This is a genomic window from Actinokineospora sp. NPDC051303 (assembly GCF_055586285.1).
Window position 1 is genome coordinate 4,119 of record NZ_JBVJIN010000003.1, and the last position, 54,627, is coordinate 58,745.

The 54,627-nt window shown below is 72.2% G+C and carries 58 protein-coding genes and 1 pseudogene (1 of these 59 cut by a window edge); 38 read left to right on the plus strand and 21 right to left on the minus strand.

Annotation, left to right across the window (positions count from 1 at the left end):
• The 11 genes from ACZ6SD_RS03270 to ACZ6SD_RS03320 form a co-directional block, all read left to right on the plus strand.
• A partial coding sequence (locus tag ACZ6SD_RS03270) for a hypothetical protein (RefSeq protein ID WP_465315255.1) occupies positions 1 to 236 on the plus strand: 236 nt, incomplete at its 5' end.
• Positions 229 to 1,224: an HAD hydrolase-like protein gene (locus ACZ6SD_RS03275; RefSeq protein WP_465315256.1), complete on the plus strand. Its 996-nt coding sequence runs from the start codon at positions 229 to 231 to the stop codon at positions 1,222 to 1,224. The genes ACZ6SD_RS03270 and ACZ6SD_RS03275, both read left to right, overlap by 8 nt.
• Before the next feature lie 42 nt (positions 1,225 to 1,266).
• On the plus strand, positions 1,267 to 1,455 hold the full coding sequence (locus ACZ6SD_RS03280; protein ID WP_465315257.1) for a hypothetical protein: 189 nt from the start codon (positions 1,267 to 1,269) through the stop codon (positions 1,453 to 1,455).
• Between the two features lie 3 nt (positions 1,456 to 1,458).
• Positions 1,459 to 2,265, plus strand: coding sequence for a TlyA family RNA methyltransferase (locus ACZ6SD_RS03285; protein ID WP_465315258.1), 807 nt, complete (start codon positions 1,459 to 1,461; stop codon positions 2,263 to 2,265).
• Positions 2,262 to 3,152 carry an NAD kinase gene (locus tag ACZ6SD_RS03290; protein WP_465315259.1) on the plus strand — a complete coding sequence of 297 codons (891 nt, stop codon included), beginning with the start codon at positions 2,262 to 2,264 and terminating at the stop codon, positions 3,150 to 3,152. Before ACZ6SD_RS03285 ends, ACZ6SD_RS03290 begins: the two co-directional genes overlap by 4 nt.
• A 64-nt stretch (positions 3,153 to 3,216) precedes the next feature.
• The gene (gene recN / locus ACZ6SD_RS03295; protein ID WP_465315260.1) at positions 3,217 to 4,992 is read left to right on the plus strand and encodes a DNA repair protein RecN; all 1,776 of its coding nucleotides are present in this window, start codon (positions 3,217 to 3,219) and stop codon (positions 4,990 to 4,992) included.
• Positions 4,993 to 5,122: 130 nt separating this feature from the next.
• A complete protein-coding gene (steA, locus tag ACZ6SD_RS03300) occupies positions 5,123 to 6,307 on the plus strand; it encodes a putative cytokinetic ring protein SteA (protein WP_465315261.1) in 1,185 nt (394 codons plus the stop codon).
• Entirely contained in the window at positions 6,304 to 7,245 is a 942-nt protein-coding gene (locus ACZ6SD_RS03305; RefSeq protein ID WP_465315262.1) for a copper transporter, read from the plus strand. The genes steA and ACZ6SD_RS03305 overlap by 4 nt, the downstream gene beginning before the upstream one ends.
• 135 nt (positions 7,246 to 7,380) lie before the next feature.
• Positions 7,381 to 8,205 carry a hypothetical protein gene (locus ACZ6SD_RS03310; protein ID WP_465315263.1) on the plus strand — a complete coding sequence of 275 codons (825 nt, stop codon included), beginning with the start codon at positions 7,381 to 7,383 and terminating at the stop codon, positions 8,203 to 8,205.
• A gap of 174 nt (positions 8,206 to 8,379) precedes the next feature.
• Positions 8,380 to 10,080, plus strand: a complete 1,701-nt coding sequence (locus ACZ6SD_RS03315) for a CTP synthase (RefSeq protein ID WP_465315264.1) — start codon at positions 8,380 to 8,382, stop codon at positions 10,078 to 10,080.
• 23 nt (positions 10,081 to 10,103) lie between these two features.
• Positions 10,104 to 10,742 carry an NUDIX domain-containing protein gene (locus tag ACZ6SD_RS03320; RefSeq protein ID WP_465315486.1) on the plus strand — a complete coding sequence of 213 codons (639 nt, stop codon included), beginning with the start codon at positions 10,104 to 10,106 and terminating at the stop codon, positions 10,740 to 10,742.
• 15 nt (positions 10,743 to 10,757) lie between these two features.
• On the opposite strand, the gene ACZ6SD_RS03325 is transcribed toward ACZ6SD_RS03320, so the two are convergent.
• On the minus strand, positions 10,758 to 11,270 hold the full coding sequence (locus ACZ6SD_RS03325) for a DUF1707 domain-containing protein (RefSeq protein WP_465315265.1): 513 nt from the start codon (positions 11,268 to 11,270) through the stop codon (positions 10,758 to 10,760).
• A 93-nt stretch (positions 11,271 to 11,363) separates the two neighbouring features.
• On the opposite strand from ACZ6SD_RS03325, the gene xerD reads away from it, so the two are divergent.
• The 8 genes from xerD (at position 11,364) to ACZ6SD_RS03365 (ending at position 16,560) form a co-directional block, all read left to right on the plus strand.
• The gene (gene xerD, locus ACZ6SD_RS03330) at positions 11,364 to 12,299 is read left to right on the plus strand and encodes a site-specific tyrosine recombinase XerD (protein WP_465315266.1); all 936 of its coding nucleotides are present in this window, start codon (positions 11,364 to 11,366) and stop codon (positions 12,297 to 12,299) included.
• An 11-nt stretch (positions 12,300 to 12,310) separates the two neighbouring features.
• Positions 12,311 to 12,514, plus strand: a complete 204-nt coding sequence (locus ACZ6SD_RS03335) for a hypothetical protein (protein WP_465315267.1) — start codon at positions 12,311 to 12,313, stop codon at positions 12,512 to 12,514.
• 56 nt (positions 12,515 to 12,570) lie between these two features.
• Positions 12,571 to 12,885: an ArsR/SmtB family transcription factor gene (locus ACZ6SD_RS03340; RefSeq protein WP_465315269.1), complete on the plus strand. Its 315-nt coding sequence runs from the start codon at positions 12,571 to 12,573 to the stop codon at positions 12,883 to 12,885.
• A gap of 125 nt (positions 12,886 to 13,010) precedes the next feature.
• Entirely contained in the window at positions 13,011 to 13,952 is a 942-nt protein-coding gene (locus ACZ6SD_RS03345; protein ID WP_465315270.1) for a ParA family protein, read from the plus strand.
• Positions 13,949 to 14,302, plus strand: coding sequence for a hypothetical protein (locus tag ACZ6SD_RS03350; RefSeq protein WP_465315271.1), 354 nt, complete (start codon positions 13,949 to 13,951; stop codon positions 14,300 to 14,302). The genes ACZ6SD_RS03345 and ACZ6SD_RS03350 overlap by 4 nt, the downstream gene beginning before the upstream one ends.
• Positions 14,299 to 15,120, plus strand: coding sequence for a segregation and condensation protein A (locus tag ACZ6SD_RS03355; RefSeq protein ID WP_465315272.1), 822 nt, complete (start codon positions 14,299 to 14,301; stop codon positions 15,118 to 15,120). The genes ACZ6SD_RS03350 and ACZ6SD_RS03355 overlap by 4 nt, the downstream gene beginning before the upstream one ends.
• The gene (scpB, locus tag ACZ6SD_RS03360) at positions 15,117 to 15,830 is read left to right on the plus strand and encodes an SMC-Scp complex subunit ScpB (protein ID WP_465315273.1); all 714 of its coding nucleotides are present in this window, start codon (positions 15,117 to 15,119) and stop codon (positions 15,828 to 15,830) included. The genes ACZ6SD_RS03355 and scpB overlap by 4 nt, the downstream gene beginning before the upstream one ends.
• Positions 15,823 to 16,560, plus strand: a complete 738-nt coding sequence (locus ACZ6SD_RS03365; RefSeq protein WP_465315274.1) for a pseudouridine synthase — start codon at positions 15,823 to 15,825, stop codon at positions 16,558 to 16,560. The genes scpB and ACZ6SD_RS03365 overlap by 8 nt, the downstream gene beginning before the upstream one ends.
• Positions 16,561 to 16,647: 87 nt before the next feature.
• Here ACZ6SD_RS03365 and ACZ6SD_RS03370 read toward each other — a convergent pair whose 3' ends face one another.
• Complete coding sequence (locus ACZ6SD_RS03370) at positions 16,648 to 17,868, minus strand: FAD-dependent monooxygenase (RefSeq protein WP_465315275.1); 1,221 nt, start codon at positions 17,866 to 17,868, stop codon at positions 16,648 to 16,650.
• Positions 17,869 to 17,950: 82 nt separating this feature from the next.
• On the opposite strand from ACZ6SD_RS03370, the gene ACZ6SD_RS03375 reads away from it, so the two are divergent.
• Positions 17,951 to 18,487, plus strand: coding sequence for a TetR/AcrR family transcriptional regulator (locus ACZ6SD_RS03375; RefSeq protein WP_465315276.1), 537 nt, complete (start codon positions 17,951 to 17,953; stop codon positions 18,485 to 18,487).
• Positions 18,488 to 18,493: 6 nt separating this feature from the next.
• Here the strand turns inward: ACZ6SD_RS03375 and ACZ6SD_RS03380 are convergent, their stop codons facing one another.
• The 5 genes from ACZ6SD_RS03380 to ACZ6SD_RS03400 form a co-directional block, all read right to left on the minus strand.
• Entirely contained in the window at positions 18,494 to 19,675 is a 1,182-nt protein-coding gene (locus ACZ6SD_RS03380; protein ID WP_465315277.1) for a cation:proton antiporter, read from the minus strand.
• A 42-nt stretch (positions 19,676 to 19,717) separates the two neighbouring features.
• Positions 19,718 to 20,200, minus strand: a complete 483-nt coding sequence (locus ACZ6SD_RS03385; RefSeq protein WP_465315278.1) for a cation:proton antiporter regulatory subunit — start codon at positions 20,198 to 20,200, stop codon at positions 19,718 to 19,720.
• 71 nt (positions 20,201 to 20,271) lie between these two features.
• Positions 20,272 to 21,342: a helix-turn-helix domain-containing protein gene (locus ACZ6SD_RS03390; protein WP_465315279.1), complete on the minus strand. Its 1,071-nt coding sequence runs from the start codon at positions 21,340 to 21,342 to the stop codon at positions 20,272 to 20,274.
• A 4-nt stretch (positions 21,343 to 21,346) separates the two neighbouring features.
• Positions 21,347 to 21,577 carry a hypothetical protein gene (locus ACZ6SD_RS03395; RefSeq protein ID WP_465315280.1) on the minus strand — a complete coding sequence of 77 codons (231 nt, stop codon included), beginning with the start codon at positions 21,575 to 21,577 and terminating at the stop codon, positions 21,347 to 21,349.
• Between the two features lie 780 nt (positions 21,578 to 22,357).
• Complete coding sequence (locus ACZ6SD_RS03400) at positions 22,358 to 22,930, minus strand: DUF4240 domain-containing protein (RefSeq protein ID WP_465315281.1); 573 nt, start codon at positions 22,928 to 22,930, stop codon at positions 22,358 to 22,360.
• 184 nt (positions 22,931 to 23,114) lie between these two features.
• Here ACZ6SD_RS03400 and ACZ6SD_RS03405 point away from each other — a divergent pair, with 184 nt between their 5' ends.
• The gene (locus tag ACZ6SD_RS03405; RefSeq protein ID WP_465315282.1) at positions 23,115 to 23,918 is read left to right on the plus strand and encodes a tryptophan 2,3-dioxygenase; all 804 of its coding nucleotides are present in this window, start codon (positions 23,115 to 23,117) and stop codon (positions 23,916 to 23,918) included.
• On the plus strand, positions 23,915 to 25,135 hold the full coding sequence (locus ACZ6SD_RS03410) for a kynureninase/PvdN C-terminal domain-containing protein (RefSeq protein WP_465315283.1): 1,221 nt from the start codon (positions 23,915 to 23,917) through the stop codon (positions 25,133 to 25,135). Before ACZ6SD_RS03405 ends, ACZ6SD_RS03410 begins: the two co-directional genes overlap by 4 nt.
• Here the strand turns inward: ACZ6SD_RS03410 and ACZ6SD_RS03415 are convergent.
• Positions 25,128 to 26,171, minus strand: coding sequence for a histidine decarboxylase, pyruvoyl type (locus ACZ6SD_RS03415; protein WP_465315284.1), 1,044 nt, complete (start codon positions 26,169 to 26,171; stop codon positions 25,128 to 25,130). The genes ACZ6SD_RS03410 and ACZ6SD_RS03415 overlap by 8 nt on opposite strands.
• A gap of 86 nt (positions 26,172 to 26,257) precedes the next feature.
• Complete coding sequence (locus ACZ6SD_RS03420; RefSeq protein ID WP_465315285.1) at positions 26,258 to 26,938, minus strand: hypothetical protein; 681 nt, start codon at positions 26,936 to 26,938, stop codon at positions 26,258 to 26,260.
• Between the two features lie 118 nt (positions 26,939 to 27,056).
• Between ACZ6SD_RS03420 and ACZ6SD_RS03425 the strand changes: the two genes are divergently transcribed.
• A complete protein-coding gene (locus ACZ6SD_RS03425; RefSeq protein WP_465315286.1) occupies positions 27,057 to 28,040 on the plus strand; it encodes a cation diffusion facilitator family transporter in 984 nt (327 codons plus the stop codon).
• Here ACZ6SD_RS03425 and ACZ6SD_RS03430 read toward each other — a convergent pair.
• On the minus strand, positions 28,019 to 29,680 hold the full coding sequence (locus ACZ6SD_RS03430) for a RecQ family ATP-dependent DNA helicase (RefSeq protein WP_465315287.1): 1,662 nt from the start codon (positions 29,678 to 29,680) through the stop codon (positions 28,019 to 28,021). The two genes, ACZ6SD_RS03425 and ACZ6SD_RS03430, sit on opposite strands and share 22 nt — an antisense overlap.
• Positions 29,681 to 29,802: 122 nt before the next feature.
• Between ACZ6SD_RS03430 and ACZ6SD_RS03435 the strand changes: the two genes are divergently transcribed.
• Both ACZ6SD_RS03435 and ACZ6SD_RS03440 read left to right on the plus strand, forming a co-directional pair.
• The gene (locus tag ACZ6SD_RS03435) at positions 29,803 to 30,462 is read left to right on the plus strand and encodes a hypothetical protein (RefSeq protein ID WP_465315288.1); all 660 of its coding nucleotides are present in this window, start codon (positions 29,803 to 29,805) and stop codon (positions 30,460 to 30,462) included.
• Between the two features lie 106 nt (positions 30,463 to 30,568).
• Positions 30,569 to 30,748: a hypothetical protein gene (locus ACZ6SD_RS03440; protein WP_465315289.1), complete on the plus strand. Its 180-nt coding sequence runs from the start codon at positions 30,569 to 30,571 to the stop codon at positions 30,746 to 30,748.
• Between the two features lie 201 nt (positions 30,749 to 30,949).
• Here the strand turns inward: ACZ6SD_RS03440 and ACZ6SD_RS03445 are convergent, their stop codons facing one another.
• The 3 genes from ACZ6SD_RS03445 to ACZ6SD_RS03455 form a co-directional block, all read right to left on the minus strand.
• Complete coding sequence (locus ACZ6SD_RS03445; protein WP_465315290.1) at positions 30,950 to 31,357, minus strand: ATP-binding protein; 408 nt, start codon at positions 31,355 to 31,357, stop codon at positions 30,950 to 30,952.
• 94 nt (positions 31,358 to 31,451) lie between these two features.
• Positions 31,452 to 32,402: a Ppx/GppA phosphatase family protein gene (locus ACZ6SD_RS03450; protein WP_465315291.1), complete on the minus strand. Its 951-nt coding sequence runs from the start codon at positions 32,400 to 32,402 to the stop codon at positions 31,452 to 31,454.
• A 143-nt stretch (positions 32,403 to 32,545) separates the two neighbouring features.
• Positions 32,546 to 33,607, minus strand: coding sequence for an FUSC family protein (locus ACZ6SD_RS03455; RefSeq protein ID WP_465315292.1), 1,062 nt, complete (start codon positions 33,605 to 33,607; stop codon positions 32,546 to 32,548).
• A gap of 167 nt (positions 33,608 to 33,774) precedes the next feature.
• Here ACZ6SD_RS03455 and ACZ6SD_RS03460 point away from each other — a divergent pair, with 167 nt between their 5' ends.
• The 3 genes from ACZ6SD_RS03460 (at position 33,775) to ACZ6SD_RS03470 (ending at position 36,025) form a co-directional block, all read left to right on the plus strand.
• Complete coding sequence (locus ACZ6SD_RS03460; protein WP_465315294.1) at positions 33,775 to 34,614, plus strand: glycosyltransferase family A protein; 840 nt, start codon at positions 33,775 to 33,777, stop codon at positions 34,612 to 34,614.
• 88 nt (positions 34,615 to 34,702) lie between these two features.
• The gene (locus tag ACZ6SD_RS03465) at positions 34,703 to 35,641 is read left to right on the plus strand and encodes a DNA polymerase domain-containing protein (protein ID WP_465315295.1); all 939 of its coding nucleotides are present in this window, start codon (positions 34,703 to 34,705) and stop codon (positions 35,639 to 35,641) included.
• Between the two features lie 93 nt (positions 35,642 to 35,734).
• Complete coding sequence (locus tag ACZ6SD_RS03470; protein ID WP_465315296.1) at positions 35,735 to 36,025, plus strand: hypothetical protein; 291 nt, start codon at positions 35,735 to 35,737, stop codon at positions 36,023 to 36,025.
• On the opposite strand, the gene ACZ6SD_RS03475 is transcribed toward ACZ6SD_RS03470, so the two are convergent.
• Entirely contained in the window at positions 36,022 to 36,627 is a 606-nt protein-coding gene (locus ACZ6SD_RS03475; protein ID WP_465315297.1) for a P-loop nucleotide/nucleoside kinase family protein, read from the minus strand. The genes ACZ6SD_RS03470 and ACZ6SD_RS03475 overlap by 4 nt on opposite strands.
• Positions 36,628 to 36,765: 138 nt before the next feature.
• Between ACZ6SD_RS03475 and ACZ6SD_RS03480 the strand changes: the two genes are divergently transcribed.
• Positions 36,766 to 37,587: a GAF and ANTAR domain-containing protein gene (locus ACZ6SD_RS03480; RefSeq protein ID WP_465315298.1), complete on the plus strand. Its 822-nt coding sequence runs from the start codon at positions 36,766 to 36,768 to the stop codon at positions 37,585 to 37,587.
• Positions 37,588 to 37,628: 41 nt separating this feature from the next.
• Positions 37,629 to 38,585, plus strand: coding sequence for a TIGR03885 family FMN-dependent LLM class oxidoreductase (locus ACZ6SD_RS03485; RefSeq protein WP_465315299.1), 957 nt, complete (start codon positions 37,629 to 37,631; stop codon positions 38,583 to 38,585).
• Between the two features lie 38 nt (positions 38,586 to 38,623).
• Here the strand turns inward: ACZ6SD_RS03485 and ACZ6SD_RS03490 are convergent, their stop codons facing one another.
• A complete protein-coding gene (locus tag ACZ6SD_RS03490; RefSeq protein WP_465315300.1) occupies positions 38,624 to 38,905 on the minus strand; it encodes an isoamylase early set domain-containing protein in 282 nt (93 codons plus the stop codon).
• A gap of 182 nt (positions 38,906 to 39,087) precedes the next feature.
• Between ACZ6SD_RS03490 and ACZ6SD_RS03495 the strand changes: the two are divergent.
• Positions 39,088 to 39,534, plus strand: a pseudogene (locus ACZ6SD_RS03495) (SRPBCC family protein); the annotation flags it as partial.
• 132 nt (positions 39,535 to 39,666) lie between these two features.
• Positions 39,667 to 40,128 carry a DUF4383 domain-containing protein gene (locus tag ACZ6SD_RS03500; RefSeq protein WP_465315301.1) on the plus strand — a complete coding sequence of 154 codons (462 nt, stop codon included), beginning with the start codon at positions 39,667 to 39,669 and terminating at the stop codon, positions 40,126 to 40,128.
• Between the two features lie 61 nt (positions 40,129 to 40,189).
• On the opposite strand, the gene ACZ6SD_RS03505 is transcribed toward ACZ6SD_RS03500, so the two are convergent.
• Positions 40,190 to 40,636, minus strand: coding sequence for an STAS domain-containing protein (locus ACZ6SD_RS03505; RefSeq protein ID WP_465315302.1), 447 nt, complete (start codon positions 40,634 to 40,636; stop codon positions 40,190 to 40,192).
• Between the two features lie 187 nt (positions 40,637 to 40,823).
• Between ACZ6SD_RS03505 and ACZ6SD_RS03510 the strand changes: the two genes are divergently transcribed.
• Positions 40,824 to 41,591, plus strand: a complete 768-nt coding sequence (locus ACZ6SD_RS03510; RefSeq protein ID WP_465315487.1) for an SDR family NAD(P)-dependent oxidoreductase — start codon at positions 40,824 to 40,826, stop codon at positions 41,589 to 41,591.
• A 629-nt stretch (positions 41,592 to 42,220) separates the two neighbouring features.
• Here ACZ6SD_RS03510 and ACZ6SD_RS03515 read toward each other — a convergent pair.
• The 3 genes from ACZ6SD_RS03515 to ACZ6SD_RS03525 are packed head-to-tail and all read right to left on the minus strand — an operon-like array spanning position 42,221 to position 45,574.
• A complete protein-coding gene (locus ACZ6SD_RS03515) occupies positions 42,221 to 43,804 on the minus strand; it encodes a phytoene desaturase family protein (protein ID WP_465315303.1) in 1,584 nt (527 codons plus the stop codon).
• Positions 43,805 to 43,833: 29 nt separating this feature from the next.
• Positions 43,834 to 45,285 carry an aminotransferase class I/II-fold pyridoxal phosphate-dependent enzyme gene (locus ACZ6SD_RS03520; RefSeq protein WP_465315304.1) on the minus strand — a complete coding sequence of 484 codons (1,452 nt, stop codon included), beginning with the start codon at positions 45,283 to 45,285 and terminating at the stop codon, positions 43,834 to 43,836.
• 55 nt (positions 45,286 to 45,340) lie between these two features.
• Positions 45,341 to 45,574, minus strand: a complete 234-nt coding sequence (locus ACZ6SD_RS03525) for a hypothetical protein (protein ID WP_465315305.1) — start codon at positions 45,572 to 45,574, stop codon at positions 45,341 to 45,343.
• Positions 45,575 to 45,712: 138 nt separating this feature from the next.
• On the opposite strand from ACZ6SD_RS03525, the gene ACZ6SD_RS03530 reads away from it, so the two are divergent.
• A complete protein-coding gene (locus ACZ6SD_RS03530) occupies positions 45,713 to 46,192 on the plus strand; it encodes a DUF4383 domain-containing protein (protein WP_465315306.1) in 480 nt (159 codons plus the stop codon).
• Positions 46,193 to 46,244: 52 nt separating this feature from the next.
• On the opposite strand, the gene ACZ6SD_RS03535 is transcribed toward ACZ6SD_RS03530, so the two are convergent.
• The gene (locus ACZ6SD_RS03535) at positions 46,245 to 47,288 is read right to left on the minus strand and encodes a hypothetical protein (RefSeq protein WP_465315307.1); all 1,044 of its coding nucleotides are present in this window, start codon (positions 47,286 to 47,288) and stop codon (positions 46,245 to 46,247) included.
• Positions 47,289 to 47,358: 70 nt separating this feature from the next.
• Positions 47,359 to 47,949, minus strand: a complete 591-nt coding sequence (locus tag ACZ6SD_RS03540; protein ID WP_465315308.1) for an MmpS family transport accessory protein — start codon at positions 47,947 to 47,949, stop codon at positions 47,359 to 47,361.
• Between the two features lie 867 nt (positions 47,950 to 48,816).
• Between ACZ6SD_RS03540 and ACZ6SD_RS03545 the strand changes: the two genes are divergently transcribed.
• The 4 genes from ACZ6SD_RS03545 to ACZ6SD_RS03560 form a co-directional block, all read left to right on the plus strand.
• Positions 48,817 to 51,870, plus strand: coding sequence for a cupredoxin domain-containing protein (locus ACZ6SD_RS03545; RefSeq protein ID WP_465315309.1), 3,054 nt, complete (start codon positions 48,817 to 48,819; stop codon positions 51,868 to 51,870).
• 81 nt (positions 51,871 to 51,951) lie between these two features.
• Positions 51,952 to 53,100: a multicopper oxidase family protein gene (locus tag ACZ6SD_RS03550; protein ID WP_465315310.1), complete on the plus strand. Its 1,149-nt coding sequence runs from the start codon at positions 51,952 to 51,954 to the stop codon at positions 53,098 to 53,100.
• Positions 53,101 to 53,139: 39 nt separating this feature from the next.
• Positions 53,140 to 53,883: a YcnI family protein gene (locus ACZ6SD_RS03555; RefSeq protein WP_465315311.1), complete on the plus strand. Its 744-nt coding sequence runs from the start codon at positions 53,140 to 53,142 to the stop codon at positions 53,881 to 53,883.
• A gap of 23 nt (positions 53,884 to 53,906) precedes the next feature.
• On the plus strand, positions 53,907 to 54,627 hold the beginning of the coding sequence (locus ACZ6SD_RS03560; protein ID WP_465315312.1) for a copper resistance CopC/CopD family protein. It continues 1,058 nt past the right edge of the window; the window shows 721 of its 1,779 coding nt (coding positions 1-721); it begins with the start codon at positions 53,907 to 53,909; its stop codon lies beyond the right edge, outside the window.

The following is a 54,627-nucleotide window of genomic DNA, read 5'->3' on the forward strand; positions in this document are numbered from 1 at the left end:
GTGCGCTGCCGACGCGGGCGCTGCCGACGCGGGCGCTGCCGACGCGGGCGCTGCCGACGCGGGCGCTGCCGACGCGGGCGCTGCCGACGCGGGCGCTGCCGACGCGGGCGCTGCCGCGGCTGGGCAGGCGGGGGATGACACGGGCGGCCAGGGCGAGACTGCTGGTGACGATGAGGGTTCGGTGGCTGGCGAAGGTGTGGGGCGGGCCGAGGACGGGCAAGCCGCGCGATGAGTGATCGTCTGCTCGACCTCTACGACGCCGTGCTCGCCGACCTCGATGGGACCGTTTATCGCGGTGGTGAGGCGGTTGCGGGGGTGGCCGAATCCCTCGACGCCGCGCGGGAGCGTGGGGTGGTTGTTCGGTTCGTGACCAACAACGCCTCCCGGGCGCCCCTGGCGGTGGCCGCCCACCTCACTGGGCTCGGGGTCGCCGCCCAGGCGGGGGAGGTCAGCACCAGCGCCCAGGCGGGCGCCGTGCTGGCCGCCCAGCACCTCGACGCGGGCGCCGAGGTGCTGGTGCTCGGCACGGACGCCCTGGCCGCCGAGGTGGCCGCGGTCGGGCTGGTTCCGGTGCGCGCGCACGGGGACCGCACCCAAGGCGTGCTCCAGGGGCTTTCCCCCGATCTGTCCTGGCGGGACCTCGCCGAGGCCGCCGTCGCCATTCGCGCGGGGGCGGTGTGGGTGGCGTGCAACGTCGACCGGACGCTGCCGACCGAGCGGGGGCTGCTGCCGGGCAACGGGTCGCTGGTGGCCGCGTTGCGGGTCGCCACGGATCGGGAGCCGTTGGTCGCGGGGAAGCCTGCCGCGCCGTTGCTGACCGAGGCCATTCGGTCGGCGGGGGCGGAGCGGCCGTTGGTGGTGGGTGATCGGCTCGACACCGACATCGCGGGCGCGGTGGCCGTCGAAGCCGACTCGCTGCTGGTGTTGACGGGGGTTTCCACCGCGTTCGACCTGGTGCGCGCTGAACCGCACGAGCGGCCCACCTACGTCGCGGCCGACATTCGGGCCATCACCGAGTCGGCGGCGACGCTGGAGATCGGGCCCAAGGCCGGGTGGGACGTGCGGCTCACCGCCGACCGGCGGGTCGAGGTCAGCGGCGACGGCGACCCGCTCGACCTGCTGCGGGCGCTGTGCGCGACCTGGTGGGACGCGGGCTCCGGGCCGCTGGCGTTCGCCGCCGAGCATCCCGCCCTGGCAGTCCTCGGACTCACCGGACCGCGCTGACCACGCGCGGGCCCCTCGATCGGATAGCGTGGAGGAGTGCAGGTGGATTTCGACGCGGCCGGGCCGCGACCCGTCCCCGGGCCGCCGTCGCCGACCCAGGACGCCGCCATCGACGCGGCCGTCGCCGGGCTCGACGGCCTCGACCGGCTGCCCGTCGCCGAGCACGTGGAGCGGTTCGACGCGGTGCACATCGCGTTGACGGCCGCGCTGGCCAGCATCGACAAGGTCTGACCGGTGCCCAGACGGGCGCGTCTCGACGCGGAACTGGTGCGCCGCGGGCTGGCCCGCTCCCGCGACCACGCCAGTGAGCTGATCGCGGACGGCCGGGTCACCGTGCGCGGCTCCGTCGCCACGAAACCTGCCACCGGGGTGGAGACCGACGCGCCCGTGGTGGTGCGCGACCTCGTTGACGACCCCAACTGGGCCTCCCGGGGCGCGCACAAGATCATCGGCGCGCTCGACGCGTTCGCCATTCCGGTCGAGGGCAGGCGGTGCCTGGACGCGGGGGCGTCCACCGGGGGCTTCACCGACGTCCTGCTGCGCCGCGGCGCGCGCCAGGTCGTGGCCGCCGACGTGGGGCGCGGGCAGTTGGTGTGGCGGCTGCAGAACGACGAGCGGGTCATGGTGCTGGACAAGACCAACGTGCGCTCGCTGACCCCCGACGCCATCGGCGGGCCGGTCGACCTGGTGGTCGCCGACCTGTCGTTCATCTCCCTGCGGCTGGTCCTGCCCGCCCTGCTCGCCTGCGCGGGCGAGGGCGCCGACCTGGTGCCGATGGTCAAACCGCAGTTCGAGGTCGGCAAGGAGCGCCTGGGCTCCGGCGGCGTCGTGCGCAGCCCCGAGGTGCGCGCCGAGGTGGTCACCCGGCTGCTCAAGGCCGCGGGCGACCTCGGCCTGCGCGCCTGCGGCGTGGTCGCCAGCCCGCTGCCCGGACCCTCGGGCAACGTCGAGTACTTCGCCTGGCTGCGCCGGGGCGAGCCCCTGGCCGAGGACGACGCGGCGGCGCTGGTCGAGACCGCCGTCCGAGAAGGGCCCCGATGAGCACGGACCGAGAGATCCTGCTGGTGGTGCACACCGGCCGCACCGAGAACCGCCGGACGGCGGAGAAGGTCGCGGGCTGGTTCGCCTCGGCCGGGGTGCGGCTGCGGGTGCTTGACGACGAGGCGCCCGACCTCGACCCGTGCTGCTACAGCCGGGTCGTCCCGCTGGGCCCGGACGCCGCGGTGGGCACCGAACTCGTGTTCGTGCTCGGCGGCGACGGCACGCTGCTGCGCGCGGCGGAGCTGGCGCACCCGGCGGGGGTGCCGGTGCTCGGGGTGAACCTGGGCCGCGTGGGGTTCCTCGCCGAGGCCGAGTCCGACGCCCTGGAAGAGACCGTCGACCTGGTCGTCCGGCAGGGCTACCGGGTCGAGGACCGGATGACCGTCGACGTCATCGCCACCCTCGACGGCGTGGTCCTCGCCGACACCTGGGCGCTCAACGAGGCCAGTGTGGAGAAGAGCAGCCGCGAGCGCATCCTGGACGTGCGGATCGAGGTGGACGGCCGCCCGGTGTCCTCCTTCGGCTGCGACGGCGTGCTGTGCGCGACGCCGACCGGGTCCACCGCGTACGCGTACTCCGCGGGCGGGCCGATCGTGTGGCCGGACGTGCAGGCGATGCTGGTGGTGCCGAGCAACGCGCACGCCATGTTCTCCCGGCCGATGGCGGTGTCGTCGCACTCGGTGGTGGCCGTCGAGGTCGACCCGGGCGGCCACCCGGCCGTGCTGTGCTGCGACGGCAGGCGCACCTTCGACATCCCGCCGGGCGCGCGCATCGAGGTCAGGGGCGGCCGGATGCCCATCCGGCTGGTGCGGCTGCGCGACGACCGGTTCACCGACCGGCTGGTCGACAAGTTCGCGCTGCCGGTGCAGGGCTGGCGTTCGCGGTGATCCGGTGCACGGCCCGACACCGCTGTCACCGGGAGCCGCTAGGGTGCGCCCTGTGCTAGCCGAGATGCGCATTCAGGACCTCGGCGTCATCGACGAGGCCACGCTCGAACTCCACCCCGGCTTCACCGTGGTGACCGGTGAGACCGGTGCGGGCAAGACGATGGTCGTCACCGGACTGCACCTGCTGTCCGGTGGCAGGGGCGAGGCGTCGCGGGTCCGCAGCGGGAAGTCCAAGGCCGTGGTCGAGGGCCGGTTCGAGAACCTGACCGGCACGCCAGCCGCGACGGTCGCCACCGACGCGGGCGCCGAGCCGGACGAGGACGGCAGCCTGATCGCGCTGCGCACCGTCGCCACCGACGGCCGCTCCCGCGCGCACGTGGGCGGCCGGTCCGTGCCGGTCGGGGTGCTGTCGTACCTGGCCGAGCAGCTCATCGCGGTGCACGGCCAGAACGACCAGCTCCGGCTGCTGCGGCCCGCCGAGCAGCGCGCGGTCATCGACCGGTTCGCTGGGGACGCCGTCGCCGACGTGCTGGCGCGCTACCGCTCGGTCCGCGAGGAGTGGTTGGCGGTCACCGCCGAGCTGACCGACCGGACCACGCGCGCGCGGGAACTGGCCCGCGAGGCCGAGATGCTGCGGCTGGGGCTGGACGAGATCACCGCCGTCGACCCCCGCCCCGGCGAGGACGTCGAGCTGGTTGACCAGGCCCGCAGGCTCGCCGACGCCGACCAGCTCCGCGAGGCGGCCACCGGCGCGAGCTACGCCGTGGCGGGCTCCCCGGACGGCGACCCGGACATCCCCGGCGCCCTCGGCCTGATCGGCGAGGCGCAGCGCAGGCTCGCCGGGGCCGACGACCCCCGGCTGCGCGACCTGGAGCCCCGGCTCGCCGAGGCGGCGGTGCTGCTGACCGACGTCGGCGCCGAGCTGACCGCCTACCTCGACGGCCTCGACGCCGACCCGGCCGCCCTGGAGCGGGTGCTGGCCCGGCAGGCCGAGCTCAAGGCGATCACCCGCAAGTACGCCGCCGACGTCGACGGCGTGCTGGCCTGGGCGCGTGACGCGGCCGACCGGCTCGCCGGGCTCGACACGTCCGAGGAGGCCTTGGGCGAGCTGGCCGCGCGCAAGAGCGCGCTGGCCGCTGAGCTGGCCGAGATCGCCGTCGCGCTCACCGCGGCGCGCGCCGAGGCGGCCGACGAGCTGGCCAAGGCGGTCACCGACGAGCTGGGCGGCCTGGCCATGGGCCAGTCCAGCATCCAGATCAGCGTGCGGCCCAAGCCAGCCGAGGCGGGCGACGCGCTGGCCCTCGACGTCGGCGGGCAGTCCCTGCACGCCGGTCCCGATGGGGTGGACGAGGTGGAGCTGCTGCTGGTCGCGCACGACGGCGCGCAGCCGCTGCCGGTCCACAAGGGCGCGTCCGGCGGCGAGCTGTCCCGGGTGATGCTCGCCATCGAGGTGGTCCTCGCGCACTCCGAGCCGGTGCCGACCCTGGTGTTCGACGAGGTCGACGCGGGCGTCGGCGGGCGGGCGGCGGTGGAGATCGGCCGCAGGCTGGCCCGGCTGGCGCGCACCCACCAGGTGATCGTGGTGACGCACCTGGCGCAGGTCGCCGCGTTCGCCGACCGTCACCTGATCGTGGACAAGGGCACGCACGGCGGGGTCACCCGAAGCGATGTGCGGACCCTGGACGAGACCGACCGGGTGGTCGAGCTCGCCCGGATGCTCGCGGGCATGGAGTCCACCGAGACCGGCCGCGCGCACGCCGAGGAGCTTCTGGCGCTGGCCGACGGGGAGAAGCACGACTGGGAGCTGACCGGGCGGCCGCGGCCCAAGCGCAAGCGCTGACCCGAGGCGAGAATCCGTCAGCTCGGCCCGCCTGCCAGGCGAAATTCACCCGTTGGTGCCATCACCCGGCAGAGGGAAGGCGGGCGTGGCGCGCGCGTTTCGCGGCCGTCGCTTTGTCACCATGCGCACCATGAAGCTCCCCGGATTGCTAACCCGGTCCCGGTCATCCCTACCCGGAATCACCGGTGTCGCGCGGGTCGACCGGCGCACCGGCGACCTGTTGCGCCGGGTCGCGGCGGGCGACGTCGTGGTCCTCGACCAACTCGACCTCGACCGCGCCACCGCCGACGCCCTGGTGCGCGCCGAGGTCGCGGGCGTGGTCAACGCCTCGCCGTCGATCTCCGGCCGGTTCCCCAACCTCGGCCCCGAAGTGCTCGTCGGCGCGGGGATCCCGCTGATCGACAACATCGGGCAGGACGCGCTGCGCGCCATCCGGGAGGGCAGCAGGCTGCGCCTGCACGAGGGCGGGGTGTTCATCGGCGAGCGCGAGATCGCCCGCGGCGTCCAGCAGACCCCCGACTCGGTCGCCGAGCAGATGATCGCGGCCAGGACGGGCATGTCGGCCCAGTTGGAGGCGTTCTCGGCCAACACGATCGAGTTCCTGCGCCGCGAGCGCGCGCTGTTCCTCGACGGCGTCGGCGTGCCCGAGCTGCGGACCCCGATCCGGGACCGGCAGGTCGTGGTCGTCGCGCCGGGGCACGAGCACGTCGCCGACCTCAAGCGGCTGCGCCGCTATCTCGGCGAGCACCGCCCGGTCCTGATCGGCGTCGAGTCGGGCGCGGACGCCCTGCGCGCGGCCGGGCACCGACCCGACGTCATCGTCGGCGACCCCGAAGGGATTTCCACCGAGGCGCTGCGCTGCGGCGCGGAGATCGTCGTGCCCGCCCAGACCGACGGGCACGCCCCCGGCCTGGGCCGGGTGCAGGACCTCGGGGTCGGCGCGGTCACCTTCCCCGCTTCCGGCAACGCCGAGGACTTGGCGCTGCTGCTGGCCGACACGCACGAGGCGAGCCTGGTCGTCACCGTCGGCTTTCAGGCCACGCTTCGCGAGTTCCTCGACCGCGGCCGGTCCGGCTCCAACCCCTCGACGTTCCTCACCCGGCTCAAGCTCGGCAGCAGGCTGGTCGACGCCAAGGCCGTCGCGGCTCTGCACCGCAACCGGGTCTCCGGGTTCGCGGTGGCGCTGCTGGTGGTCGCCGCGCTGGTCGCGATCGCCGCCGCGATCGCGGTGTCGGGAATCGGCGGGGCGCCCGGCGACTGGCTCGTCGCCACCTGGAACTCGACCGTCGCCTGGCTCGGAGGGCTGTTCTCGTGATCTCGCTGCGCTACCACGTCATCTCCATCGCCGCGGTGTTCCTCGCGCTGGCCACCGGGGTCGTGTTCGGCTCCACCACGCTGAGCCGCCCGCTGCTGTCCGGGCTCAACGCGGACAACAGCGACCTCACCGCCAAGGTCTCCGGCCTGGAGGCCGAGCGCAACGGGCTCGACGCCCGGCTCGCCGACGCCGACTCGTTCGCCGCGACCGTGGGCCCGCTGGCCGTGCGCGGGGTCCTCGACCAGCGCACGGTCGCGCTGGTCAGCACCGCGGACTCGACCCCGGCCGACCGCGACGCGATCAAGACCCTGGTGGCGAGCGCGGGCGGCACGGTCACCGGCGAACTGCGGCTCACCGACGCCTTCGCCGACGAGAACCGCGCCGACCAGCTCAAGGACATCGTGACCCGGCTGCTGCCCGCGGGCAAGCAGCTTCCGGTGGCCTCGGACCCGGGCACCCTCGCGGGCGGCCTGCTCGGGCCGCTGCTGCTCATCGACAAGGTCAGCACCCAGCCGCAGGTTTCCCCCGAGGAGTCCGCCGCCGCGCTCGCCGGGCTCACCGAGGGCGGGTTCGTGCTGGCCTCGCCGGACCTGCGGCCCGCGCAGCTGGTGGTCGTGGTGACCGGCGGCGCGGCCTCCGGCGACGGCGCAGGCGACCGCGCGGCGACCATCGCCCGGTTCGCCACCCAGGTCGACCGCTCGGGCTCCGGCGCGGTCCTCGCGGGCCGGTCCGGCTCGGCGGAGGGCTCCGGCCCGGTCGGCGTCGCCCGCGCCGACGCGGCCGCGACCTCCATTTTGTCCACTGTGGACAACGTGGACGCCCCGGCCGGGCGGATCGTGACGATCCTGGCGCTGGGGGAGCAGCTGGTGGGCAAGGCGGGCCGCTACGGCAGCGCGGGCAACGCCCAGGCGACCGCTCCCGGGCTCGCCACCGGCTAAAAGCGGGTCCCGATCGACGGAAAAGCCGGTCCCGGACGAGTGGGAGGTGCCCTGACCAGCTCATTTCCGATCCCTCGCCAACCGATGTCGCCCAAGGCGGGCGGGCGTTCCGCCCGCGAAGGCAAGGGAGTGGGAATGAGACAGGTCAAGGCAGCACGGGTCCTCAGCGTGATCGCGGCGGCGGCGCTGGCCGCGGGCGCGCCACCGGCGGCGGCCACTTCGCCAGCCGCCGCGGTCACGGCCGCGGTGGTTTCCGGAGCGGGTGAGGCTCCGATGGTCACGTGGCCGGTGGCCGCCGGGCAGTCGGACAGGGCAGGGGATGCGCAGGCCGACGTCGCCGGGGTGACGGTCACCCGGTCGGTGACCGGCGGGCTGGCGGGTCGGGCTCCCGCGGGGGTGGCGGGGCTGGGGTCGGCGAGTTTCGTGCGGGACGGCGGGGAGCCGGTCGAGGTGGGGCCGCTGGCAGTCTGCTCGCTGGGCGGCCCCGCGGCCAACAGCGCCGAGGAAGTCAGCGTGCCCGGCCTGCGGTTCGCCGGGGGCGGTTCCACCTGCGCGACCACGGTGGTCGACCCGGACGACCACGTCACCACCTCCGCTGTCGAGGCCGTCGGGCTCGGGTTCGAGATGTCGGCGCTGGTCCCGCTGGGCGGGCCGCGGCTGCGCTTCGACCGCTACCGGGTCAGCTGCGCGGCCACCCGCGGCGGCACCACCGTGAGCTGGGAAACGGGCGGGATCGCCGGGTTCGGCGAACTGCCCAACCCGGTGCCGGTCGACCACCGGCAGGAGATCACCACGGCCGAGGGCGCGGTGCTGGCCACGGTCACCTTCAACGAGATCGCCCAGCCGCAGCGCCCGGACGGCAGCATGGCGCTGACGATGGCGCGCATCCGCTTCCAGCCCGCGTCCGGCATCGCGGGCGAGGTCGTCGTCGGGACCGCGGCCTGCTCGCCGACCCCCTGACCGCCGGTCCGCGCCGCTCCGCCGGGTCCGCGCGACACGGCGGAGCGGCCGTGCGCCGGCCGGGGTAGCTGGTGTTATCGTGAGGTCCCGTGGAACGGCGGGTGCGCAGCCTGTCGCCGCAACCGCTACGGCCCGCTTAGGCGATGGCCTGGATCTACCACGGGAGCCTCGTTGGTGCAGCACGCTCGGACGACCAAGCACGTCTTCGTCACGGGAGGCGTCGCCTCCTCATTGGGCAAGGGGCTCACCGCGTCCAGCCTGGGTCAGCTACTCACCTCGCGCGGCCTGCGGGTCACCATGCAGAAGCTGGACCCGTACCTCAACGTCGACCCGGGCACGATGAACCCGTTCCAGCACGGCGAGGTGTTCATCACCGAGGACGGCGCCGAGACCGACCTCGACATCGGCCACTACGAGCGCTTCCTCGACCGCAGCCTGTCCGGCAGCGCGAACGTCACCACCGGGCAGGTCTACTCGGAGGTCATCGCCAAGGAGCGGCGCGGCGAGTACCTGGGCGACACCGTGCAGGTCATCCCGCACATCACCGACGAGATCAAGGCCCGCATCCGGGCCATGGCCGCGCCGGACGACACCGGCCGCGCGCCGGACGTGGTGATCACCGAGGTCGGCGGCACCGTGGGCGACATCGAGTCGCTGCCGTTCCTGGAGGCCTGCCGCCAGGTCCGCCACGACGTGGGCCGCGACAACGTCTTCTTCCTGCACGTCTCGCTGGTGCCCTACCTCGCGCCGTCCGGGGAGCTCAAGACCAAGCCGACGCAGCACTCGGTGGCCGCGCTGCGCAACATCGGCATCCAGCCCGACGCGATCGTCTGCCGCGCCGACCGGGAGATCCCGGACGGGCTCAAGCGCAAGATCGCGCTCATGTGCGACGTGGACACCGACGCCGTGGTCGCCGCCCCGGACGCGCCGTCGATCTACGACATTCCCCGGGTGCTGCACGGCGAGGGCCTCGACGCCTACGTGGTGCGCCGCCTGGGCCTGCCGTTCCGCGACGTCGACTGGACGGTGTGGGGCGACCTGCTCGACCGGGTGCACAAGCCCAAGGAGACGGTCCGCATCGCGCTGGTCGGCAAGTACGTCGACCTGCCCGACGCGTACCTGTCGGTCACCGAGGCGCTGCGCGCGGGCGGGTTCGCCCACCGCGCCAAGGTCGAGGTCGTGTGGGTGCCCTCGGACACCTGCGAGACCCCGGTCGGCGCCGCCGCCGCGCTCGCGGGCGTGGACGGCGTGCTCATCCCCGGCGGGTTCGGCGTGCGCGGCATCGAGGGCAAGATCGGCGCCATCACCTACGCCCGGGTCAACCGCATCCCGACCTTGGGGCTGTGCCTGGGCTTGCAGTGCATGGTGATCGAGACCGCGCGCAACCTGGCGGGCATCCCCGACGCCAGCTCCGCCGAGTTCGACGACACGGCGAATCCGGTGATCAGCACCATGGCCGACCAGAAGGACGTCGTGGCGGGCGAGCGCGACATGGGCGGCACGATGCGGCTCGGGTCGTACCCGGCGACGCTGGCCAGTGGCTCGGTCGTGGCTGGCGTGTACGGCGGCCGGGAGGTCACCGAGCGGCACCGGCACCGTTACGAGGTCAACAACGCCTACCGCGACCGGCTCGCCAAGGCCGGGGTCGTGTTCTCCGGCACTTCGCCCGACGGCCACCTGGTCGAGTTCGTGGAGCTTCCGGCGAAGGTCCACCCGTTCTTCGTCGGCACCCAGGCGCACCCGGAGCTCAAGAGCCGCCCGACGCGCCCGCACCCGCTGTTCGCCGGATTCATCCGCGCGGCCATGGACTACCTGCTGGCCGAGCGGCTGCCGGTGGAACTGGATGAGCCCGTGAGCGCGGCGGCCCAGGCATGACCGACCTGAACGACGGCACCGAGATGGCCGCTGAGTTGGACGACAGCGCCCGGCACGTGTTCGACCTGGTGTCCAGCCGGGACATCCACGTGGGCAAGATCCTCGCGCTGCGGCTGGACGAGGTGCGGATGCCCGGCGGCTCGACCGCGCGCCGCGAGGTCGTGGAGCACCTGGGGGCGGTGGGGATCGCCGCGCTGGACGACGAGGGCAACCTGGTGCTGATCCGGCAGTACCGCCACCCGGTGGGGGAGCGGCTGTGGGAGCTGCCCGCCGGGCTGATCGACCACGCCGGGGAGGACCCGCTAGCCGCGGCGAAGCGCGAGCTCGCCGAGGAGGTCGGCCTCGCCGCGAGCGACTGGTCGGTGCTCACCGACGTGGCGGTCTCGCCCGGGTTCACCGACGAGGCCGTGCGTGTCTACCTCGCCACCGGGTTGTCCACTGTGGACCGTGAGGTGCTGGGGGAGGAAGAGGCCGACCTGACCGCCCGCCGCGTCCCGCTCGGGGAGGCGGTGCGGATGGTGCTGGCGGGCGAGATCGTCAACGGCGCCGCCGTCGCGGGCGTGCTCGCCGCCTACGCCGTCGACTCCGGGGCGGCGCCCGCCCGCGCCGCCGACGCGCCGTGGCCGGGCAAGCCGACCGCGTTCTCGGCCCGCCAGGGCTGAGCGCGGCCGGTCGGCTCAGTCGCGCAGGCGCCTGCCGTAGCCGTCGGTGCCGCCGTTGACCAGCAGGATGATCCCGTCGATCAGGCACCACAGGCCGAACCCGCCGCAGGTCAGCAGCTGGGCGACGGCGATGCCGGTGTGGCCGGTGTAGAAGCGGCCCGCGCCGAAGGGCACCAGGATCTGCAGCAGCCCGGCCACGACCTTCGACTTGTCGGAGTACTCGCCCCACTGCGGCTGGACCGGCGGGTACGGCCGCACCGGCACGTACGGCGGGTAGTGCGGTGTGACCGGGGGCGGCGGCGCTGGCCAGACCGGCGGGGCCATGAACGGCGGGTAGGGCGCGGGCAGGTCGGCGAACAGCGGGCGCAGGTCGCCGCGGTTGACCGCGTCGACGGCCTGGCTCACCCGCTGCTCGTATTCGGCCAGGCTGAGCCTGCCCGCGGCGAAGTGCTCGCCGAGGACGCGGATGGCGTCCTCCCGCTCGACGGTGCCGATACGCACCGAGTCGGGCCCAGCGGGTTCGCTCACGGTCGTCACGATACGTCAGACGCGAGGCGCGGATCGTCGGTTTCGTCCGCGTGCCACCGTTGTCCGGACCGGCGTTCGGGCTACGCTCGCGCCGTGGCCGACTTCGGGAGCCAGCCCGCCGCGGCCGCGCTGCGGACCTATCTCGACCATCTGGCCGTCGAGCGCGGCACCGCCCCCAACACCCTCGACGGCTACACCCGCGACCTGCGCCGCTACCTCGACCACCTGGCCGCAGAGGGAATCGCCGACCTCGCCGACGTGGGCGAGCGGCACGTTTCGGCGTTCCTCGCCGTGCTGCGCGAGGGCGACGCGGAGCACCCGCCGCTGGCCGCGTCGTCCGCGGCCCGCGCCCTGGTCGCCGTGCGCGGGCTGCATCGGTTCGCCGTCCGGGAGGGGCTGACCCAGCACGACGTGGCGCGCGCGGTCAAGCCGCCGACCCCGCCGCGCAGGCTGCCCAAGGCGCTCCCGGTGGACGAGGTGCTGCGCCTGCTGGACACCGCGGTCGGTGAGGGCCCCGGGATGCTGCGCGACCGGGCGCTGCTGGAAGTCCTCTACTCGACCGGCGCCCGCATCTCCGAGGCGGTCGGCCTGGACCTGGACGACATCGACGCCGTCGAGCGCACTGTCCTGCTCGACGGCAAGGGCGGCAAGCAGCGCCTGGTCCCGATCGGCCTGCCCGCCCTCGCCGCGGTGGACGCCTACCTGGTCCGCGCCCGGCCAGCGCTCGCGGCCCGCGGCCGGGGGACGCCTGCGGTGTTCCTCAACCTGCGCGGCGGCAGGCTGTCGCGGCAGAGCGCGTGGACCGCGCTCAAGGCCGCCGCCGAGCAGGCCGGGATCACCGCCCCGGTCTCCCCGCACACGCTGCGGCACTCGTTTGCGACGCACTTGCTGGAGGGCGGCGCGGACGTGCGGGTCGTGCAGGAGCTCCTGGGGCACGCGTCGGTGACGACCACCCAGATCTACACGCTGGTGACGGTCACGACACTGCGCGAGGTGTACGCGACCTCCCATCCCCGCGCTAACGGCTAGAGGTTTCGGACATGGCAGCCGCCCTGGACGCTGGCCGCCCCGTCCGCTGGGGAATCCTCGGCGCGGGCGCGCACGCCGCGACGGTCGGCACCGTGACCTGTCCGCGCGCCGGGCTCGCGGAAAGCCCGCTGGTTCCGCTCGCCGACACCGTGGGGATCCTGGCGCTGCTCGACGGCGTGCGCGGTGACCTGGGCGTGTGTTACCCGGCCGACTGACGGACCCCTGCCGTTACGGCGCGCACTCGCCTAATGTTTGCTGCCGGAGGTGCGCGATGGGCGAACTAGACGAACCCGAGGTCGATCGGTTGGTCCTGCCCGAGGTGCTGCACGCGTTCAGCGACCCGACCCGGCTGGCCGTGATCACGCAGCTGTCCGACGCGGGGGAGCTGTCCTGCGGGAACTTGGACGTGTCGGTGGCCAAGTCGACGCTCTCGCAGCACCTGCGGGTCTTGCGTGAGGCCGGGGTGACCCACACCCGCCGCGACGGCAACCAGCGCTGGCTGTCGGTCCGCCGCGCGGACCTCGACCGGCGCTTTCCCGGCCTGCTCGACTCCATCCTGGGCGCCGTGGAGCGCGTGAACAGCTGAGAAGTGTCTCGGCGGAGGTCTTGACAACCGCGCGGTGAATCGTCGGCGAGCCGCGTTGGTAGCGGGAACCCGCCCCTTTACTCTGCGGTAGTCAGGATCGCGAGGCGACAAGGAGCTAGATCGCCATGTCGACACTTCCGCAGTCGGAGCAGCTACGCGGCGGTGCGGTGGAGTTGAGCATCGCGCCCCGGGCCGCCACCGACGCCGACGACGACGGACACGACGAGGTCACCGGCAGCGGGGTGGGCCCGACCGGGAGACCGCTGCGGCACATCCCCGAGCCCGCGCTGCTCGACCACCACGGCCCGGCGCAGGTCCTGGCGATCTGCAACCAGAAGGGCGGGGTGGGCAAGACGACCTCCACGATCAACCTGGGCGCCGCGCTGACCGAGTTCGGCAGGCGCGTGCTGCTGGTCGACTTCGACCCGCAGGGCGCGCTGTCGGTCGGCCTGGGCATCCCCGCCCACCAGCTCGACCGCACCATCTACAACGTGCTCATCGAGCGGTCGGTCGGCGTCCACGACGTCGTGCTCCGCACGACCGTGGAGAACATGGACCTGCTGCCGAGCAACATCGACCTGTCCGCGGCCGAGGTGCAGCTGGTCAGCGAGGTCGGCCGCGAGCACTCGCTGCTGCGCACGATCCGGCCGGTGTTCGACGACTACGACTACATCCTGGTCGACTGCCAGCCCTCGCTCGGCCTGCTCACCGTCAACGCGCTAGCCGCCGCCGACGGGGTCCTGATTCCGCTGGAGTGCGAGTTCTTCAGCCTGCGCGGCGTGGCGCTGCTCATCGACACCATCGACAAGGTCCGCGAACGGCTCAACCCGAAGCTGGACATCACCGGCATCCTCGCCACCATGTTCGACCCGCGCACCCTGCACTCGCGCGAGGTCATGGCGCGCGTGGTGGAGGCGTTCGGCGAGACCGTGTTCGACACGGTCATCAACCGCACGGTCCGGTTTCCGGAGACCACCGTCGCCGGGGAGCCGATCACCACCTGGGCGCCGCGCTCGGCTGGCGCGAAGGCCTACCGGCAGCTCGCCCGCGAGGTGATCGCCCGGTGACCCGGAGGATCTCGCTCCTCGGCGCGGCCGAGCTGTGCCAGAGCGCCCCGGTGAGCCCGCCCGAGCGGGCCGACTGGTTCGACCCGGCCACCCCGGCCGAGCCCGCCCCCCGCCCGCCGGTCCGGCCGACGCCCCGGCAGAAGCACACGTCGAAGATCACCGTCTACGTCTCCGACGAGGAGCTGCTCGCCCTGGAGCACGCCCGCCTCGCGCTGCGCGCCACCCATGGCCTCGCGGTGGACCGCGGCCGGGTCGTGCGCGAGGCGGTCGCGGTCGTGCTGGCTGACCTCGACGCGCACGGCGAGGACTCGGTGCTGGTGCGACGGCTGCGCCAGGACACCGGGAAGTGACCGCGGTGGCCGACCCGCCCGCCGCTCCCAGCGGCAGGTTCACCGTCAAGCTGTCGAACTTCGAGGGCCCGTTCGACCTGCTGCTGCAGCTCATCTCCCAGCACCAGATGGACGTCACCGAGGTCGCCCTGCACCGGGTCACCGACGACTTCATCGCCCACATCCGGGCGCTGGGCGAGGACTGGAACCTGGACGAGACCACCGAGTTCCTGGTCGTCGCCGCGACCCTGCTCGACCTCAAGGCGGCCCGGCTGCTGCCCGCGGGCGACGTCGAGGACGAGGAGGACCTGGCGCTGCTGGAGGCCAAGGACCTGCTTTTCGCGCGCCTGTTGCAGTACCGGGCGTACAAGCAGGTCGCCGCGCTGTTCAGCGAGCTTGAGGCGGGCGCGCTGCGCCGCTACCCGAGGTCTGTTGCTCTGGAGGATCGCTTTCAGGACCTGATGCCCGAGGTCATGCTGGGGGTGGACGTCGCGCGCTTCGCGGCCATCGCCACCGCGGTCTTCCGGCCGAAGCCGCCGCCGTCGGTGTCGCTGGACCACCTGCACATGGGCCGGGTGTCGGTCCGCGAGACGGCGGCGCTGCTGCGGGTGAAGCTGGCCGAGGCGGGCCGGGCGAGCTTCGCCGAACTGGTCGCCGACTGCGAGCACACCATCGATATCGTGGCCAGGTTCCTCGCGCTGCTGGAGCTCTACCGGGAGGCCACTGTCCTGTTTGAACAGTCCGACCCGCTGGGCGAGCTGTATGTCGAGTGGACCGGCGGCAGCGTGGCGGAAGCCGCCGCCGTGCCGATCGCCGCCGAGGAAGAGGACTACGGATGACCGAGCGGACCGACGCGGCAGGCGAGGCGGACGGGACCCTCGAAGAGTCGCCCCCGGCCGACGCCGCTTCGGTGGCCGACTCCCCGGGCGAACCCGCCCCGGCCGAGGCGCCGCCGGAGGAAGACGAGCCAGAGGACCTGGTTGCGGCCAAGGCCGCCTTCCCCGACCTGACCGAGGACGACGCGCTCGACGCCGCGCTGGAAGCCGTGCTGCTCGTCGTGGACGCGCCAGCCGAGGACGAGGTGCTGGCCACCGCCGTCGACCAGAGCGTCACGCGGGTGCGCACGGCGCTGCGGCGGCTCTCGGCCCGCTACACCGAGCAGGGCAGTGGGATCGACCTGCGGCGCGTGGGCACGGGGTGGCGGTTCTACACTCGGGACCGGTACGCGCCGGTTGTCGAGAAGCTGTTGCTCGACGGGCAGCGGGCGAAGCTCACCAGGGCGGCGCTGGAGACCCTCGCGGTCATCGCCTACCGCCAGCCGGTGACCCGCGCGCGGGTCGCGGCGGTGCGGGGTGTGAACGTCGACGGCGTCATCCGTACGCTCGTCGTGCGCGGTCTGATCGAGGAGACCGGCACCGATTCCGAGACCGGTGGGATCCTGTACCGGACCACTGAGTTGTTCCTGGAGCGGTTGGGGCTGTCCTCACTGGAGGATTTGCCCCCGATCGCTCCGCTGTTGCCAGAAGTGGATGCGATTGACGATGTCTGATAGCCCGGAAGGCGTTCGGCTGCAGAAGGTGCTCTCCAGCGCGGGAGTGGCCTCGCGGCGGGCCGCCGAGGATCTGATCGATCAAGGCCGGGTGAGCGTCGACGGTGAGATCGTGCGCGAGCAGGGCAGGCGGGTCGATCCCGAGAACGCGGTGATCCATGTCGACGGCGTGCGCGTGGTGGTCCGCGACGACCGGCTCTACCTGGCGCTGAACAAGCCGCGCGGGGTGCACAGCACCATGACCGACGACCGGGGGCGGCCCTGCGTCGGGGACTACCTGCGCGACCGCGTCGACCGCCTCTTCCACGTTGGCCGTCTCGACGCCGACAGCGAGGGCCTGCTGCTGCTCACCAACGACGGCGACCTGGCCCACCGGCTGATGCACCCGTCGTTCGAGGTGCTCAAGACCTACCTCGCCGAGGTGCCCGGCCCGGTCGGCCGCGACGTCGGCCGCACGCTGCGCGAGGGGGTCATGCTCGACGACGGCCCGGCCCGGGTCGACTCGTTCAAGCTGGTCGACAACTACGCGGGCAAGGCCCTGGTCGAGGTCGTGCTGCACGAGGGCCGCAAGCACATCGTGCGCCGCCTGCTCGAAGAGGTGGGCCACCCCGTCCTCAAGCTGGTCCGCACCCAAATCGGCGAGGTCCGGCTGGGCAACCAGCGGCCCGGGTCGATCCGGGCGCTGAACCGGCCTGAGGTGGGCGCCCTCTATTCCGCGGTGGGATTGTGACTGTCGGTTTTATGACAGCCGGTTATCGCGCTGCCGGTTGTGAAGCAGTCGGTTAAGCGGTCGGTGATAGCGCTGTCGGTCGGGCGGCTAGTGGTGGACCGTCGCCGAGTAGTCCCTGACCGGCAGCGAGTCCTGGGCGCGCAGCCCGGGTGAGCCGAGCCGGGCCAGGACGCGGCCGACGCTCTCGGGCAGCGCCGAGACCAGGCGCGCGCCGTTGACCAGGGTCCACAGGCCGCGGCGCGAGGTCGGGATGATGCTCTTGGCCGCGGTCAGCGCGAACTCGCGGGCGGCGCGCACCGGCTCGGCCAGTTCCCGCTCGTAGGCGGCGAAGGCGCGCTCGTGGTCGCCGCCCGCGTCGGCCAGCTCGCCCGCCAGCACGTAGGCGCCGTAGACCGCGAGGCTGGTGCTGCCGCCGACCGCGGGCCCCGGGCAGTACCCGGCGTCGCCCACGAGCGTCACCCGCCCCCGCGACCAGGAGCCCATGCGCAGCTGGGTGATCGAGTCGAAGTAGAACGCCGAGGTGGTGTCGAGGTCGGCCAGCCAGCGGTCGACCTCGTCGTGCATTCCGGCGAGCGCCGCGCGCAGCAGGTCCTTCTGCCGCGCCACGTCCCGGTAGTGGTAGTCGAGCGGGTGCTCGGTGCGGAACAGGCAGACCACCCGCGCGTCGTCGCTGTGCGGGGCGCCGTAGAGCCCGGCCATCCGGCCGACGTCGGCGTGGTTGCGCATCTCGCGGTCGAGGCCCAGGTCGTTCGCGCGGGAGAACACCGCCAGGTAGGCGCCGATGAACGAGCTGAACTGGGACTCCTCGCCGAAGACGATGCGCCGCACGTTCGAGTGCAGCCCGTCGGCGCCGACGACGAGGTCGAACCGGCGTCGGCCGCCGCGCTCGAAGCTGACTTCGCAGCCCGCGCCGTCCTCGTCTATGGCGGTGATCGAGTCGCCGAAGACGTACTCGACGTCGTCGCGGGTGGCGTCGTGGTAAATCTCGCTCAGGTCGTCGCGCATGATCTCGACGTGCCGGTCCGACGCCGCGCTGAACACCTTCGCCAGGTTCAGCGTCACCGGCCGCGTCTCGCCCGGCCGGATCAGGGTCATCCGGTCGGTGCCGGTGGCCATCGCCTCGACGCGCGGCAGCACCCCCATCTTCTCCGAGATGTCCATGGCGGGCCGGAACAGATCGACGGCGTGGCCGCCGGTCTTGCGCGGCGTCGGCGACCGCTCGACCACCGTGACGCTGAAGCCGTGCCTGGTCAGCCAGTACGCCAGCACCGGCCCGGCGATGCTGGCCCCCGAGATCAGAATCCGCATGGGTCCCCCTTGCTCACTTACTTACCGATAGGTAAATCCTATCCGAGAGCTTACCTACCGGTAAGTCAGTTATGCTGGGCCGGTGTCCAAGCCGTCCCCACAGACCAAGCAGCGCATCCAAGAGGTCGCCCGCGAGCTTTTCGCGGAGAAGGGCGTGCAGAAGACCAGCCTGCGGGAGATCGCCGACCGCCTTGGCATCACCAAACCCGCGCTCTACTACCACTTCTCCTCACGCGAGGAGCTGGTCCGCAGCATCGTGCAGCCGCTGATCGAGGGCGGCGACGCTTTCCTGTCCCGCCTTGAGGCGGGGCGGCCGGTGGAGCCGCGCGCCGTGCTGGAGGGCTACTTCGACTTCCACTGCGGGCACCGCGAAGAGATCATGTTCGTGCTCGCCGAGCCTGCCACCCTCACCGAACTCGGCTTGATCGACCTGGTCCTAGGCTGGCGCGAGCGGTTGGCGACTCTGCTCTACGGCCCGGACCGCACGCTGGCCCAGTCCGCCCGCGCGGTGGTGGCCATCGGCGGCCTCCAGGACTGCGCCATCCACTTCCCGCACCTGTCCGCCGACGAGCTGCGCGGACCGGCGGTGGACGCCGCCTGCGCGGCCCTCGGCCGCTGACCGAGGTCAGGTCGCGGGGACGGGGCGGAGTCTGCGCCGCACGGCCAGGGCCACCGGCTCGACCACCCGGGCGGCGACCGGGCCCAGGATGGCCATCAGCAGGACGTAGGCGGTGGCGAGGGCGGCGAGCTGCTCGTCCACCGCGCCCGCGCTGACCGCCAGGCCCGCGATGACGATGGAGAACTCGCCGCGGGCGACCAGGGCGGCGCCCGCGCGCACCCGGCCCATCCGCGCGATGCCCTGCTGCCGGGCGGCGAACCAGCCGGTGGCGACCTTGGTCAGGGTGGTGACGACGGTCAGGGCGACGGCGAAGGCCAGGACCGGGGGAATGCTCCTCGGGTCGGTGTTGAGGCCGAACACCACGAAGAACATGGCCGCGAACAGGTCGCGCAGCGGCTCAAGCAGCTTGGTGGCGTTCTCGGCGGTGGAGCCGGAGATCGCGATGCCGAGCAGGAACGCGCCCACCGCGGCCGACACCTGCAACTGGGAGGCGATGCCCGCGACCAGCAGGGCGGCGCCGAGCACGCGCAGCAGGAACACCTCTGGCTCGGGGCTGTCCACCGCCATCGAGACGAACCGGCCGAACTTCAGCGCCACCACCAGCACCACGGTGATCGCGATCAGCGAGACGCCCACCGTGGTCAGGCCGCCGAGCAGGGTCGCGCCCGCCAGCAGGGCGGTCAGGATCGGCAGGTACACCGCCATCGCCAGGTCCTCGAACACCAGGATCGAGAGCACGACCGGGGTCTCCCGGTTGCCGAGCCTGCCCAGGTCGCCGAGCACCTTGGCGACGATGCCGGACGAGGAGATATAGGTGACGCCCGCCATGGCCAGCGCGCCGACCGGGCCCCAGCCCAGGAGCAACGCGACGGCCGCGCCGGGCGCCGCGTTGAGCACCAGGTCGAGCAGGCCCGCCAGCCACGACCGGCGCAGTCCGGTGACGAGTTCGGCCGCGGAGTACTCCAGGCCCAGCAGCAGGAGCAGCAGCACGACGCCGATCTCGCCCGCGATCTCGGTGAATCCCGCGATGCCTTCGAGCGGGACGAGCCCGCCCGAGCCGAAGGCGAGCCCGCCGACCAGGTAGAGCGGGATGGGGGAGATGCCGATGCGCCAGGCGAGCCGCCCGAGCAGGCCGAGGCCGAAGAAGACCGCTCCCAGTTCGATGAGAGAGACAGCAGTGTTGTGCAAGTATCCGCTTTCCTACCTGGTCCGGCGTCGGTCCGGCGTCGTTCAGCCGCGGTCGAGGACGTCGACGGCCGCCGCGAGACCCTCCGCGGTGCCGACCGTGACCAGCATGTCGCCACCGGCCAGCAGGAAGTCCGGCCGCGGCGAGGCGTGCACCGCCCCGGCCCGCACCACCGCCACCACCGACACCGCCGTGCGGGTGCGCAGGGCCGTGTCGCCCAGAGTCCGCCCGGCATAGGGGGAGTCGGGCGCGAGCGGAAGCTGACGGGTCGTCACGCCGGTCACCTCCCGGTGCTGCTCGGCCAACTGCGCCACCAGGTGCGGCGCCCCGAGCAGGTTTGCCAGCGCCCCGGACTCCTCCACGGACAGCGGAATCGACGCCACGCAGGCGTCCGGGTCCTCCTGCTTGGACACGATCAGGTCGACGTGCCCGTCCCGATGGGTGATCACCCCGATCCGCCGCCCCGACCGCGACACGAAGTCCTGGCGTGTTCCGATCCCCGGCAGCGGGGTCACCTCGACGTTCACCACACCACGGTAACAAGCCGGAACCTGGTTTCCTTCCGGCGACGACCCGGTGATCAGCCGCGGGTTCGCGGTCACCAGAGGAGATCCGGCCTGCTCGCGGCCAGGGTGATGAACACGGTCAAGACGATGGTGAACAGCCACAGGGCGATGGCGCAGGCTTTCTTGTTTCTGGACAGGTAGCTGTCGGCGCTGGGGGCGCGCTCTGGATTCTGGGCCGGGGCGCTCTCGTCCGGCGCCGTCTCGGCGCCTTCGGCGGAGTTGTCGGTGGCCAGGCTCTGGGCGAGGCGTTGCCAGGTCGCGGTCCACGCCTGGATGTCCTCCCTGGTGCCACCGCAGATCTCGATGAAGCAGGTGACAGTGTCGCGCGCGGCGGGCAGCTTCTCCTTGGTGCACAGCGCGTGGACCGTGCTGCGGGCCAACGGGAAATCGATGCGCTTGCTCGCCTGCGCGAGGGTTTCGTAGGACAGGCCGGTGCTGGTCTTGATCGCGAGCATCGCCGCGGTGAACTCGGCTACCGTGGTGACGCCCTCGGGGGCGGGCCAGAGGCCGGAGTCGGCCTGCGACACCTCGTTCTGCCGCCGCCAGGCCGGTTTGGCGATGCTGTAGCGGACGTCGGATTGTTTGATCGCTCCCCCTCGGGGTGGGCAGGCCCTTGCCTGGGCCGGGAAGCCGTCAGTGGTCTGCGCGTCCACGTTGTGGCTGCGGGCGTTCTGTTCAGGCGTGTCAGGCGGGACCTCCCGCACGGAATCCATGGGCTCCGTGGGTCGGTCCAGGTGACTCTGGCGGCGGGAAGTCTCGTGGTCGACCGCCGCGGAGATCACGGCCAGCGCCGAGTCTCGGCGCGGGGTTTCGGCCGGGGGCCCGCCGGTGGCGCTGGTCGACTCGGCCCACAGGGACCGCAGCTTCGCGCGAGTGGCCTCGTCGGGTTCGCAGGTCTGCAGGTAGGCCACCAGGGTGCGGCGGTCGGGGGTGACGAAGCCGCTCTCGACCAGCTGCATCCGGACCGTGGAGATGTTGGCCTTGGCGGCGAACTCGTGCGGGCTCAACCCGGTGCCTCGCCGGAGCGCGGTGAGCGCACCGGCGAGGGCGCCTTCGGCTGAGCTGCGCAGCGGCCGTCGCGGCACTTTGCGGCGGGCGGTCATCAGCTCACGCCGCCGCGGGGCCCGCTTGGTCGCCGAGTGCGCCCGGCGTGCCCTTGGTGACCCACTGGGTCACCGCCCGTGCGGCGAAGACCCCGAAAAGAGCGATGCTCACGGCGAGGTCCGGCGGCATTCGCAGCGCCTGTGCCGCGATGGTCAGCACGACGACGACGGCTATCCAGATGGCCAGCCTGGCCGTTGGCCAGACCAGGCACCGCCATCGGCGGTGAAACGACATGGGAACGGGTCCCCTTTCGGTTGTTTCTTCGCGTGGATACGAAGTCGCGCTCGACGGGAGAAGTAGCCCCGGCGGTTCGAGCCACCGGGCCTCGTGGTGGAGCGCGAGTCCGATCGAGAGTCTGCCCTAACGGGTGGCGAAACCGAAAGTGGAGTAGCGCCGCGTGGCGTCCGAAGATTGCATCTTGCGCTTGGGCGTTTCCGGTTGGACGTTCCCGAACGGCGCGTCCAAGTCGTCCACAACGGTGGCGCCGGTGGAAAGAGTACGCACGTACGGGTTAAAAGTTCCCCCTGCTAACGATCTTTCTCCGCAACCGCGCAGGTCAGCGCCTTGTGGACGTTTCTGGATATCTTCGGAACACGTGGTCAACTTGCACGCGCGCCTTTCGACGCCCGACACTCAGGGGCGAGCACCCCTTTGGTCTGTTGTCCTCGCGTGGATACGAGATCTGGGTCTCCGGCGGTTGGGTTCCTGTTCGAGCGGGAGCCCAACCGTCTCCTACTGAAAAGTAGGGTTCGAGCCGTCTACCGGTGGGCGGCTCGCCTAGTTTCCGCCATTCGGCCGGAACGTGAAACGCCTTTGCTTGAACAGGGTGGTGTGACCACCCATTTGGGTGAAATAGCCGAACGGGGAAGTTTGCGGAACGTAGTAGCCCCGTCGAGGTGTCGAGGAGAACGGAAAGGGCCACGGCACGCGTCGAACCGGCCGCGGTGGCGTTAGCCCCACGGCGGTTCACGGATCGGGCAGCGGTCGATCGCCTGACCCGAGTGGCGGGCCCGTTCAGGGTTGGCCGGTCAGCTCCATGGGGGCGGGGGCGAACAGCGCCGTGAGGCGGGGCAGCGCGGCGGGGTGCTCGGCCGGGTCCAGCGGCGGACCAGCGGGCTCCGGGCACTGCGGCAGGTCGAGCAGTCGCTCCAGGCCGCACTCTTGACCGGTGACCTCCTGGTGCGCCTCGTGCGCCGCGTAGTCCAGGCTCTCCCACTCCGGCCAGTCCTGGTCCGCCCACTCGCGCATCGGGCGCGCGGCCAGCGAGCGCACGGCGGGGACGTCGGCGAGGGTGTCCGGGTCGGCGACGACGCGGTCGAACTCGGCGCGGCCGAGGGTGAGCAGCCAGAGCTGGAAGTACCAGAAGCTGTCGTCGGAGCACGAGCCGCGGTAGACGACGTTGGCCGCGGCCCACATGGCCCAGGTGTCCGCCCGCAGGCGGACCGAGGAGAGCTTGCGCGCGAAGTCGACTATCTGGGCCACGGGAAGGCGCGTCAGCTCCTCGGTGAGCCAGTCGGCTCGCTCGTCGCGGTCGCCCGGCTGCTCCACCGCTCGGCCGATCAGGTGCCAGAACGCGTCGTCGGTCATGGGCTCATGATCTCAAGGAGCACCGACAGTCCGACCAAAGAGGTTCCGGCGGGCGTGCTCGGTCCCTGCCTCCGCCGCCGTTCGGGTGGCCGCGCGCGGCCGGGGCGTTGTTCGATGGGACCTAGCTCCGCGCAGGAGACCCCGGCGGAGCCGCCCAGACGGAAGCGACGACACCGTGACCGACTTGACCGACCCGACCAACCCGGCCGCCCCGGCCCTCACCTACACCTCCTATCTCGCCCTGGACGAGGTGCTGGGCGCGCAGCGGCCCCGCTCCGACGAGCACGACGAGCTGCTGTTCATCGTCATCCACCAGGTTTACGAGCTGTGGTTCAAGCAGCTCCTGCACGAGCTGGCGCGGTTGCAGGCCGTGCTCGCCGACGGCGACACCGCGCACGCGGTGCGCACGCTGCGCCGGGTGCTGACGATCCTCAAGGTGACCGTGGCGCAGATCGACGTGCTGGAGACCATGACTCCGCGCCAGTTCACCGGCTTCCGGGCGCGGCTCGACGCGGCGAGCGGGTTCCAGTCCGCCCAGTTCCGGGAGCTGGAGGCGGTGCTCGGCCGCCGCGACGAGCGCGCGCTCGCGCCGTACGCCGAGGGCGGCGCGCAGCGGGCCCGGATCGCCGAGGCCATGGCCCGGCCCTCGCTCTACGACTCGTTCCTGGCCTACCTCGCCGTCCACGGCTACGCCGTCCCGGCCGAGTCGCTGGACCGGGACGTGTCCGCGCCCGTGGCCCCATCGCCCGCGGTGCAGCGGGTCCTGTTGGCCGTCTACGCCGACGACGCGGGCCCGGCCACGGTCGCCGAGCATCTGGTCGACCTCGACGAGGGCGTGCAGGAGTGGCGGTACCGGCACGTGCGGATGGTCGAGCGGACCATCGGCGCGAAACCGGGCACCGGGGGCTCGCCGGGCGCGGCGTACCTGCGCGGCACGCTGTTCACGGCCGCGTTCCCCGACCTGTGGGCCGTGCGGAGCGAGCTGTGAGGCCCGAGGAGCTGGCGCGGCACTACCGCCGGTTCCGGGTCGCCGAGCGGCTGCCGCTCACCGGGCACTCGCACCAGGCGTGGCCGGATGTCGCGCTGGCGGGCCAGATCGAGGCGTTCTCCGATGCCGCGGACGCGGTGGACGCTAAGTGGGAGCGCGCGTTCGCCAAGGCGGACCGGGTGCGCGCCGGGTTCGCCGCGCTTCTCGGCTATCCGGAAGGCACGGAAGGCACGAATGGCACAGATGATGGCACGAATGGCGCGGACGGCGCGGTCGCGCTCGGGGCCAGCACCCACGACCTCGTCATCCGCTTCCTGTCCGCCGTGGACCTGCCCCGGCGGCCGCGGCTGGTCACGACCGACGGCGAGTTCCACACGCTGCGCAGGCAGCTCGCCAGGCTCGCGGAAGAGGGTGTCGAGGTCGTCCGCGTCCCGGCGCGTCCGGTGGACACCCTGGCCGAGCGGCTGGCGTCCCAAGTGGACGATCGCGCCGCCGCCGTCCTGGTGTCGTCGGTGCTGTTCGCCGACGCCCGGATCGTGCCCGACCTCGGCGCGCTGGCGCCGGTCTGCGGCAGGCACGGCGTCGAACTGCTGGTGGACGTCTACCACGCGCTGGGTGTCGTCCCGTTCTCCTTGCCCGCCAACGGATTGTCCACCGCCTGGGTCGTCGGCGGCGGGTACAAGTATCTCCAGCTCGGCGAGGGCAACTGCTTCCTGCGCGTGCCCCCGCACGCCGCGGCGGCGCGTCCGGTGGTGACCGGCTGGTTCGCCGAGTTCGACGCCATCGCCGACCGCGACGACCCCGCGCGCGTGGCCTACGGTCCCGGCGCGGCCCGGTTCGCGGGCGCGACCTACGACCCGACCAGCCACTACCGCGCCGCCCACGTCCTCGACTTCTTCGCCGACCACGGCCTCACCCCGGAGACCTTGCGCGCGGTTTCCTTGCGCCAGAACGACCTTCTCGCCGCCGAGTTCGACGCTCTGGACCTTCCCGCTGCGGTGGCCACCCGCGACCGGGACACCCCGCGCGCCGGGTTCGGCGGATTCTTCGCCCTGCGCGCGCCGCGGGCCGCGGAGTTCCAGCAAGCGCTGGCCGAACGCGGCGTGCTCACCGACAGCCGCGGCGACCACCTCCGCTTCGGCCCCGCGCCCTATCTGCGCGACGACCAGTTGCGCGCCGCGATGGCGGCGCTCGGGGAGGTGGCCCGGGTCAGGTGAGTGTCGGGGGACCGACCACGAGGACCCCGTCGCGCCCCACGGGCTCCACCACGAGGTCCTGGTCCGGCCACACCAGGTCTTCCCACTCGCGCAGCGACAGGTCCAGCAGCGCTTCGGGCGGCAGCCGCACGCCGTGCCGGGTCGGGACGGTCTCTTGGGCGAGCAGGACGTATGGCGCGCACGCCAACGCGCAGGCCACCTCCGTCGGCCCCGCGTAGACCGCCTTGGCCGAGACGAACACCTCGGCGTACTCGACGCTGTCGTAGTTCTGTCCGCACAACGCGATGCTCTTCACGACGGCATTGCGGTGGTCGGTCAGCAGCAGCTCCACCTGGTCCGCGGTCGGCACGACCTCGCCGGGGTGCGCCGCGCTGGCGTAGGCGGTGAACTTGCCGCAGTCCTCGATGAACAGGTTGCTGTCCCGGTCCGGGTCCTTCGCGATGGCGATGGCCAGCACGCCCCACGCGTAGGCCGGGCCGCGAACCGTGCTGTTCTTGTTGGCGCACACGACATGCGCGCCAGGCAGCGGCGGATGCCGCCGGTGGCGCTTGTCCACCCGCCCGAACAGCCGCTCGGTGGCCGCCAGCAGCGGACCCGCGTCGTAGACCGGGAAGCCCGCCTTGACCCGGCGCTGTTCCTCGTCGGGGAACCCGGCCAACTCGTCCGCGGTGAACAGGTCGGCGGAATGCGTCAGCGGGGTGGACCGCAGATCCTCGGCCCGCGCCAGGTGGTAGCCCCACAGCGCCCCGTTGAGACCGCAGAACGACGACGCGGTGATCATGTTGATCTGGCCGATGTTGGCGTCCGCGGTCTCGCAGCGGTCGTAGGAGACGATGTCCTCGGTGCCCTCGTCCAACTCGGCCACGTCCACCGTCGCGGTCGACAGCTTCATCGTCGCGATGTAGCCCGACCCGTCGCTGTCGAACCTGTTCTGGCCCACTGGGTTCAGATAACCCATGGCGTGCTTGGGCAGCGGCCCGACGGCGTTGGCGACCACATCGGCCAGACGCGTTCTCAGCTGACCTGGCTCGTCCACACGCACTCCCCTGACCGGCGTCTTCGGAGTGTGTCAGAAGGACAGCGTGTGGACGAGCGTGGACAACCGCGGTCACCCGGACGAGGTCACGGGGTCCAGACGATCGGGTTGTCCTTGTAGCTGTCCTCTTCGTACTCCGCTCCGGCGACCGGGATTTTCGCCGTGCCACCCTGCAATCGGCAGCTTTCGTACTTCGCGCCGACACTGGCGAACTCGCGCGGCGCGCTCTCGCGCTCGCAGCCCTCCAGTTCGCCGCTCACCACGACGCCGGTGCCGCGGCCGTTCGCGTCCACCGCGCTCAGGTAGGGCGCGGACGTGCTCGACAGGTCGCCGCCGTCGACGTTCTCCACGGTGTAGCGGATGTAGTAGGGCACGATGTCGGCGGCCTTGTCGCCGAACTTGGCCTTGAACCGCGCCTCGTCGCCCTTCTCGATGGCGGTGACGGTGATGGCGACGGTGCCGCTCTTCTTGCCGGACTTGTGCGCGACGACGGCCCGTTCGCCGACCTTGAGCTTCGTGCCGGGCGGGGTCGTCTGGGCGTTCCCAGCCGGGGCGTCGCTCGCCGGGGCGTCGTCGCCCGCTGTGGTCTCGGCCGTGCTCGTGGCCGTGCTCGTCGCCGCGGCGCCCGTCGAGGTCGGCGCCTGCGCGGTTTCCCCATCGCCGCAAGCCGAGACGGCCAGCGTCGCCGCGCCGAGGGCCGCCAGGAACGCGATACGTGTGCGGTTGATCGTTTTCTGCCTTTCCTGCGGGTGCTGGTGAGTCTTCATGGTGCCGACATGGTCCCCGGGTTGTCGTTGACGCCCGGTGCACAGTTGTTTGACGATGCGTCTACTCGCGACGGCGGCATGACCGGCGGACGGGCGCGAATGTCCTTACGATCGGCCGGTGACGCGAGACGATGCGGGCGGCGGCGAGAGCCTGCTGACCGTGCTGCTCGCGGGCTCGGTCAACCTGCTGATCGCCGTGCTCAAGCTGGTCGCGGGGTTGATCACCGGGTCCGGCGCGATGCTGTCGGAGGCGGCGCACTCGGTCGCCGACACGCTCACCGAGGTCTTCCTGCTGACCGCGCTGCGGTCGTCCCGGCGGCCCGCCGACCGCGCGCACCCGTTCGGCTACGGCAAGGCGCGGTACTTCTGGTCGCTGCTCGCCGCGGTGTCGATCTTCGCGTCGGGCGCGGTGTTCGCGTTCTACCAGGGGTTCACGACCGTGTTCGGCGAGACGGTCGACCAGACCTCGCCGGTGGTGGCGTACGTGGTGCTCGCGGTGGCGTTCACCCTGGAGTCGGTGTCGCTCGCCCAGGCCGTGCGGCAGACCCGGCGCGAGGCCGCCGAGCAGGGCAGGCGCTTCCGCGCGCAGGTCCGCCACGGCGACGACCCGACCTCGACCACGGTCCTGTTCGAGGACTCCGCGGCGCTGTGCGGGGTGCTGCTCGCCTTCGCCGGGGTCGGGCTGCACCAGCTCACCGGGTCGTCGCTGTGGGACGGGCTGGCCTCCCTCGCGATCGGGGTGCTGCTGGCCGGGGTCGCGTTCATGCTCGGCCGGGTCAACGCGGGCCTGCTGATCGGCAGGCAGGCCGCCCCGGACCTGGTCTACGCCATTCGCGATACCCTGTCCGGCGCGCCGGAAGTGGACGCGCTGGTCGACCTGCAGACTATGCTCATCGGCGCGGACAGCGTGCTCGTCTGCGCCCGCGTCGACTTCTACGACTCGCTCACCGCCGGGGACCTGGAGCGGGTGTGCGTCCGGCTCGCGGGCGAGTTGCGGGAACTCAACGGCGACATCAGCGAGGTCTTCATCGAGCCGGTGCCGCGCTCCGACCAGGACCTGCGCGCCGCCGTGCTGGCCCGCTACGGCGGCGCCCCGCGCTGACCCGGCTCGGTGTCGACGGTGTGCAGCAGGTCGTTTTCTTCGACCGCGGCGAGTGACAGCGTGCGGTACCCGTGCTGGTCGAACAGGACGGTCACCCGGTCCGGCCGGGCGTCGAGCACCACGCCCGCGCCCCACTCGGTGTGCTCGACGCGGCTGTTCGGCGGGATGCCCCCGGCGGACTCGGCCACCGCGGCCGCCGGGGTGGCCGCGCCCTCGGCGCAGCGGTCGCAGTGCCCGCACGGGGCGGCGTTGACGTCGCCGAAGTAGCCCAGCAGCAGCCGCCTGCGGCAGTCGCGGGTCTCGGCGTACTCGCGCATCATCGCCAGCCGGGTGCCGCCGAACTCGCGCTGCCGCCGGGCCAGGTCGACCACGGCCGCGTGCGCCTGGTCCGCTGAGGTGGTCAGCCGCACGCCGTCGCCGTCGGCCGCCGAGACCCCCGCCTGGTCGAACAGGTTGAGCAGGCTGGTGGCCTTCCGGCGCGAGCACCCGGTCTCCGTCGCCACCTCGGCCGCCGTTCGCGGGCCGGAGCCCAGCAGCTCGGCCACCGCGCGGGCGGCTTTCGCGTCGATGCCGCGCACGCTCAGGAACCGTTGCAGCGCCAGGTCTTCCGGCCGGTGGAACAGGGTCGCCTCGGCGGGCTCGCCGTCGCGGCCCGCGCGTCCGATCTGCTGGTAGTAGGAGTCCAGCGAGTCGGTGCACGCCGCGTGCGTCACCGACCGCACGTCGGGCTTGTCGATGCCCATCCCGAACGCCGAGGTCGCCACCACGACCGCCACGTCCCCGTCGAGGAAACCCTCGTGCACGGCCCGTTTGTCGGCCGCCTTCATCCCGGCGTGGAACGCCGCCGCGGACATGCCCGCCGCGGCGAGCCGGTCGGCGTACTCGTGCGCGGCCTTGCGCGTCGGGACGTACAGCAGCCCCGGGGGCCGCGCCGCGCGCACGTGCTCGACCACCGCGTCCGCCCGGTCCGCCTCGGGGCCGAACCCGTGCGCGGCCAGCCACAGGTTGGGCCGGTCGAACCCGCTGACCACGACCGCGGGATCGCGCAGCCCCAGCCGCTCCACGATGTCGCGGCGCACCGGCTCGGACGCCGTCGCGGTCAGCGCGGCCACCGGGGGCCTGCCCAGCCGCTGGATCACCCCGGCCAGCGCCCGGTAGTCGGGCCGGAAGTCGTGGCCCCAGTCGGACACGCAGTGCGCCTCGTCCACCACGACCAGACCCGGCCGCGCCGCGGCGACCCGCTCGACGGTCTCGTCGTGGACCAGCTGCTCGGGGGCGAGGAACACATACCCGGCCCGTCCCGACTCGACCGCGGCCCACGCGTCGGCCGCCGCGCCCGCCCGCTGGGCCGAGTTCACCTCGACCGCGCCGGGCGCCGCGCTGTCGTCGAGCACCAGCACCTGGTCGTGCTGCAGGGCGATCAGCGGGGACACGACCACGGTCGGCCCGGCGCGCAGCAGCGTCGCCACCTGGTAGACGGCCGACTTCCCGGCACCGGTCGGCAGCACGACCAGCACGTCCTCGCCCGTGACGAGCCGCTCGATCGCCGCGACCTGCTCCGGCCGCAGGCTCGACCAGCCGAAGGCGTCCCGGGCGGCCCGCTCGATCCGGCCCCGGCCGTCCGAGCCTCCGCGAGTCATGTGCCTGTGCGTCCGTGAGTCATGCGCCCGGCGTACCCGCGCGGGGCGTCCGGCACGCCTGCCCGTGTGTCGGACCTGATCGAGGGGTACCCGAGCACGGACACCCGTTGAGGGAGGAACCGATGACGCAGCTCAAGACTTCGGCCCTGGTCGTGCTCGACCCCGCGGGAACCGCGGCCCACGGGTCGCTCCCGGCCACCTGGCGGGCGCTGGCCGCGTCCGTCCCGGTCGTGTGGAGCGACCCGGCTGAGGCCCCGGGCGACGCGGTGGCCAGGGCGGCGGGCGAGTCCACCGGCCGGATCGCCGTGCTCGCCGCCGGGACCGCGGCCGAGCCCGCGCTGCGCGTCGCGGCCGAGTGGCCCGACCGCGTGGAGCGGGTGCTGCTGGTCGACCCGGGCGCGGACGGCGGCACCGCGCCGGGCAAGCCGACCCAGGCCGCTGGCGAGGCGTGGATGGCGGGCCACGCCGACGCCCGCGCGGCGCTGCTCGACTCCGGTGTGGACGTCGTCCTGTTGGCGTGCAGCACCGGCGGCGCCCGCGACCGGATTCCGCCGCCGCTGCCGTTGGGCCACCCCGACGTGCTCGCCGCGGTCGAGGCGGAACTGGGGTTGGGCGAGGCCGCGATAGGGGACAGCGCGGAAATAGGGGAAAGCGAGCGGGCCGCCGGTGAAGAACCGCACGTTGACGACTTCGCCGACCCCGACGATTTCGCCGACGCGGTAGGGGTCGACCCGACGCCGGAGCAGGTGGACGATTACCGCAAGCACACCGGCGACCGCTGAGGGGACCGTCGAATCGGGGACAGTCGGTCACCTGAACCGGTTCTGGGTGCGGTGGACCCGCGTGCGGTGGGGTATCAACAGCTGCGGAGCAGGTGAGGAGAAGACCATGGCCGAAACAGCCGATCGCGTCGTGTCGCTGCCCAGTCCTCGGTCCTTTGTGGACAGCAAGGCCGCGGACACCGCCGCCACCGAAGGGGTCATCGGCGGACGAGCGGGCACCTGGCCGCCTCCCGGCCCCGCCGACGACGAGGACTACGAGCCCACCATCGTCCGCGGTCGCGACTGACCGGAGTCGCACTGTCCACTGGCCGGGTTTTACGCCACGGCCGGGAATGTGGCCGCCCGTCACCGCCCGCGCGTGGTGACGGCGCGTTTAGTCGGAACAGTCGGCTTTGCTCCATTCGGGCACGCCGAACAATGTCAGCGGAATGTCAGCGGCCGGTATTCGCCGTCCCGCTGGTGGGAATCCGCTGGGGTCGACTCGGAATCAGCGCGTGAAGCACGCGGTGAAGGTCGTGCGGTCGTCGTCCACGGACAGGTGGACGTGGTCGGCCAGCGCGCGCACCACCGTCATCCCCCGGCCCGCCACGATCGCGCCCTCGTCGGGCATCCGCCAGCTCCCGTGGTCCACCACGGTCACCACGACGACCTCGTCGTCCATGTGGACGCTCAGCCCGATCAGTCCGGCCAGGGTCGTCCGGCCGCCGTGCCGGTAGCCGTGCACGATGGCGTTGGTCATGGCCTCGTCCGCGGCCCACACCACATCGTCCCGGGTGGGCGACGGCACCTGCCGCTGCGCGAGCCAGCGGTCCAGGGTGTGCCGTGCGAAGGGCAGTTGGGCGGCCTCGGCGGGGACGGTGATCGCCCACACCTCGAAGGTGGCCTCGGGGGTCATGACCGGCCCCGTCGTCCGTCGTCCGTCGCCATCGTCGGCTGCACTGCGCCCATGCCCGATGGATACCTCGAACCCGTGCGGCGAAACCGTTTTTTCACGCGGCGGAAACGATTCCCCCCGTCGCGGGCCGGTCGCGTTCGAGCAGCGTCAGCAGCAGGCCCTCCTTGGTCGACCACGGGCTGATGTCCACCGTGCCGTGCCCGGTGACCCGCATGAGCGCCTCGGCGACCAGGGCGCCCGCGAGCGACTGCTCGGCCCGGTGCCGGGAGATCCCGGGCAGCTTCGCCCGGCCGCGCGCCGACAGCGCCGCCAACCGGGGAATCCACTTCTCCAGGTCGCCCGCCCGCAGCACGCGCCCGCCGCCCGGGGCCGCGGCGCCCGCGAGGTGCGCCAGCTGCTGGAACACCTTCGAGCAGCCGACGGCGCGCCCGCTCGCCAGCGTCTTCATGTCCCGCTTGGGCAGCGCGTCGGCGACGCGCGAGCGCACCTCGTCGCGCATGTCGTCCAACCGCCCGCTGTCGTCCAGGCCCAGCGTCATGAGCGTGCGCGCGCCCAGCGGGAGGGAGACCGCGAGCGCGGCCCGGTCGCCGTCCCCGGCGGCCAGTTCGACGGTGCCGCCGCCGACGTCCAGCACCGTCAGCGGGCCCGCCGACCAGCCGAACCAGCGGCGGGCGGCGTGGTAGGACAGCGCCGCTTCCTGCCTGCCGGAGAACAGCCGCAGGTCGACGCCCGCGCGCCGGGACACCCGGCGCAGCACCTCGTCGGCGTTGGCCGCGTCGCGCACCGACGAGGTCGCGAACGGCACGAACGCGGACAGGTCGCCCAGGCGCACGCGTTCCGTCGCCTCCCGCACCGCGGCGACGATCGAGTCGATGCCCGCCGGGCTGATCTCGCCCGCCTCGTCCAGCGCCCTGTCGAGCCGGAGCCGGACCTTGTGGCTCTGCGCCGGGCGGGTCAGGGACCCCTCGACGGCGTCCACGACCAGCAGGTGGGCGCTGAAGCAGCCGACGTCCAGCACACCGACCCGCGTCGGGTCCTTTCGCATGCGCGCTCCTCAATGCCAGAATCGCTTGCTACCCACCGCCGGGGTCGGCCAAACCTGGCCCGAGTCACGGCCGAGGCCGCTCAGGGGCGTCGTGCGGGATTCGACTCTACTGGCTGGTCGCTCGCTGTGACGCCGTCTTTATGTTAAATGAGCGTTTTCCGCTCGTCGGTCCGAAAGACCGCGAGCAATTCCCGGGCCGGGAGCAGCAGGCTCGCCAGGCCGAGGACCGGGCCGGATTCCTTGGTGGCGTGGGAAAGTTGATGCAGCGCGGCGGCGCAGCGGTCCCGTGCGGCGGTGTCATCGCCCGAGGAGCGGACTGTTAACGCGAGGTCGTCGAGCGCGTCGGCGAACACGCGCCGTGACGCCGCGTCCGGGTAGACGATGTCGTCCGCGGTGGCCTTGGGCACCGCCTCGGCGAGGTCCCGGACGTGCGACCAGGCCCGGCGCAGCCGCTCGGACTCGTCAAGGGCGGCGTCGCTGGGCTGGGCCCGGCGGCGGCGCGGGGTGAGCCGACGCCCCTCCACCGCCCGCTCGGCGAACAGTTCCGCGACCCGGGCGCGGCTGGCGATGTCCCGGGCCTGCTTCGGCCAGGCGCGCGGGTCCTGCGGCGGCCCGTCGCGGCGCAACTCGTCGGCCAGCCCGGTGAGCAGCGCGGCGGACTCCTCGGCCAGGCCGCGGGCCGCCGAGGCGATGCTGTTGCCGTAGACGGGCGGAAAGAGCACGGCGTTCACCAGGGTGGCCAGCGCGGCCCCGATCCCGGTCTCCACCAGCCGGTCGAGCAGCAGGAAGCCATCGGCGGTGGTGCCAAGGGCGACCACGAGCACCGCTGTGGGCCCGACCCATCGGCCGCTGTCGCCAAGCCGGGGCCACCGGCCGACCAGCAGCCCGAGCACCGCGGCAACGCCGATCGCCGCGGCGGGCCCCGGCGCGCACCAGTCCGCCAACGCGGCGGCCAGGACGGCGAGGGCGTTGCAGGCCAACTGCTGCCCCGAGGCGAGCACCGAGCGGTACACCGTGGTCTCGACCAAGAACGCCGCGACGAACGGCGCGAGGAACGGCTGCGGCAGCCCGAGGACGTCCGCGGCGACCAGCCAGGCCAGCGCCGCGGCCAGCGCGGCCTTCGCCGCCTGGGTCACGACAAGCCGCTCGTAGCCGGACAGCCGCAGGGCGCGCCCCAGCCACCGGACCGGGCGCGTCGCCGACATCAGGGCGGCGGGCGGTGACTTGATGCCGGACTCCTTTCGCCGCCGCTGACGGTGGTCGGCTACCCGGTCGGGGCGCGCCGAAACAGACCAGGGTGAACCGTGGTTGCTTCTTGTCCGCTCGGGTACTCGCCGCCCGTTCGCGTCCCGGACGACGACGGAGGAGGACCGTGGCCACCGGTGATCTCGACATCCTCGTGCCCACCCGCGACCGGCCCGTCGAACTGGCCACCACCCTGGCCGGGCTGGCCGCCCAGGACGCCGAGTTCGGCGTCGTGGTCAGCGACCAGTCCGACGGGCCCGCCGACTACGACACCCCGTCCGCGCGGGCGATGCTGCGGGTCCTGGAACTGGCGGGCCACCCGGTGCGGACCGGCCGCCACCTGCCCCGGCGCGGGCTCGCCGAGCACCGCCACCACCTGCTGTCCCGCAGCCGCGCCCGGTATGTGCTGTTCCTCGACGACGACGTGTGGCTCGCCCCCGGCACGGTCGCCCGGCTTCGCACGGCCATCGGCGAACTGGGCTGCGGCCTGGTCGGCGCGGCCGTGCAGGGACTGTCCTACTGGCACGACGAACGGCCCGACGAGCTGGCCCCGTACGAGGAGTGGCAGGGCCCGCCCCAGCCGGAGTCGATCGCGCCCGGCACCGACGCGTGGCGGCGGTGGACGCTGCACAACGCGGCCAACCCCGCGCACCTGGGCCGGGGCCTGCGGCCGGGGGAGTGGCGCGCCTACAAGATCGCCTGGGTGGGCGGCTGCGTCCTCTACGACCGGGCCGAGCTGGTGGCCGCTGGCGGCTTCGAGTTCTGGCGCGACCTGCCCGCCGAGCACGTCGGCGAGGACGTGCTCGCGCAGTGGCGGGTGATGGCGCGCAGCGGCGGCGCGGGCATCCTGCCCAGCGGCGCGGTCCACCTGGAGGCGCCCACCACCGTGCCCAACCGCGAGGTCGAGGCGCACGAGTACCTCGCGGCAAGCGCGGGCGCGGCCGATCATGGCGGGTCGTACTCGTGAGCCGGGCGCTGCCCGCCCCCGGCGCGGCCGCCGTGCTCGGCGGGGGCAGGCGATTGACCTGCCCGGCGCGAATGGGCACAGTGGCCCGGTGACCAGCGACGAGGTCCGCGACGGCGTGCCGCTGACCAATCTCGACCAGCCCCTGTTCGCCGACGCCGGGGCTGCCAAGCGCGATCTGGTCGACTATCTCGACGCGGTCCGCGACCGGATTCTCCCCGTCCTGCGCGACCGGCCGCTGTCGGTGGTCCGGGTCCTGCGCGGGCAGCGGCCGTTCATGCAGAAGAACGTCCCCAAGTACACCCCGGACTGGGTGCGGACGACGACCCAGTGGGCGGAGTCGTCCCAGCGCGAGGTGTCCTATGCCCTCTGCGACGACCGCCGCACCCTGCTGTGGTTCGCCAACCAGCGCGCCGTGGAGTACCACGTGCCGCTGGTCCGCGACGGCCACGCCACCCACCTGGTCCTCGACCTCGACCCGCCCCAGGGCGCGGCGTTCCCGGCGGTCGTCGCGGCCGCCCGCCTGGTGCGCCAGGCGCTGGCCGACACCGGCCTCACCGGTGTCGTCAAGACCAGCGGCGCGAAGGGCCTGCACGTGTTCGTCCCGGTCGCCCCGCTGCCGGTCGAGGACGTCGCCGCCGCCACCCGCGCCATCGCCGCCCGCGCCGAACGCCTCGACCCTGCGCTCGCCACCACCGCGTACATCAAGGACGACCGCGAGGGCAAAGTATTCCTCGACTCGACCCGCGCGGGCGGCGCGACCGTCGTCGCCGCGTACAGCCCCCGCATCCGCCCGGGCTCCCCGGTGTCCTTCCCGGTCTCCTGGGACGACCTGGACGACGTCGCCCCCGTCGACTTCACCGTCCACACCGCCGCGTCCCTGCTCGCCGACGGCGACCCGTGGGCGGAGCGAATGCCCGCCCCGCAGTCTCTTCCCGCCGACCTGATCGAGCACGGCCACACCATCCCCGTCGCCCGCGTCCAAGCCATGCACGAGGGCAAGCGCCGCGCCCGCGCCCGCCGCGCCTGACCCTTCCCCGAGGCGTGGGAACGCTTCCGCGACGGTGTCCCAGCGGCGGACCGGGGTGCGGTCGCCGACATCATCGCCGGGTACGCCCGCCTGATGGAAAACCCGGACCCCCGGGTGCGGGAGCGCGCCGCCCGCGACTGGACCGCGTGGGAGGACACCGTGATCTCCCTGGAGCCGAACGGGAACCCGACCGCCTACAGCGCCCGCCCGACCTCAGCCCAGCACGCCTTGGTGCGCATCGTCACGCACTACTTCGCCCACGGCGCCTGGCTGCCCGAGGGCGCCCTGCTGCGCGCGGGCCGAAGCGCCGAGGACGGGCCGACCTTCCCCGTCGGCCCGTCCTCGACCACATCACCATACCCCATTCTCGAACATGTGTTCTAGTGGGTGTCGGCTCCGTCACGCCGTCGAAGCAGGGCGCCGACCGCCGCCTCGATGGGGCCGACATCCGGATTCCCCTGCCCCGAGGTGTCCACCCTGATGACGACGTCCACTCCACGCGGCGGCTCGAAGATCGACGTCCTCATCTCGCCCCGCTGGAACTGGGCCGCGAGCTGCCGGTCGGTGGCCCCGCCCTCGGCAGCCCGAGCACGCAGGCGCTCGCCGATGACCGAGTCGTCGGCGGTGACATGGACGGCGAGCACGGTGGCGTCACTGGCGGAAAGCGCGTCCAGCAGCCGGTGGGACAGCACGGAGGACTCCACGACGAAGCTCACCCGCCTGGCCGCGAGCAGACGTGCCGTGTCGACCATCGACTCCTCGGCGCGCAGGCTCACCGGGCCGCCCGCGATGGCGAAGTCGGGACCGAACCGGAGGCCGCCATCCTCGGTCGCGGCGGCGGAGGACAGCCCCAGACCGGTCTTGAGTTCATCCCGGGTCAGCAGCGGCACACCGAGGCGGCGTGCCGTCGCGCGGGCGACGGTGGTCTTTCCGGCGCCAGGGGAACCGCACACGGCGACCACCACCGACCGCTCCGATCCCGGCATCCGGCCGATGGTTCCGGATCTCGACCGGGTTGTCCACGGGCCGACCGAACGGAGATCGATGGCCGTCTCGCCGTCCGCCTCGCCGTAAGGTGGGTGGGATCGGCGCTGTGCGGCGTCGGCGAGACCGGAAGGCGCGCGATGACCGTCCATGAGCCCGACCACAAGGAAGACAGACCTCTCGCGGCTGTGGACGGTAGCGACGACCTCGCCGATCGCGCGTACTTCGTCTCCGGTGACGGACTGGCCGTCCTGGGGCCGCTGGCGGTGCAGTTCGCCACGCTGACCCGCGCCCTGCTGGACTCGACCACCATCGTCGGGGTGCTGCGGCGGGCGGTCGAGGTGGCGTTCGAGATCATTCCCGCCGCCGACCTGGTCAGCGTCACCCTGCGTGATCCGGACGGCCGGTTCCACACCCCGGTCGAGACCGACCGGATCGCGGGGGAGCTGGACGGCCTGCAATACCGCTTCGACGAAGGGCCGTGCGTCGAGGCGGCCAAACACCCCGGCCCGGCGGTGGCCGTGAGCGACGACCTGGCCGCCGACCCGCAGTGGCCGAAGTGGGCGCCCGCCGCGGCCGCCCACGGGTTCTGCTCCGTGCTGGCCACCGCGCTCCTGCCGGACTCGCGCCCGCCCGCCCTCACCGGGGCGCTCAACTTCTACTCGCGCAAGCCCGCCGCCTTCACCCTGGCCGACCGCGACACCGCCCTACTGCTGGCCACGCACGCCTCCCTGGCGCTGGCGGTCACCCAGGCGGTCGACGTGGCCGCCCTGCAGGCCGCCCACCTGCGCCGCGCCATCGACAGCCGGGACGTGATCGGACAGGCCAAGGGCATCCTCATGCAGCGCCGCGGCATCAGCGCCGACGAGGCCTACGACGTGCTGCGCACCACGTCGCAGCAGCTCAACGTCAAGCTGGCCGACCTGGCCGCCAAGGTCACCCAGCGCTTCGGCGAGGGGTGACCCGGCGCGTGGCGGTGGCGGGATCGGGGTAGCTCAGGGGCATGACGATCTACGGCTTCCACGCCTCCCACGAGCAGATTCCCCCGGGCGCGCTGCTGAAGGCCGTGCGGCGGGCGCGGGAAGCCGGGTTCGGCGCGGCGATGTGCTCAGACCACTTCGCCCCGTGGAGCCAGCGGCAGGGGCAGTCCGGGTTCGCGTGGGCGTGGCTGGGGTCGGCGTTGCAGGCGACAGATTTACCGATGGGCGTCGTGACCGCGCCCGGACAGCGCTACCACCCGGCGGTGGCGGCGCAGGCGATCGGGACGCTCGCGGCGATGTACCCGGGCCGGTTCTGGGCGGCGCTGGGCACCGGCGAGGCCGCCAACGAGCACATCACCGGGGACAGGTGGCCGCGCAAGGAGGTCCGCTCCGCCCGGCTGCGTGAGTGCGTGGACGTCATCCGGGCGCTGCTTGCCGGGGAGGAGGTAAGCCACGACGGGCTGGTCACCGTCGACCGGGCGCGCCTGTGGACCCGGCCGGAGCAGCCGCCCGACCTGCTCGGGGCGGCGGTCAGCGAGCGGACCGCCCGGTGGTGCGCGGCGTGGGCGGACGGGCTGATCACGGTGAACGGGCCGATAGACCAGCTGCGGCGGGTCGTGGGCGCCTACCGGGACGCGGGCGGGCGCGGCAAGCTGCTTCTCCAGGCGCACCTGAGCTGGGCGCCGGACGAGGACACCGCGCTGGCCGTCGCGCACGACCAGTGGCGGACCAACGTGTTCGCCCCGCCGGTGCCGTGGGACCTGGAGACCCCCGAGCTGTTCGACGCTGTCTCCGAGCGGGTGACGCCCGAACAGGTCGCCGGGGTCGTCAACGTCTCCTCGGACCTGGGCAGGCACACGGCTTGGCTGCGCGAGTACGCCGAACTCGGCTTTGACGAGGTCTACCTCCACCACGTCGGCCAGGCGCAGGACGAGTTCATCGACGCGTTCGGCGCCAAGGTGCTCACCGAACTGTCTTGAACTGTCCTGATCAGACTGTCCTAGTGGAACAGTCCCGATCACACGGTGATGCGCGCGTTGCCGTGCTCGTCCCGGTCGGTGACGGCCGGGTCGTCGCACCAGCCGCAGGACTCGCTGAGGTAGCGGAACGACACCGACGTGCCCGCGGGCAGGATCACCGACGTCGAGCGCTTGCCGTTGGAGCGCGGGCGCAGCGGGTGCGCGCCGGGCGTCCAGCCGTTGAAGCAGCCCACGACGCTGGTCGCACCGGGCGGGTCGTCGCGGTCGAGGGTGAAGGTCACGCGGACTCTCTCGAACGGCAGGGCCTTGGTGCTGATCATCGGTCGAACGGTTCCTTCTCACGTCGGCGGCGTCGTCAGCGTGCAGGGTGCCGGGTCGGCGGCGGGGCGGCCACCGCTGTCACCCGGTTGTGTGGGCACTGGCACCGGGAAGCCGGAGACCGGGTGTGAACTGGTCGAACAGGGGGTAACCGGCTGCCACCGACGCAGGGGAAAGGAGCGCGATGAGCATCATCGTGGAGACCATCGATGTCCACGCGCCGGTGTCCGCGACCTACGACCAGTGGACGCAGTTCGAGAGCTTCCCGGAGTTCATGGACGGTGTCACCGAGGTCCGCCAGCTTGACGACGTGCGGCTGCACTGGGTCACCCGGATCGGCGGCATGACCCGCGAGTTCGACGCGACCATCACCGAGCAGATTCCCGACCGGCGCATCGCCTGGCGCTCGGACGACGGCCCCGACCACGCGGGCGAGATCACCTTCGACCAGGTCGACGCCGCCACCACCCGGGTCACCGCGCGGATGGTGATCGACCCGGAGGGGTTCGTGGAGAACGCCGCCGACAAGGCGGGCCTGCTCAGCCGACGGGTCAAGGGCGACCTGAAGCGGTTCAGGGAGTTCCTGGAGGACCGCGGCGGACGGCCGACCGGCGCGTGGCGCGGACAGGTCGGCAGCACCTTCGACACCACACCGGAACGCGCTGTCGCGGACTCCGCGCCGGTCGAGCGGACCTCGGCTGCCATCGCCGACCCGACTCGCCCGGCCGACCAGCGCTGACCGCCTTCCACACAGGAGAGTCCCATGTCGAACGTCTCGGATTCAGCGACTCAAGTCACCCGCCACCCCGGCCAGCTGATCGCGATGGTGGTGGGCGCGGTGTTCCTCTTGGTCGGCATCCTGGGGTTCGTCCCCGGGGTCACGACCGACTATGACCAGCTCGGCTTCGCGGGCCACGAGTCGACGGCCAAGCTGTTCGGGGTCTTCCAGGTGTCCATCCTGCACAACCTCGTCCACATCGCCTTCGGCGTCGCTGGCCTGGCGATGGCGCGGTCGCTGGCCGGGGCGCGCGCGTTCCTGGTCGGCGGCGGCATCGTCTACCTGCTGCTGTGGCTCTACGGTCTGATCATCGACCACGACAGCGCCGCCAACTTCGTGCCGCTGAACACCGCGGACAACTGGCTGCACCTGCTGCTGGCCCTGGGCATGATCGCGCTCGGGGTGCTGGGCACCGCGACCCGCCGCACCGACCGCGCGGTCAGGTAGCCGAACCCGGCGCGACGGATGCTCCCGGCAAGGCAGGGGAGCATCCGCCGCGCCGCTCGCGCTATCCGTTCAGGACGCCGGTGCGCGCGGTGTCGTCCATGGCGTCGAGCGCGGCGTCGACGTCCGGGTGACAGGTGAACGGCGCGTCGCGGGCGTCGAGGTCGAGCAGCCGGGTCACCGAAGGCGCGGGCGCCACCAGCCGCAGGGCGACCCCTCGGCCTTCGGCTTGTCGCCGCGCCCAGACCAGGGTCTCCAGTGCGGCGCTGTCGGCGAAGGCGACCTCGGCGAGGTCGAGCACCACCAGCGTGGGCGCGGACCGCAGCTGGTGCTCCAGCAGCGTCCACAACGGCGGCGCGGACGCGGCGTCGATGTCGCCCGCGACGTGCACGACCACGGTTCCGGCGCGGGGACGGACCGTGCGCACGCGCAGGGGCCGAGGGCGGGCGAGTCGTTGGGTGGGAATCAGTCGGTTGTGGACGGAGTCGGACGGGCGTGGTTCTACGACCATGGGCAGTCCTCTCGGGTACCTGGTGACGGCCGGGGGAGTCGGTTCGGCCGCTCGGCTACCGCGGGGGCGTCCACGATAACCACCCACACAGCGCCGGACCGAGAGTGCTAACCCGTGTGGGTGAGTTCGGGTTACCGGATCGGGGGTACCCACGCCCCATGAGGAGCATTCCGCCGCCCCTGGCCTGATCACCGGCGCCTCAACGGGAATCGGCCTGGAACTAGCCAAGCAATTCGCCACCCACGACTTCGACGTCGTCATGGTCGCCGAGGAAGCCGCCATCACCGACGCCGCGGCTCAAGTTGCCCGCCCCGGCATCCGCGCGGAGCCCATCCGCCTAGACCTCACCCAGCCGGAGAACGTCGAGACTCTGGCCCAGCGCCTCACCGAAATCGGCGAACCGACCGCCTTGGCCCTCAACGCGGGAACCGGAACCGGCGGCGCTTTCGTCACCGGCACAACACTGGCGGACCAGTTGGCGATCGTGGACCTGAACGTCCGCTCCACCGTCCACTTGGCCAAGCTATTGCTCCCCGGCATGGTCGACCGCGCCCACGGCCGCGTCCTGTTCACTTCCTCGATCGCCGCCACCGCCCCCGGCCCCTACCAGGCGGTATACAACGCGTCGAAGGCTTTCGTGCAGTCTTTCGCCAAGGCCCTCCGCGAAGAACTCAAAGACACCGGCGTCACCGTCACAGCCCTGCTCCCCGGCCCAACCGCCACCCACTTCTTCGCCCGCGCGGGCATGCTCGACACCCGCATAGCCACCGCCCCCAAAGACAACCCCACCACCGTAGCCCGTGACGGCTACCAAGCCCTCATGAACGGAAAACGGCAGGTGGTAGCCGGTTCCCTGATCAACCGCGCGCAAACAGCCGCCGCCCACCTACTGCCGGATTCCGTCCTCACCGCCGCCCACCGCCTCCTCACCAAACCCGGCACCGCCCGGAGCTGAACACCCGGCCCACCCCCGGCATGTTCATGATCGCGAGTTATCCACAGGCAAGATCGTTCTGGCCTGGTTTGTCGGCCTGGTCCGATAGACTGGAGCGGGGTCAGCCCCCAGGGTGGGTGGGGTTTTGTTGTGGGGCTGTGGGGCGGCAAATCAAAGGGCTATCGCGGTCGTGACTGGGGCGGTTGAGTGGCCTTTGTGTGGGGTCAGCCCGGCCTTCCTGCCAGCCCCGCGTCCTTCCAGACCACTCTGCTGCTGGCCCTTCCTGCTGCCAAGCCGCTCTGTTGCCAGTCCGGCCCTTGCCCTGCCAGGTCGCTCTGTTGCCAGCCCGGCCTTCTTGCCAGCCCTGGGTTCTGCCACCCGACCCATGCCAGACCGCACCCTCCCCTGCCAGGTGCTCGACAGGAGCGGAACAGCGAACCTGCGTTCCTGCCAGGCCGAACCGACGCTCGCCAGGTGCTCGATGGGGTGGAGTGGTTTCTTTGGGGGTGAAGGAAGATCCCTAAACTTGCCGTGGTCGTGGGGCCGTAGGCTCCCCACCCGTCTTTCCCACGACGGGATCTTCCTTCGTAGGGGCCCCAAAGAAACCACTCCACCCCATCGAGCAGACAGCAACCAGCCAGCCACCCAAGCTACCCATGCAGCACCCGATGAACCCGCCGCATCCCCGCCCGATACACCGCCCCATACCACCCACTGGCCGCAAGAGCGGCCCGAGCCGCATTAGCCCCAGGCGCCCCATGCACTCCACCGCCAGGATGCGCCGAAGCCCCCGCCAAAAACAGCCTCTCGACCACAGTGTCCGCCCGAGCCAACCCAGGCCCAGGCCGAAACACCAGCTGCTGATGAATCCCAGCCGTCCCCGCGTTCACTGCCCCATCCACCAGACTCCGGTTCCCTCGCTCCAGATCACGCGGCCCAGAGATCACCCGCCCAGCGATCAGGTCCCGAAACCCGGGCGCATGCCGCTCAATAACCCCTTCCACCCGCTCAGCCCACCCCCGCAACCGCTCATCAGTCCAGTCGCCACCCCGAGGGACATGGCTGTACAGCCACGCCGACTCGGTCCCCGCAGGCGAACGGCTTGGATCGGCCGTGGTCATCTGGCCCAACAGCAAAAACGGCTCCCCAGGAACCCGCCCCCGGCCAAGATCCGCGTCAGCGCACACCAGCCCATCCAGATCCACTCCCAGATGGACGGTCCCGGCCAGCCGCGCCGCCTCCGCCCGCCATGGGATCGGCCCGGACAGCGCCCAGTCCAGTTTGATGGTCGCGTCATCCCAATCGAACCGGCGCATGTCGGCCACCAGACGGGCGGGCAGCAAGTCGGCTCCGACGAGGTCGAGATAGAGCGCGGGCGCAGGCACATCGGCGAGCACGGCCTGCCGCGCCCGCACCTGCTCGCCGTCCGAAGTGGACACGCCTACCGCGCGGCCGCGGGCGATTAGGACCTTGGTCACCGGGCGGTCGCACAGCACCCGTCCGCCGCGCGCGTGCAGGCGGGAGACCAGTGCCTTGGTGATCGAGCCCGCGCCGCCCTCGGGCACGGGGAAGCCGATGTCTTGGCCCAGCATGGCCAGCAGCCAGCCGAAGACCGCGCTGCCCGCCTGGTTCGGGCCGAGGTCGGTGTGCATCGCGTTGCCCGCCAACAAGATCCGCGCGCCTTCGCCGTCGAAGGTCTCTTCGCCGAAGCGGCGGACCGGCATCGTCGCCAGGCGGGCCGCGCGCAGGGCGTCGCCGACGCCCAGGGCGCGGAGCAGGCCGATGCCCGCGCGCACCGGGGGAAACGGGCGCAGCAGGGCGGCGAGCAGGTCGTCGCGGATGGCGCGGTAGCGGTCGTATTCGGCGCGCCAGGCCGCGCCGTCGCCGGGGGCGAACTGGGCGACGGACTCGGCGGTGCGATCGAGGTCGCGGGAGAGCAGGACGGCGCGGTCGTCGGGCAGCACGTGCGCCAAGACCTCGGGGGCGTGCCGCCAGCGCAGGCCGTGCGCGGCCAGGTCGAGGCCGGTGAGCGCGGGGGAGGCCGCGGCCAGCGGGTGGAACGCGCTGTAGAGGTCGTGCCGGAAGCCGGGCAGGGTGATCTCCGCGGTCCGGGCCGCCCCGCCCGGGGTCCGCTCCGCCTCCAGCACCACGACTTCCCAGCCCGCGTCGGCGAGGATGTTCGCCGCCACCAGGCCGTTGGGTCCACTGCCGATCACCACCGCGTCGGCGGCCACCGCGCCCTCCTCACTCGTGCGCCGTGCGGTCAGGCGACGACGCGGATGCTCTTGAGTTCCGGGTCCGCCGAGTCCGGGATCCGCATCCCGGCCGCGAGGCCGCTGCGCAGGTAGTCCAGCACCTGCTCGGTGACGACCTCGCCGGGCGTCAGCGCGGGCGCGCCCGGCGGGTACGGGGTGATCATCTCCGCCGCGATCCGGCCCACCGCGTCCGACACGCCCACCTGCTCGGTCTCGCCGAAGAACGCGTCCCTGGGCAGCATCGCCGTCTCCACCATCAGGTCCTCGGGGGCGGGCAGGTGGACCGGCGTCGGCGCGGGCAGGTCGGCCGCGGCCTCGGTCAACGCGCGCAGGGCGTCGCGCAGGACGGCCGCGGACGCGTCGTCGTCGGCGTGGGTGAGCTGGGCGACGATCCGCCGGTGGTCGGACAGGCCGACGGTGACCCGCTGGTTCTCGCGCAGCCAGTCGGCCGCCTGGTAGCCGCTGACGCCCAGGCCGGAGACGTCGATGACGATCTTGAGCGGGTCGATCGCCGGGACGATCGCGAGGAACTCCTCTTCCATCACCCGCAGCCCGGGCAGCCGCCCGATCGCCGCGCGCTCGCGCCGCGCCAGATCCAGCGCCGCGTCGAGCAGCGCGTGGCCCTGCTCGGCCATCTGCCTGCGCCAGCCGTCGAGGGTGGCGTACACCAGCGACGTCGGGCTGGTCGTGCCCAGCAGGTCCTCCCGGGCCTTGAGCGCCGCCGGGTCGACCCGGTCGCCCTGGAGGTGGAAAACCGAACTCTGCTCCACCGCCGCGCCCGCCTTGTGCACGCTGGTCACGCACAGGTCCGCGCCCGCGTCCATCGCCCACTGCGGCAGGTCGGGGTGGAAGGGCAGGTGCGCGCCCCATGCCTCGTCCACGATCAGCGGCCGGTCGAACTCGTGGCACACCTCGGCGATGGCGGCGATGTCGGCGCACGTGCCGTAGTCGGTCGGGGTGACCAGCAGTATCCCCTTGGCCTCTGGCTCGGCCTCGAACGCCGCGCGCACCTCGTCAGGCCCCGGCGGGTGCGACAGGCGCCGCTCGCGGTCCCAGCGCGGCGAGACCCACACCGGCGCGACGCCGCTGACGATCAGCCCGGAGATCACCGACTTGTGCGCGTGCCGGGCCACCAGCAGCTTCTCGTGCGGGCCCGCGACGGCCAGCATGGCGCTCTTGACCGAGAGCGAGCTTCCGCAGGTGGAGAAGAACGTGTGCTCGGCGCCGACGGCGTCGGCCATCAGCTCCTGCGCCTCCTGGAGCACACCCTGGCTCATCGTGCGGTCGTCAAGTCCGTTGAGGGCGAGCACGTCGGCTTCGAACACCGCCCGGCCGAGCACGTCGAGGACACGGGGGTCGACGCCGCGCCCCTGGCGGTGGCCGGGCGGGGTGAACGGGACGTAGTCGAGTTCGCGGAACGCGCGCAGCGCGTCGAGGACGGGGGCTCGGCTGTGATCCATGAGCGGGGAATCACCCGGTGGCCGACCGCTGAAACCCGGCGGGCGTCAGCCCTCGTCAGCCCTCCTCGATGTGGACGGCGCGGTCCTCGGGTCCGCTGGGCCGCTCGGCTCCGGTGTCCCGGCCGATCTCGGTGGCCTCGTCGTCCACCAAGCCGTCGGCGAGCCCGTCCACGCCGCCCTGCCCGACGTCCGGGTGGGCGACCACGGTGAACCCGGGATCGCGCTCGACCCGCTCGCGCGCGGTCCCCCGGTCGATGTCCTCCTGCTGTTCCGAACGCGGCTCGGACATGGGCTCCCTCCCGGTCGGCCTGTGCTGTGCTGTGTTCTGCTGTGGGGACTGTGCTGTCGCGAACGGGGTACCCCGGCGGCCGGGATTGACGCGGCCCGGTTTCGCCCGGGTGGGCGTCGGGAGACGAGAGGAGTCGTCATGTCCGGTTCGCAGCGCGCGGGGGCCTCGGCGCGGGCTCCGATAGCCCAGGGCCTGTGCGGCCTGCTGGGCCTGGTCTACCTCGTGGTCGGCGTTCTCGGGCTGGTGCAGACTGGGGCGGGCGAGTTCGACGGCCACGTCCACGGCACGGTCGGCGGGCTCGGCGGCACGACCCTGCTCAACCTCGTGCACACGATCCTCGGCGCGCTGCTCCTGCTGCTCGCCGCGTCCCGCGCCAGCGGCGCCCGGGTGGGCGGCCTGTTCGGCGTGCTCGCCTTCCTCGGCCTGACCGCGTACGGGGTGGTGGCCGTGCTGCGCGGCGGGGAGGACGAGCCGTTGGGGGTCGATTGGCCCGCGACGGTGCTGCACGGCGTGAGCGTGCTGGTCGCGGCGGCGATGGTGGTGTTCGCGACCCGCGCGACCGCGGACGGCGCGCGGTGGCGGAACCGCCTGCGCCAGGGGCGGGGCGCGAAAGCGTGACGGCCCCGCGGCGATCGCCGCGGGGCCGTCGACAGCCTGAACCGGTCGGGGCTCAGTCGTCGGAGCGCTTGAGCACCGGCATGGGCACTCGCAGGTGCCCCCACCGGAGGCCGAGCCTGCCGCCGCCGGAGCCAGCGGGCGCGGTCCGGCGCAGCAGCCACATCCGGGTCCACTGCGCGGCCACCAGGGTGACCAGCAGCGTGGCGAGCAGGATCGGGCCGTACAGCGACCGCTCGACGTCGTCGGCCAGCGGGGTGGCGTGGCCGGTGGTGGCCCGGTTCTGCGCGCGGGCCTTCTCCTCCGGGCCGACGATGCCGAACTGCGGGATCGGCGAGTCGGTGCCGTACGGCGAGGTCAGGACCGCGACGCCCTCGGGGGCGACGCCCATCCCGGGGGTCTTGGTCGCCCATTCGACCGGGTACTCCAGCGCGACGTTGGAACCCTGGCTCGCCGTGTGCGGCGCGGTCGCGACCGGCTCCGGCGGCACCGTGGCGCCCCCGCCACCGCCGGGACCCGCGCCCGGCCCCGGCTCGGGCACCGTGGTCATGCTCGGCGCGGTGGGGTTGCCTGGCCTGCCGGGGAGGGGTTGGCCGGGCGCGGGCTGGCCCACGCCGGGCTGCCCCGGAGCAGGTTGGCCGGGGGTGGGTTGGCCGGGCGCGGGCGGCGGGGTGCCGCCACCGCCGCCGCCGGAGACCGTGCCGACGGCTTCGCCGACCACGGTGCAGGTGCTCGCGATCGTCGTCCACACCGTGGCGAGCAGCGGCTCGATCACCGGCGCGAGCACCGGCAGGCCCAGCAGCTGGTTGGCGACCGCGTTGGCGATGACGTCGCCGCCGATCACCACCTGGCCGGTGGCCGGGATGGAGCCGATCGGGATGGGCGGCAGCGTCGACCACACCTGCTTGAACAGCACCCGGGTCACCCCGAGCGGGTCGAGCGGGGCGAGGGCGGCGAGGATGGGCGGCTCGACCGAGGCGGTGCTCAGGGCGATCTGCTGGCCGGGCTCGCCGACCACCCGGGCCGAGCAGCTCTCCAGCACGAACGGCTCAGCGGCCGAGGCGTTGCCCGCGGTGAACGTGACTCCCGCAGCGACCATCAGCGAAAGGCACAGAGCTGCCCCGAAACGTCGAACGCGCGAACGCGACTGGCTGCGCATTACGCGCTCCTCACTTGGCGGGGTTGGGCCTGATCACGGCGGAGCAGGCGACGTTGGTGTGCTGGCCGGGCGAGACGCCCTGGTTGACGACCTGGCCGTCGACGCTGACCGCGCAGGAGACGGACTCGCCGTCGCCGTTGGCGGCGAGCAGCTGGGCGATCCCGATGCCGGGTCCGACGGTCATGGTGACCTCCTTGCGCCACGGCAGGTCGACGCCCTCGACCGTCTCGGTGCCCGCGGAGCCGTCGACCACGTAGCGGATCTCGGGGGACTTGCCGGTCCCGTTCACCTCGTAGACGACGGTGTGGGTGCTCGACGGCAGCACTGAGCGCCGCTCCTGGATCTGCTCCTCCGGCGTCGGGTCGCCGCCGAACGCCTGGGTGATCACCAGGACCGCGGCGGCGAGCGCCGCGATGCCCAGCAGCCACGGCAGCCACCAGGTCCGCTCGGCGAACTTCCGTCCTTTGGAAACCGGTGGCGTGGAATCCGTTTCCGACTCGGGTGACTCGACGCTGGCTTCGGTGTCCGGCGTGCCGTCGGCGGCTTTTCCGGCCGGGTCGTCGATGACGTCGGTGGTCACGTTGGATGGGGTCTCACTCACGACTCGGGCCCTCCCTGGAAGAACAGACATGGCGTCCCACAGCTAACGCATCGATGAGGCCATCGTGGCGGTTTTATTTCCCGACGCCGGGAACGACAAGTCGCATCGTGGCACGTGCTGTCTCAGCTTGGCTAGTGTCGGCTTTGTCGCGGCTCGGGCGCTTCACATCTCCGTAATGTGTTGCGGCGGCCTGGCGGTCGCTTCGAGGGTGACTCACGTTTTCGCTGCTTAAGGTTGCTCTCAGGTTGCTCTCAGGGGCTTCTCAGCGCTCTTTCAGGTGTCGCCCCTTCCGGTGGCGCGTGTTGCCAAATAGCTAATCGCCCAGGCAAATACCCGGCATTCGATCAGTGGCGAATAATGTCGATCACCTGCTCTGAGCTGCGTAAACGCCCGACTTTTCGCTGTTTCCGGCCTGGTGTGGAGGACGGCCGAATGGTCGTGCGACCCGGTGGAGATCAGCGGCCAAACGGTCCTGCTCACGCGCCAAACGGATCTTGCGTGATGGAAATATCACGTCCAGTTAACAAAGCGGAGACTGGTCGGACATGGTTCGTTGGGGTACTTGGTGCCGTATCCCAGGGATTCCTGAGAAGCCGATTGGGACGCAAAGGGGAGCCGGAATATCGGTCGTCGGAGCGTCCTGGTCGAAATTGACGGGGCCACTGTGGTATCCGCGGCGTCCGCTCTTCGTTTTGCCTCAGGCAAAGCGGGAGAGCGGGAGTCGCAAACCCTGTGTTGGTTGAACAGAAGTCACTAATCGGCACCAACCCTGCCCGAGCGACGCGGCGCCCCTCCCTGCGGGGCCGCGTCGCTCGGACCTGATAAGAAGGGAAAGGCATGCGCTCGTCGCGTCACAGTTTGTCGCGCATGTTCCCGCTCGGCCGCGGCGGTCCCCGCCGCAGCCGGGCGTCTCGGTTCACCGCCGCAACCTCAGTTCTGGCGCTCGGCACGTTGGGCGCCTTGGTCCCGTCTCCCGCGCTGGCGGCGACCCACTCGGTAACCCTGCAGAACCTTCAGTACAACCCCGCGACGATGACCGTCGCTGTCGGTGACACGGTCAACTGGTCGAACTCCGACTCGGTGATCCACAGTGTCACGGGCGGGCCGCTGGACTCCCCGAATCTCGACCCGGGAGCGACCTACTCGTTCACCTTCAGCAGCGCGGGCACGTTCGACTACCAGTGCAAGTTCCACCCGGACATGGTCGGTCGGGTCACGGTCGGGGGCAGCACGCCCACGTCCACGACCACGCCGCCCACCTCGTCCACGTCGGAGCCGCCGACCTCCAGCCCGACCTCCACGACCGGGACGGTTCCGCCGCCCGGTGGCGGCGGCGGTGGCGGGGCGGCGACGCCGACCTCCGGCGCGGGTGGCGCTCCCCTGGGCGTCGGCCCGCTGCCGGTGTCGTTCGACCTCAGTGACGCCAACGGCAGCTGGTTCGACACGAACCTGAACCTGGGCCCGCTCGGCGGCCAGTCCCTCGCGGTCGCCGTGCTGCCCCGGGTGAACCTGGGCTCGGCGCTCAACGGGGTTCCGTCGGTCGCCCCGGCGGGTCTGCCGCTGCTCAACGGCAAGGGCCTGCCGGACCTCGGCGGCCTGCTGCCGGGTGGGGGCGGTCTGCCCAACCTCGGCGGCGGCGGCCTCCCGGCGCTGCCCGACCTCGGCGCCGGTCTTCCGGGTCTGCCGGGCCTTCCGGGTCTGCCCGGCGGCGGCACCGGCGGCCTGCCCGCTCTGCCCGACGTCGGGGGCCTGCTTCCCAGCCTCGGCGGCGGCATCCCCGGCGCGGGCGACCTCCCGCTGCTCGGCGGCGGCAGCCTGCCGCTGCTGGACGGCACCACCGTCCCGCTCCTGGGCGGCGGTCTGCTGGCGGGCCTGGACGCGGTCAAGACCCTGAACCTGGACACCGTGTCCAAGCTCGGCGGCCTGACCAACCTGACGAACCTGGGCGGCGGCAAGCTCCCGGTCCTGGGCGACCTGGGCCTGGACCTGAACTCGCTGCTCAACTTCGACACCACCCGTCAGGCGATCTTCCAGCTGCTGCCGACCGGCGATCCCCGCATCGCCAAGGCGAACTCGCTGCTGGACACCGCCGCGTCGCAGATGGCGGCGCTCCCGGTGAACGCGCCGATCTCCCTGGACAGCCTCCCCGTCGGCCCTGAGCTGGAAGACCTGCTCACCGACCTCCGGGCGTTCGCGGAGAACGACGTCCAGCTGCCGGTCACGGTGAACTTCAACATCGCCAAGCCGGACGCCGACTCGGCGCACACCGCGACCAGCCTGATCTGGCCGGAGGGCGCCAAGGGCTTCCCGCAGGACGAGCCGGGCGCCTTCGTTGGCCAGACCAGCATGCAGCTCACCGAGCCGGGCCTGTACGCCTTCGCGTGCAAGGTCCACCCGTACATGCTCGGCGCTGTCGTGGTCGACGACCCGCTGACGATCGGCCTCGACTTCGGCAAGAAGCTGCGGGTCAACAGCCGCAACCTCAGCGTGCCGTCGAACGCGGACGTCATCCAGCAGCTGGTCAACAAGTTCTTCGTCATCACGGTGCCGGAGAACTGGCAGACCTTCAGCGACACCGAGGAGAAGGTGTGGAACCCCTCGTTCCCGCCCGCTCCGATCCTGCAGTACGACGAGAACGGCAAGCCGGTCCTGATTCCGCTGCTCGACTCGTACTTCAAGAGCAAGTTCGAGCTGCCGAAGAAGCTTCCCGCCCTGGGCAAGAAGCCTTCGGTGCCCGGTGTCGGCGAGGTCTGGATCGCCACCCAGATGGAGGAGTACGCCGAGAAGACCAAGACCGGTTCGATCACCAAGGTCAACACCGAGAACTGGTCGGTTGAGCAGAAGATCTCCGCTCCGGAGATCAACATGAACAACACGCACAACATGTGGACCGACAAGAACGAGACGGTCATCTACGCGAACGAGTGGTTCTCGGACAAGATGGACGTCTTCGACCGGGCGAGCGGCAAGCTCATCCGGCGGATCCAGGTCGGCCCGGACCCGTCGCACGTGATGAGCCGGACCGACACGGACCAGCTGCACGTCGCCATCAACGGCGGTGGCTCGGTCATGGAGGTCGCCCCGGGCGGCACCAAGATCGACCGCAGGCTGACGGTGAGCAACCCGGGTGAGAAGATCGCGCACCCGCACGCGCACTGGATGACCGGTGACGCCAAGATCATGGCGACGCCGAACGTCAACCTGTACAACGCCACCCTCGTCGACATCCCGACCGGAAACATCCGGCACGAGAAGACCGGCGAACTGCCGATCGCGACGGGCATGACCCCGTCCGGCGACAAGACGTACATGGCCGACTTCCTCGGCGCCACCGTGTCGTGCATCTCCAACTACGGCGACGCGTGTGTCGACGGCGGCGGAAAGTCCAAGTACAAGAGCATCGATCTGTGGTCCAGCTACGACCCGGTGGCCGGCGCCTCCGGTCCGTTCGGTGGCCTGCCGATCCAGCTCCCGGTCTCCCCGGACAACTCGGCGCTCTTGGTCGCGAACACGTTGAGCTCCAACATCACCGTGATCGACCCCAAGACCGACGAGATCGTCAAGTGGCTGCCCTGTGACGCCGGATGCCACGGCATCAACTACGGCGCCAAGAAGGGCGGCGGCTACTACGCCTACGTCTCCAGCAAGTTCGCCAACACCCTCTCGGTGGTCGACCCCGACCCCAACGGTGACGGCAACCCTGAGGACGCGTCCGTGGTCGGAAAGATGGTCCTCGACGGCGGCACCGGCACCAAGAACGACGGAACCATCACCAAGTGGCCCGGATTCGGTGGACAGGGTGTCCTCGCGATTCCGCTGGCCTACGAGGGCTGGGTCCAGCGCGTGCCGAGCAACAAGGTCAACGACCAGCTGACCTGCAAGCAGCGCAACCCGGTCGCCTTCGCGACCAAGTGCTCGTAACCACCGGATAAACCCAGGTCGGGGGACCGCCGTCACGGCGGTTCCCCGACCGTCCGGTCCGGTCGAAGGAAAAGGAAAGCCATGAGTTCTCCCCAGTGGTTGCGCACGTCCACGATCAAGCCGGTCGCGGTCCTGGCCGCGGCGGTGATCGCGGTGTCCGGCGGGCTGCTCACGAGTTCGGCGATGAACCCGTCCATGGACACCACAGCCGATGCCGCCGCGCTGTCCCCGACGCCGGTCGCCGCCACCGCGCCCGCCCAGTCCGGCGGCGGCGAGGACCTGCACGACGGCACCAAGCTGGCCGAGTGGCGCCTGGTCGACGGCGTCAAGGTCTTCGAGCTGACCGTCGCGCCGATGCAGTGGGAGACCAAACCCGGCTCGGTGAAGAAGGGATACGGGATCAACGGGCAGATCCCCGGCCCGACCATCCGCGTCAACGAGGGCGACAAGCTTCGCTTCATCGTCAAGAACCTGCTTGACGAGGGCACCTCCATGCACTGGCACGGCATGGTCCTGCCCAACAGCCAGGACGGCGTGCCCGGCCTGACCCAGCTGCTGATCGACCCGGGCCAGAGCTACACCTACGAGTGGACCGCGATCAGCACCGGCAGCCACTGGTACCACTCGCACATGCACGGCGACCAGGAGAGCCGAGGCGTCTACGGCTCACTGGAGATCGTGCCCAGGCTCGGCGACATCCACGCCGACCGCGACTACCGGATCATGCTCGGCGACGGCGCGCTCGGCTTCGTCATCAACGGCAAGAGCTTCCCCGCCACCGTGCCGCTGCGCGCCCGGGTCGGCGAGCGGGTGCGGTTCCGGATCATCGGCACCGGCCCGGAGATGATCCACCCGATGCACCTGCACGGCGGATTCTTCGAAGTCGTCGCCCAAGACGGGCTGCGAACACCGTTCCCGCAGCGCATGGACACGCTTCTGGTCGGCGTCGGCCAGACCTTCGACATCATCTTCACCCCCACCGTGCCGGGGAAGTGGATGCTGCACTGCCACATCTTCTCCCACTCCGAGACCCACGAGGGCATGACCGGCCTGGTCTCGATCCTGCACGTCGACCCGCCCGCGGTCGGGCTGCCGGACCTGTCGCAGATCCCGCCGTCGGTCCCCGGGCTGCCGCAGCTTCCGCTGCCCAACCTGCCGCTTCCCCAGCTCCCGCTGCCCGGCCTGTCCGGAGCCGGGGCCGCGCACAAGGAAGAGCACCCGCAGGGCTGAGCACCTACCGACTCGCCGGATAAACGAAAGGCCGATCCCATGCCACGTGTTGTGTCAGCGATGCTCCGCGGCTCGGTCGTGGCGTTCGTCGCGGGCGCGGCGCTTCTCGCCGGAGCGCAGGCCGCCGTCGCGCACGTCACGGTGACCGCGGACAACCCCGAGCCGGGCGGCTACACCAAGGCCGCCTTCCGGGTGCCCAACGAGCGCGCGGACGCCTCGACCACCCGCCTTGAGGTGACTTTCCCGGCGGACCACCCGTTCGGGAAGGTGTCGGTGGCCCCGGTGCCGGGGTGGACGGCGACGGTCACCACGCGCAAGCTCGACGCGCCGATCCACGGCCACGGCCACGGCGGCACCCTGACCGAGGGCGTCGAGTCGATCACCTGGCAGGGCGGGGAGGTCAAGCCGGGCGAGTTCGTCGAGTTCCCGGTGTCCTTCGGCCCGCTGCCGCATGGGGTGGACGGCCTGGTCTTCAAGGCGTTGCAGACCTACTCCGACGGCGAGGTCGTGCGCTGGATCGAGGTCGGGCGCTCCGGCGAGCCGGAGCCGGAGTTTCCGGCGCCGGTGCTGGCGGTCCACGTGCCTGCCGCGCCTGCGGTCGCGGACGGGACCGACCCGCTCGCCCGGGTGCTCGGCGTGGTCGCTCTGGTGACGGCGTTCGGCGCGCTCGCCGCCTGCGTCGCGGTGCTGCCCGCGGCCAGGCGGCGGGCGGCGGGACCGCGTCCGCCCGCCCCGGTCGAGGCCGTCGTCGCGGCCACCGGCAGGCAGCGGGAACAGGTCTGATCCACGTGCAGCAGGGAGTCGCCATGCCCGTTCCGGTCCGGCTGCCGCGTGCCCGGGTGGTGTTCACCGCCCTCCTGATCGCGCTGCTGGCGATGATCGCCAACCCGGCGCCCGCCGCGGCGCACGCGGTGTTGCTGTCCACCACCCCCGGCGGCTGGCAGCTCCTCGGCGACTCGCCCGGGGAGGTGTCCCTGCGGTTCAGCGAACCGGTCGACCTCGGCTTGGCCAGCGTCCGGGTGATCGGGCCAAGCGGCAAGGACGTCGGCGGGATCGGGAAGCCAGAACACCGCGACGGCAAGCAGGACACCATCACGGTCCGGGTGGGCGAGACCCTGCCCAACGGCACGCACACCGTCGCCTGGCGGGTTGTCTCCGCCGACACCCACCCGGTGCAGGGCGCGTTCACCTTCAGCGTCCGCGAGGCCACCGCGCCCGCCGCGGTCGGGGCCGGGGGCGACCAGGGCGGCGACGGGACCGTGACCGTCCTCTATGGACTTTCCCGGTGGTTGGCCACCGCCGGGCTCGCCCTGCTGGTCGGCGCCGCGTTCGTCGCGGCGGTGTGCTGGCCCGCGCTGGCCGCCCGGCGCGGCGGGCGGCGGCTGGCTGTGGTCGGCCTGGCCACGACCGCGGCGGCGACCGTGCTCGCCCTGCTGCTCTACGGGCCCTACGCCAGCGGCCGGACGCTGGGCTCGCTGGTCGACCCCGGCCTGATCGGGACGACCCTGGGCAGCCGGATCGGCCTGA

Bases quoted from the DNA above. Each gene is read 5' to 3' on its own strand.
- scpB (WP_465315273.1), top strand. From the start codon at position 15,117: ATGACCGAGCGGACCGACGCGGCAGGCGAGGCGGACGGGACCCTCGAA.
- ACZ6SD_RS03490 (WP_465315300.1), bottom strand. From the start codon at position 38,905: ATGATCAGCACCAAGGCCCTGCCGTTCGAGAGAGTCCGCGTGACCTTC.
- ACZ6SD_RS03450 (WP_465315291.1), bottom strand. From the start codon at position 32,402: ATGCGAAAGGACCCGACGCGGGTCGGTGTGCTGGACGTCGGCTGCTTC.
- ACZ6SD_RS03290 (WP_465315259.1), top strand. From the start codon at position 2,262: ATGAGCACGGACCGAGAGATCCTGCTGGTGGTGCACACCGGCCGCACC.
- ACZ6SD_RS03365 (WP_465315274.1), top strand. From the start codon at position 15,823: ATGTCTGATAGCCCGGAAGGCGTTCGGCTGCAGAAGGTGCTCTCCAGC.
- ACZ6SD_RS03310 (WP_465315263.1), top strand. From the start codon at position 7,381: ATGAGACAGGTCAAGGCAGCACGGGTCCTCAGCGTGATCGCGGCGGCG.
- ACZ6SD_RS03435 (WP_465315288.1), top strand. From the start codon at position 29,803: ATGACGCAGCTCAAGACTTCGGCCCTGGTCGTGCTCGACCCCGCGGGA.
- ACZ6SD_RS03335 (WP_465315267.1), top strand. From the start codon at position 12,311: ATGGCAGCCGCCCTGGACGCTGGCCGCCCCGTCCGCTGGGGAATCCTC.
- ACZ6SD_RS03420 (WP_465315285.1), bottom strand. From the start codon at position 26,938: ATGAAGACTCACCAGCACCCGCAGGAAAGGCAGAAAACGATCAACCGC.
- ACZ6SD_RS03505 (WP_465315302.1), bottom strand. From the start codon at position 40,636: ATGGTCGTAGAACCACGCCCGTCCGACTCCGTCCACAACCGACTGATT.
- ACZ6SD_RS03440 (WP_465315289.1), top strand. From the start codon at position 30,569: ATGGCCGAAACAGCCGATCGCGTCGTGTCGCTGCCCAGTCCTCGGTCC.
- ACZ6SD_RS03475 (WP_465315297.1), bottom strand. From the start codon at position 36,627: ATGCCGGGATCGGAGCGGTCGGTGGTGGTCGCCGTGTGCGGTTCCCCT.
- ACZ6SD_RS03480 (WP_465315298.1), top strand. From the start codon at position 36,766: ATGACCGTCCATGAGCCCGACCACAAGGAAGACAGACCTCTCGCGGCT.
- ACZ6SD_RS03340 (WP_465315269.1), top strand. From the start codon at position 12,571: ATGGGCGAACTAGACGAACCCGAGGTCGATCGGTTGGTCCTGCCCGAG.
- ACZ6SD_RS03275 (WP_465315256.1), top strand. From the start codon at position 229: ATGAGTGATCGTCTGCTCGACCTCTACGACGCCGTGCTCGCCGACCTC.
- ACZ6SD_RS03545 (WP_465315309.1), top strand. From the start codon at position 48,817: ATGTTCCCGCTCGGCCGCGGCGGTCCCCGCCGCAGCCGGGCGTCTCGG.
- ACZ6SD_RS03535 (WP_465315307.1), bottom strand. From the start codon at position 47,288: ATGGTCGCTGCGGGAGTCACGTTCACCGCGGGCAACGCCTCGGCCGCT.
- ACZ6SD_RS03550 (WP_465315310.1), top strand. From the start codon at position 51,952: ATGAGTTCTCCCCAGTGGTTGCGCACGTCCACGATCAAGCCGGTCGCG.
- ACZ6SD_RS03455 (WP_465315292.1), bottom strand. From the start codon at position 33,607: ATGTCGGCGACGCGCCCGGTCCGGTGGCTGGGGCGCGCCCTGCGGCTG.
- ACZ6SD_RS03345 (WP_465315270.1), top strand. From the start codon at position 13,011: ATGTCGACACTTCCGCAGTCGGAGCAGCTACGCGGCGGTGCGGTGGAG.
- ACZ6SD_RS03390 (WP_465315279.1), bottom strand. From the start codon at position 21,342: ATGACCGCCCGCCGCAAAGTGCCGCGACGGCCGCTGCGCAGCTCAGCC.
- ACZ6SD_RS03520 (WP_465315304.1), bottom strand. From the start codon at position 45,285: ATGGATCACAGCCGAGCCCCCGTCCTCGACGCGCTGCGCGCGTTCCGC.
- ACZ6SD_RS03530 (WP_465315306.1), top strand. From the start codon at position 45,713: ATGTCCGGTTCGCAGCGCGCGGGGGCCTCGGCGCGGGCTCCGATAGCC.
- ACZ6SD_RS03430 (WP_465315287.1), bottom strand. From the start codon at position 29,680: ATGACTCGCGGAGGCTCGGACGGCCGGGGCCGGATCGAGCGGGCCGCC.
- ACZ6SD_RS03555 (WP_465315311.1), top strand. From the start codon at position 53,140: ATGCCACGTGTTGTGTCAGCGATGCTCCGCGGCTCGGTCGTGGCGTTC.
- ACZ6SD_RS03500 (WP_465315301.1), top strand. From the start codon at position 39,667: ATGTCGAACGTCTCGGATTCAGCGACTCAAGTCACCCGCCACCCCGGC.
- ACZ6SD_RS03370 (WP_465315275.1), bottom strand. From the start codon at position 17,868: ATGCGGATTCTGATCTCGGGGGCCAGCATCGCCGGGCCGGTGCTGGCG.
- ACZ6SD_RS03320 (WP_465315486.1), top strand. From the start codon at position 10,104: ATGGCCGCTGAGTTGGACGACAGCGCCCGGCACGTGTTCGACCTGGTG.
- recN (WP_465315260.1), top strand. From the start codon at position 3,217: ATGCGCATTCAGGACCTCGGCGTCATCGACGAGGCCACGCTCGAACTC.
- ACZ6SD_RS03400 (WP_465315281.1), bottom strand. From the start codon at position 22,930: ATGACCGACGACGCGTTCTGGCACCTGATCGGCCGAGCGGTGGAGCAG.
- ACZ6SD_RS03485 (WP_465315299.1), top strand. From the start codon at position 37,629: ATGACGATCTACGGCTTCCACGCCTCCCACGAGCAGATTCCCCCGGGC.
- ACZ6SD_RS03525 (WP_465315305.1), bottom strand. From the start codon at position 45,574: ATGTCCGAGCCGCGTTCGGAACAGCAGGAGGACATCGACCGGGGGACC.
- ACZ6SD_RS03470 (WP_465315296.1), top strand. From the start codon at position 35,735: ATGGAAAACCCGGACCCCCGGGTGCGGGAGCGCGCCGCCCGCGACTGG.
- ACZ6SD_RS03445 (WP_465315290.1), bottom strand. From the start codon at position 31,357: ATGACCCCCGAGGCCACCTTCGAGGTGTGGGCGATCACCGTCCCCGCC.
- steA (WP_465315261.1), top strand. From the start codon at position 5,123: ATGAAGCTCCCCGGATTGCTAACCCGGTCCCGGTCATCCCTACCCGGA.
- ACZ6SD_RS03395 (WP_465315280.1), bottom strand. From the start codon at position 21,577: ATGTCGTTTCACCGCCGATGGCGGTGCCTGGTCTGGCCAACGGCCAGG.